Source organism: Myxococcus sp. AB056, from assembly GCF_006547365.1.
Classification (GTDB): Bacteria; Myxococcota; Myxococcia; order Myxococcales; family Myxococcaceae; genus Myxococcus; species Myxococcus virescens.
Window position 1 is genome coordinate 55,722 of the sequence record NZ_VHLB01000017.1, and the last position, 57,671, is coordinate 113,392.

At 69.6% G+C, this 57,671-nt stretch carries 38 protein-coding genes (2 of these 38 cut by a window edge); 16 read left to right on the plus strand and 22 right to left on the minus strand.

Translation table 11 applies throughout. From position 1 onward, the window contains the following. Positions 1-174: the 5' portion of a response regulator transcription factor gene (locus FMP39_RS10600; protein ID WP_141589797.1), read on the minus strand. It extends 543 nt beyond the left edge of the window; 174 of the gene's 717 nt are visible here — the first part of the coding sequence; the start codon lies at positions 172-174; its stop codon lies off the left edge, out of view. Then, positions 171-2,000, minus strand: a complete 1,830-nt coding sequence (locus FMP39_RS10605) for a HAMP domain-containing sensor histidine kinase (protein WP_141589798.1) — start codon at positions 1,998-2,000, stop codon at positions 171-173. The genes FMP39_RS10600 and FMP39_RS10605 overlap by 4 nt, the downstream gene beginning before the upstream one ends. A 186-nt stretch (positions 2,001-2,186) precedes the next feature. On the opposite strand from FMP39_RS10605, the gene FMP39_RS10610 reads away from it, so the two are divergent. Next, the gene (locus FMP39_RS10610; RefSeq protein WP_228557856.1) at positions 2,187-2,933 is read left to right on the plus strand and encodes a pyridoxal-phosphate dependent enzyme; all 747 of its coding nucleotides are present in this window, start codon (positions 2,187-2,189) and stop codon (positions 2,931-2,933) included. Positions 2,934-2,955: 22 nt separating this feature from the next. Here the strand turns inward: FMP39_RS10610 and FMP39_RS10615 are convergent, their stop codons facing one another. From FMP39_RS10615 to FMP39_RS10630, 4 genes are all read right to left on the minus strand, one after another. After that, positions 2,956-3,726 (minus strand): hypothetical protein, encoded by a 771-nt coding sequence (locus tag FMP39_RS10615; protein ID WP_141589800.1) that lies wholly within the window; start codon positions 3,724-3,726, stop codon positions 2,956-2,958. A gap of 189 nt (positions 3,727-3,915) precedes the next feature. Continuing rightward, positions 3,916-6,318 carry an ABC transporter permease gene (locus FMP39_RS10620; RefSeq protein WP_228557857.1) on the minus strand — a complete coding sequence of 801 codons (2,403 nt, stop codon included), beginning with the start codon at positions 6,316-6,318 and terminating at the stop codon, positions 3,916-3,918. Positions 6,319-6,480: 162 nt separating this feature from the next. Then, positions 6,481-7,161 (minus strand): hypothetical protein, encoded by a 681-nt coding sequence (locus FMP39_RS10625; protein WP_011552851.1) that lies wholly within the window; start codon positions 7,159-7,161, stop codon positions 6,481-6,483. A gap of 120 nt (positions 7,162-7,281) precedes the next feature. Continuing rightward, positions 7,282-10,176 carry an ATP-binding protein gene (locus FMP39_RS10630; protein ID WP_305036066.1) on the minus strand — a complete coding sequence of 965 codons (2,895 nt, stop codon included), beginning with the start codon at positions 10,174-10,176 and terminating at the stop codon, positions 7,282-7,284. A 509-nt stretch (positions 10,177-10,685) separates the two neighbouring features. Between FMP39_RS10630 and hppD the strand changes: the two genes are divergently transcribed. From hppD to FMP39_RS10645, 3 genes are read left to right on the plus strand one after another with little or no spacing between them, the layout of a single operon-like run. Next, on the plus strand, positions 10,686-11,750 hold the full coding sequence (hppD, locus tag FMP39_RS10635; RefSeq protein ID WP_141589803.1) for a 4-hydroxyphenylpyruvate dioxygenase: 1,065 nt from the start codon (positions 10,686-10,688) through the stop codon (positions 11,748-11,750). Positions 11,751-11,780: 30 nt separating this feature from the next. Next, positions 11,781-13,118, plus strand: a complete 1,338-nt coding sequence (hmgA, locus tag FMP39_RS10640; RefSeq protein WP_141589804.1) for a homogentisate 1,2-dioxygenase — start codon at positions 11,781-11,783, stop codon at positions 13,116-13,118. 7 nt (positions 13,119-13,125) lie between these two features. After that, on the plus strand, positions 13,126-13,506 hold the full coding sequence (locus tag FMP39_RS10645) for a Rieske (2Fe-2S) protein (RefSeq protein WP_011552855.1): 381 nt from the start codon (positions 13,126-13,128) through the stop codon (positions 13,504-13,506). 9 nt (positions 13,507-13,515) lie between these two features. On the opposite strand, the gene FMP39_RS10650 is transcribed toward FMP39_RS10645, so the two are convergent. The 3 genes from FMP39_RS10650 to prtB all read right to left on the minus strand — a co-directional run bounded on the left by FMP39_RS10650 (position 13,516) and on the right by prtB (position 16,980). Then, positions 13,516-14,928 (minus strand): MATE family efflux transporter, encoded by a 1,413-nt coding sequence (locus FMP39_RS10650; RefSeq protein WP_141589805.1) that lies wholly within the window; start codon positions 14,926-14,928, stop codon positions 13,516-13,518. Between the two features lie 423 nt (positions 14,929-15,351). After that, entirely contained in the window at positions 15,352-16,179 is an 828-nt protein-coding gene (locus tag FMP39_RS10655; RefSeq protein ID WP_141589806.1) for a serine protease, read from the minus strand. A gap of 3 nt (positions 16,180-16,182) precedes the next feature. Beyond that, positions 16,183-16,980, minus strand: a complete 798-nt coding sequence (prtB, locus tag FMP39_RS10660; protein WP_090488859.1) for a M57 family metalloprotease PrtB — start codon at positions 16,978-16,980, stop codon at positions 16,183-16,185. 433 nt (positions 16,981-17,413) lie between these two features. Here prtB and FMP39_RS10665 point away from each other — a divergent pair, with 433 nt between their 5' ends. Then, a complete protein-coding gene (locus FMP39_RS10665; protein ID WP_228557858.1) occupies positions 17,414-18,586 on the plus strand; it encodes a DUF6068 family protein in 1,173 nt (390 codons plus the stop codon). A 79-nt stretch (positions 18,587-18,665) separates the two neighbouring features. Continuing rightward, on the plus strand, positions 18,666-19,787 hold the full coding sequence (locus FMP39_RS10670) for a hypothetical protein (RefSeq protein ID WP_194858345.1): 1,122 nt from the start codon (positions 18,666-18,668) through the stop codon (positions 19,785-19,787). 30 nt (positions 19,788-19,817) lie between these two features. On the opposite strand, the gene FMP39_RS10675 is transcribed toward FMP39_RS10670, so the two are convergent. Further along, entirely contained in the window at positions 19,818-20,597 is a 780-nt protein-coding gene (locus FMP39_RS10675; protein ID WP_141589809.1) for a TetR/AcrR family transcriptional regulator, read from the minus strand. 166 nt (positions 20,598-20,763) lie between these two features. Between FMP39_RS10675 and FMP39_RS10680 the strand changes: the two genes are divergently transcribed. Beyond that, positions 20,764-23,013, plus strand: coding sequence for an excinuclease ABC subunit UvrA (locus FMP39_RS10680; RefSeq protein ID WP_141589810.1), 2,250 nt, complete (start codon positions 20,764-20,766; stop codon positions 23,011-23,013). A gap of 59 nt (positions 23,014-23,072) precedes the next feature. On the opposite strand, the gene FMP39_RS10685 is transcribed toward FMP39_RS10680, so the two are convergent. The 5 genes from FMP39_RS10685 to FMP39_RS10705 all read right to left on the minus strand — a co-directional run bounded on the left by FMP39_RS10685 (position 23,073) and on the right by FMP39_RS10705 (position 38,459). Next, positions 23,073-24,548: an MAC/perforin domain-containing protein gene (locus tag FMP39_RS10685; RefSeq protein ID WP_228557859.1), complete on the minus strand. Its 1,476-nt coding sequence runs from the start codon at positions 24,546-24,548 to the stop codon at positions 23,073-23,075. A gap of 479 nt (positions 24,549-25,027) precedes the next feature. Further along, complete coding sequence (locus FMP39_RS10690) at positions 25,028-29,695, minus strand: MupA/Atu3671 family FMN-dependent luciferase-like monooxygenase (protein ID WP_141589811.1); 4,668 nt, start codon at positions 29,693-29,695, stop codon at positions 25,028-25,030. Positions 29,696-29,735: 40 nt separating this feature from the next. After that, positions 29,736-30,557 carry a S9 family peptidase gene (locus FMP39_RS10695; protein WP_228557860.1) on the minus strand — a complete coding sequence of 274 codons (822 nt, stop codon included), beginning with the start codon at positions 30,555-30,557 and terminating at the stop codon, positions 29,736-29,738. 17 nt (positions 30,558-30,574) lie between these two features. Further along, a complete protein-coding gene (locus FMP39_RS10700; protein WP_141589813.1) occupies positions 30,575-36,838 on the minus strand; it encodes a type I polyketide synthase in 6,264 nt (2,087 codons plus the stop codon). 127 nt (positions 36,839-36,965) lie between these two features. After that, on the minus strand, positions 36,966-38,459 hold the full coding sequence (locus FMP39_RS10705; RefSeq protein ID WP_228557861.1) for a mechanosensitive ion channel family protein: 1,494 nt from the start codon (positions 38,457-38,459) through the stop codon (positions 36,966-36,968). Positions 38,460-38,542: 83 nt separating this feature from the next. Between FMP39_RS10705 and holB the strand changes: the two genes are divergently transcribed. Genes holB through FMP39_RS10720 form a run of 3 tightly spaced genes read left to right on the plus strand, consistent with a single transcriptional unit; the run spans position 38,543 to position 41,378 of the window. Next, positions 38,543-39,577 (plus strand): DNA polymerase III subunit delta', encoded by a 1,035-nt coding sequence (holB, locus tag FMP39_RS10710; protein ID WP_141589814.1) that lies wholly within the window; start codon positions 38,543-38,545, stop codon positions 39,575-39,577. After that, entirely contained in the window at positions 39,574-40,908 is a 1,335-nt protein-coding gene (gene holA / locus FMP39_RS10715) for a DNA polymerase III subunit delta (protein ID WP_141589815.1), read from the plus strand. The genes holB and holA overlap by 4 nt, the downstream gene beginning before the upstream one ends. Before the next feature lie 11 nt (positions 40,909-40,919). Beyond that, the gene (locus tag FMP39_RS10720) at positions 40,920-41,378 is read left to right on the plus strand and encodes a hypothetical protein (protein WP_140854096.1); all 459 of its coding nucleotides are present in this window, start codon (positions 40,920-40,922) and stop codon (positions 41,376-41,378) included. 24 nt (positions 41,379-41,402) lie between these two features. Here the strand turns inward: FMP39_RS10720 and FMP39_RS10725 are convergent, their stop codons facing one another. Next, positions 41,403-42,203, minus strand: a complete 801-nt coding sequence (locus tag FMP39_RS10725) for an NRDE family protein (RefSeq protein WP_141589835.1) — start codon at positions 42,201-42,203, stop codon at positions 41,403-41,405. Between the two features lie 115 nt (positions 42,204-42,318). Between FMP39_RS10725 and metG the strand changes: the two genes are divergently transcribed. From metG to FMP39_RS10740, 3 genes are read left to right on the plus strand one after another with little or no spacing between them, the layout of a single operon-like run. Then, positions 42,319-44,430: a methionine--tRNA ligase gene (gene metG, locus FMP39_RS10730; RefSeq protein WP_141589816.1), complete on the plus strand. Its 2,112-nt coding sequence runs from the start codon at positions 42,319-42,321 to the stop codon at positions 44,428-44,430. A gap of 1 nt (position 44,431) precedes the next feature. Beyond that, positions 44,432-45,409, plus strand: coding sequence for a HEAT repeat domain-containing protein (locus FMP39_RS10735; protein WP_141589817.1), 978 nt, complete (start codon positions 44,432-44,434; stop codon positions 45,407-45,409). Beyond that, on the plus strand, positions 45,406-46,182 hold the full coding sequence (locus FMP39_RS10740; protein ID WP_141589818.1) for a TatD family hydrolase: 777 nt from the start codon (positions 45,406-45,408) through the stop codon (positions 46,180-46,182). The genes FMP39_RS10735 and FMP39_RS10740 overlap by 4 nt, the downstream gene beginning before the upstream one ends. Here the strand turns inward: FMP39_RS10740 and FMP39_RS10745 are convergent. The 5 genes from FMP39_RS10745 to FMP39_RS10765 all read right to left on the minus strand — a co-directional run bounded on the left by FMP39_RS10745 (position 46,169) and on the right by FMP39_RS10765 (position 52,955). Next, positions 46,169-48,151 (minus strand): HD domain-containing phosphohydrolase, encoded by a 1,983-nt coding sequence (locus FMP39_RS10745; RefSeq protein WP_141589819.1) that lies wholly within the window; start codon positions 48,149-48,151, stop codon positions 46,169-46,171. The genes FMP39_RS10740 and FMP39_RS10745 overlap by 14 nt on opposite strands. A gap of 8 nt (positions 48,152-48,159) precedes the next feature. Beyond that, the gene (locus FMP39_RS10750) at positions 48,160-49,623 is read right to left on the minus strand and encodes an OB-fold nucleic acid binding domain-containing protein (RefSeq protein WP_141589836.1); all 1,464 of its coding nucleotides are present in this window, start codon (positions 49,621-49,623) and stop codon (positions 48,160-48,162) included. Positions 49,624-49,670: 47 nt separating this feature from the next. After that, complete coding sequence (locus FMP39_RS10755) at positions 49,671-50,810, minus strand: class I SAM-dependent rRNA methyltransferase (protein ID WP_141589820.1); 1,140 nt, start codon at positions 50,808-50,810, stop codon at positions 49,671-49,673. Between the two features lie 158 nt (positions 50,811-50,968). After that, positions 50,969-51,337, minus strand: a complete 369-nt coding sequence (locus tag FMP39_RS10760) for a hypothetical protein (protein ID WP_090488824.1) — start codon at positions 51,335-51,337, stop codon at positions 50,969-50,971. A 22-nt stretch (positions 51,338-51,359) separates the two neighbouring features. Continuing rightward, the gene (locus tag FMP39_RS10765; protein WP_141589821.1) at positions 51,360-52,955 is read right to left on the minus strand and encodes an NAD(P)/FAD-dependent oxidoreductase; all 1,596 of its coding nucleotides are present in this window, start codon (positions 52,953-52,955) and stop codon (positions 51,360-51,362) included. A gap of 302 nt (positions 52,956-53,257) precedes the next feature. Between FMP39_RS10765 and FMP39_RS10770 the strand changes: the two genes are divergently transcribed. Continuing rightward, entirely contained in the window at positions 53,258-53,461 is a 204-nt protein-coding gene (locus tag FMP39_RS10770) for a hypothetical protein (protein WP_228557862.1), read from the plus strand. Between the two features lie 133 nt (positions 53,462-53,594). Here FMP39_RS10770 and mprA read toward each other — a convergent pair whose 3' ends face one another. Next, entirely contained in the window at positions 53,595-54,248 is a 654-nt protein-coding gene (mprA, locus tag FMP39_RS10775; protein WP_141589823.1) for an MprA protease, GlyGly-CTERM protein-sorting domain-containing form, read from the minus strand. Positions 54,249-54,488: 240 nt separating this feature from the next. Here mprA and FMP39_RS10780 point away from each other — a divergent pair, with 240 nt between their 5' ends. Both FMP39_RS10780 and gap read left to right on the plus strand, forming a co-directional pair. Beyond that, positions 54,489-57,194 (plus strand): N-acetylmuramoyl-L-alanine amidase, encoded by a 2,706-nt coding sequence (locus FMP39_RS10780; RefSeq protein ID WP_228557863.1) that lies wholly within the window; start codon positions 54,489-54,491, stop codon positions 57,192-57,194. A gap of 94 nt (positions 57,195-57,288) precedes the next feature. Further along, positions 57,289-57,671, plus strand: partial view of a type I glyceraldehyde-3-phosphate dehydrogenase gene (gene gap / locus FMP39_RS10785; RefSeq protein ID WP_141589825.1) — the start only. It continues 628 nt past the right edge of the window; 383 of the gene's 1,011 nt are visible here — the first part of the coding sequence; it begins with the start codon at positions 57,289-57,291; its stop codon lies beyond the right edge, outside the window.

Sequence of the window (57,671 nt, forward strand, 5' to 3'; positions counted from 1 at the left end):
CAGGTCGAACGCACGCTCTTGCAGCAGCCGCTCCGCGTCGCGGGTGCTGGGGGCCTCGGCGACGAGGTATCCCTCGTCCAGCAGGTTGTCCCGGAGGCCGACGCGCAGGTGGGCGTCGTCCTCGATGATGAGGATGGCGGGACGGAGGGGCGGGGTGGATGTAGCGGTGTTCATCGAGCCGGCTCGTTGAATATCAGCGCGAAGGTGGTGCCGTCGGGCCCCGAGGAGGCCACCTGGATGTCGCCCCGGTGCAGCTTCATGATTTTGCGGCACAGGGCAAGGCCCAGCCCGCTGCCATGGACCTCCGTCCCGGGCACCGTCAGCCGGTAGAAGTCCAGGAAGGCGTTCTCCCATTCGGACTCGGGGATGCCGATGCCGTTGTCCTGGAAGAGCACCGTGCAGCCGTAGCCGGGAATCATCTGCGCGCGGATGGAGATTTCGACGGGGCTTCTCCGGTTGTAGGCGCACGCGTTGCGGCCCAGGTTGGAGAACACCATCCGCAGCAGGCCCGGGTCCGCTTCCAGCTCCACGCCTTCCAGCTCCGTGGTGATGTGGACGGGGACGTTGGTCGCGATGGCCAGGTCGTCGCGCAACGAGGGGATGAGCTCCTCCAACCGCACGCGCGAGGTCCGCAGCGTCCAGCGGCCCTTGTCGATGCGGTTGAACGACAGGATGTTCTCCACCAGGAAGTGCAGCCCGTCCGCGGCCTGGACGATGCGCGCCGGGTAGTCACGCACCTCCGGTGCCTGCGCCAGCTTCCGCTCCAGCGTCTCACCCAGCAGGCGGATGGAGGCCAGGGGCGTGCGCAGTTCATGGGAGACGGTGGCCACGAAGTCGCTCTTGAGCTCCAGGAAGTGGTACTTGCGCTGCTGGGCCACCACCGCGAGCGCGACGATGGCAACCGCGAGCCCTCCGCACACGGCCACCAGCAGCGTCTTCAGCCCGTAGCGCGCGTCGATGTCCGCCTCCTGGCGCGCCCACTGAGGCATGTCCACCGCCAGCTTCAGCGTGCTCAGGGGAAGGACGGCGCCGCCCGCGCGCAGCCGCAGGCGTCCCGTCGCGTCGAAGAGGCCGCGCGCCTGCATGTCCTGGGTGATGGGCTGGAGCATCGCCTCCAGGTCCACCGCGATGCCGTACACCGCCTCGCCGCGCAACGCCACGTACCAGGACTCGCCCAGGAGGGTGGGCTCGTAGAGCTCCTCGGGAATCACCAGCATGCCCGCGCCCGCTTCGCCCGCTCGGGCGAGGAAGTCGCCCGTGGGCTCGCCCAGCGCGGCGCTCACCCGGACGATGCGCGCATGGAGGAAGTCGAAGTCCGCCCGCGTGAAGCGTGAGCGCTCGCGCAGCACGTCCCGCTGCAGCCCCGACGCCCGGGCGAAGCCGCCCAGGTCCTCTGGAAGGCCCTCGCGCAGCAGGGCCCGCACCAGCGGCGTGGTGGCAGGGCCGCGCTGGAGCCGCTCCACCACCAGCAGCAGGAAGGGCAGCTCCTGCTCCGGTGGCAGCCGGTTCGCCGCGTGGTAGCGCAGCAGCGCCTCCACGCGGGTGGCCGCGCCTCGCGCGTCCCGGGCCGCCAGCGCCGCCTCTACCGCGCGCAGCCGCATGAGGCGGGGCTCCCATTCCCCCGCGGGGGCGCCGTCCTTCATCCTCGCGCCCAGCAGGGCATGCACGTCCCGCGCGGGCGTCCCGGTGCCCGGCATGGGGATGGTGAGGCGCGGCAGGAACTGGTAGCCGCGGAAGTTGATGTAGTAGCCCTCGCCGGGCTCGAGCGGGTCGCCCACGGCGGCATGGAGGGGGCGGATGCTCTCATCGAGCTTCTTCGCCAGGTTCTGCCGCAGGGCCTCTTCGGCCGCGTGGGCCAGCGCGTCCCGGCGCGAGCGCAACTGCGCGTGGGCGTCATCACGCTCCTGGCTGAAGATGCGCTGGAGGCTGACCAGCCCCCAGCCAAGGGCCAGGAGGCCACAACCCAGGGCGACGAGCGTAGGAAGGAGCCGGCGCAGCATGTGGAGCCGCCGCTGACTATTGCACAGCCGCCTTCCCCCAGAGGCTTTTCACTTCAGCCTCCTGGCCGGGGCGAGTGTCCTGGGCCGGTGAGCGGGCGGACTTCGGGTCCACGTCCGGACAGCCCCCGGGCCGCGCGGCTGGCGTGGGACGTCCCCACCGGGGAGGTTGGGGATGGAGGTTCACGCATGCGCGTCGTGTTTCCCTTGTCACGGCCCTGGCCGGGGGGGCCGGTGGTGCTCTGGGGTGGAGCGCTTCCGGCGGGCAGTCTGAAGTACCTGACGTTCTCCCATCACCTCCAGTCCGCGCCCGCGGAGACGAAGGGCCTGGTGGAGCTGTCCGGTGCGTCGTCGGCGCTGGCGCTGGATGCGCTGGGCCGCGAGCGCGGGCTGCCGGTGGTGGCCCTCACGGACACGACGGGCACCGCGTACCTGCGCGCCAACGGCTTCGGTGGGGAGGTGCGCACCGTGCACGGCTTCACGCAGGCCTGGGAGCTGGCGCTGGACTACGAGCGCCAGGGCTGGTTCTGGCCCCGGCAGCTCGCCAACGGCGCGCTGGTGGAGAGCGTGGAGTCATGGACCACGCGGCTGCTCGACATCGTCCAGGACGTGTATCCCGCCGTGCGCTGCGTGGTGTGTGGCTTCGGCACGGGCGCCACCGTCGCGGGGCTGTACCGGCCCTTCTCCGCCGCGGGCTATGAGGTGGTAGGCTTGCAACCCGCGTCCGGCAGGACGATGCCCGGCTGGCGGCGCTGGGCGGAGCAGAGCCTGGGCTCCAAGGACCTCTTCTATCCGTACCGCGAGGATGTGCCCCTGGAGACGGCGGATGCGAAGGCGGTGGACGCGCTCGCCGCGCTGCTGGCCTGGGCGCGCTCGGAGCGGCGGCCAGAGGAGGTGCTCGTCATCTCCCACAACGCGAGGCCCCCATTCGAATGACGGGGGCCTTCGTCACGGCGCTTCAGCGTCCGCGGCCCTGCCCACCGCGCTGACCGCCCGGGGGGCCACCCACGCTCCGGTCCTCGCGGCGCAGCGACTGGTACTGGGAGCGCTGGGCCTCGTCGAGGATGGCGTTCATCTCCTGGTCGGTCTGCTGGCTCTCCGTGCGCAGCGCCTGGCGCATGTCCCGCATGGTCTTCGTTCCGGCGCGGACCTCTTCCATGAGCGCCTGGCGCTTGGTGGACTCCGCCTCCAGCCGGCGCGTCAGCGTCTGCTCCTGGGTGTAGTTCAGCCGAGCGTCGGTGATGAACTTGCGCACGCGCTCCTGCTGCTGCGCCTGCTGCTGGACCTGCGCCTGCTGCCACTGCTGCTGCCGCTCGGCGCGCTGCTCATTGCGCATCTCGTTCTGGACGTTGCGCACCGCGTCCTTGAGGTAGTCGCGGCCGCCCTCGGAGTTCAGCGCTTCGCCGGCGACCATGCCGCGCACCTCGGCGCGCAGTTGCTCCACCTCCGCCGCGAGCGCCGCGGGCGGCGGCGAGGCCACCACCTTCCCATCCGCCGTCAACGTGGGGCGCCGCTCCACCTCCATCAGCCGCCGGGACAGGCTGATGGACGTGTCCTCCAGGGCCTTGATCCGGCGCTCCAGGTTGATGACGTCCGCGGCGACGCTCGTGGGCTGCTCGGGCGGAGTGGACGGGGGCGGAGCCTGCACCGTCTCACGGGGACTCCAGAGGGCCACCACGAGCGCCGTGGCGGCAAGGAAGAGGGCGGCGATGCTGGCGAGCTTGTTCACGTCTACTCCGACGGAAGCTGGAACGACTTATTCCATATCAGGTGTGTCCAGCCCCGTCCGCCGGCCAACAGGGGCGGAAAGTGGCTCCCCGGCGGGCCCGTTCTGGCCGCCCGGATGCTCGGTTGCCCCCCCCCGCAGAAGGGGCCTTCCCAGGACAAGTCGTCCCCTCGAATGACGCAGGCGTGAGCCCTAGTCCGCGCGCAGGGACTCCGACGGGGAGACGCGGCTGGCGCGAAGCGCGGGCAGCAGGCACGCCAGCAGGGAGAGGGCCGCCAGCGCCACGGCCACGCCCAGGAAGATGTCCGGGGCGAAGGGCTCCACGCCATAGAGCGTCGCCGCCATGAACCGGGTGGCGCCATACGCGGCGATGAGCCCCACGCCCACGCCCAGGGCCGTCAACCGCAGCCCCTGGCTCAGCACCAGCCGCAGCACCTGGAGGGGATGGGCCCCCAGCGCCATCCGGATGCCCAACTCTCGCGTCCGCTGGCCCACCGAATACGCCAGCACGCCATAGACACCGACGCCGGCCAGGATGACGGCGAGCCCGGCGAAGGCCGCCAGCAGCCGCGTCGTGGCCCTGGGCCGCAGCAGGAGCTTCTCCACCCGGTCCGTGAAGGGCAGCAAGTCGTAGACGGGCTGCTGGGCGTCCACCGCCTTCACCTCTTCGCGCAGCGCGGCCAGCGCCGAGGCGGGCGGCCCCTGGGTGCGCACCAGCATCGTCATGGCTCGCAGGGGAAACTGCGCATAGGGCAGATAGCTTTCGGGCGTGGCGGGCTGGGTGAGCGACTCGTGACGGACGTCCTCCACCACGCCGATGATTTCCCGGAACGGCTGCAGGTCATCCCAGGTCAGCCGCACCCGCCGGCCCAGGGCATCCCCGCCACCGAGGTACCTCTGGACGAAGGCCTCGTTGACGATGATGACGGGGGCGCTCTTCTCCGTGTCCTCGGGCCCGAAGTCGCGGCCCTGCCGCACGCCAATGCGCAACGCGGAGAAGTAGCCGGGCGAGGCCACCCGGTAGGCCGTGATGTGGCGGTCACCGGGCGAGGCCGACATCCCTTCCAGGATGAAGTCACCATTCGAGCTCGAGCCTCCCAGCGGGGCATCGTTGACGAAGCCCACCGCTTCCATGCCGGGCCGCGCCATCAGCCGCTCCGCGACGCCTTCGAAGAAGGCCCGCTTGCGCGCGTCCTCCTGGTACGCGTCAGGGGCGAGCGTCAATTGCGCGCCGACGACCCCCTCCGCGTCGAAGCCCGGGTCCACCGCCTGGATGTTCTGCAGCGAGCGCACGATGAGGCCCGTGCCCACCATCAGCACCAGCGCGAGCGCGAGCTGCACCATGACGAGCGCGCTGCGCAGCGGATGCCCGGAGCGCGCGCCCACGGCGCTGCCGGATTGCCGCAGCAGGGGCAGCACGTTCATCCCCGACGCATGCATCGCGGGCGCCAGGCCGAAGAGCAGGCCGGTGCCCACCGACAGCAGCACGCTGAAGCCCAGGACGGTGCCGTTGAGCTCCAGCGGCGCCACGCGCAGCATGCTGGCGGGCAGCAGGGTGCGCACCAGCTCCATGCCCCACAGCATCAGCAAGAGCCCCAGCACGCCGCCGAAGAGGGACAGCAGCACGCTCTCCACCAGGGACTGCTGGAGCCGCCGTCCCTGGCTGGCGCCCAGCGCCGCCCGGATGGCGCCATCCCGCTGCCGGGACAACGTGCGCACCAGCATGAGGTTGGCCACGTTGGCGCACGCGATGAGCAGCACGAAGCCCACCGCCACCCACAGCATCCACAGCACATCTCGCGTGTTCGTCGTGAGGTGGTCCTGCCAGCCCGTCACCCGCACGGTGTGGCGCTTCTGCCCTGGCTCGGGGTGGCCAATGCCCTGTGCCGCGCGCTCCAGGTCCGCTCTGGCCGCCTCCAGTGAGACGCCCGGTGCCAGCCGCCCCAGCACCGACTGGTAGTGGTTGCCATGCCGCTGCGGGTCCTGCCACTCGGGGACCCACACATCCGTGTCCTCGGCGAACTCGGGGAATGAGAAGTCCTCCGGCAGCACGCCCACCACCGCGTGGCTCCGGCCGTTGAGCACCAGCGTCTGGCCCACCACGTCCGGGACGCCGCCGAGCGCCCGCTGCCAGTAGCCATGGCTCACCAACACCACGGAGGTGTCACCCCCGGGCGGCGCGTCCTCTTCACGCAGGTCGCGTCCCTGCGCGGGTTGCACCCCCAGCACGGAGAAGAAGTTGGGGGTGATGCGCGCTGCCCGCACCCGCTCGGGCTCGTCCGTTCCCGTCCGGTTGAGGCTGGTGCGTCCGAAGCCCGCGAGCTGGCTGAAGCCCTTCGAATGCTCCCGCCAGCCGAGCAGCTCCGGTGCCGCCACCGAGGCGTGGCTCACCGACTCCTGCACGCACCAGATACGGACCAGGGATTCGGGGAGGGGAAAGGGCAGGGGCCGCAGCAGCATCGCGTGGATGGCGCTGAACAGGACGGCGTTCGCCCCAATGACGAGCGCCAGCGTGAGGCCCGCGGCCAGCGTGAAGCCGGGGGTTCGTGTCAGCGTGCGTATCGCGTAGCGGAGGTCCTGGAGGAGCGAATCCATGGCTGCGGCCATGAGCGAAGGACATGCCAACCGCCTCGCGGGCGCAACCGCCGGACATCCGGAGGGTGTCCTTCCCTGAGCGAGCCAGGCGAGTGCGCGGATGCGGGAAGGCCCGTCCCGGAAGCGGACAGGCCCGGGGCGGGACGCCCGCTCACCGGCGCGTCAGTGGACGTCCCACCGGGCGGCGATTTCCTCGCACGCCAGCCGGACGTCGTTCATCCGGCGCTGCTGGGCCTTGGGCGCCTGGAAGAGTCGGCCCGCGAAGACGTCGAACACGCCCACCAGCCGCGGGTCCACCGGGCCGCGCTGCTCCAGCCGCTCCTCGGCGTAACGCTGGAGCACCGTGGCGATGTATTGCCCGGAGCGCTCGTCCAGCGGCGTGTGCTTGGAGAAGTAGAGCTTCAGAAGCCCGGAGCGCATCAGCCCCTGGGCATCCACGCTGCGCAGCAGCACGTCCGGGCGCACGCTGATGTCCACGCCCGCCAGCGCCAGCGGCGGCAGGTCCGCGTCCACGGGGCTGGCAATCGCGCGGGTGGCCAGGTCCCCCGCGGACACCAGGCAACGCTGGAGCGCCTCCGCGCACAGGGCCAGCCGGTGCGCGTCGTAGTCGGATTCCGGCTGGGCGTTGAGGAGCCGCCGCTGGTGGTAGCGGAGGATGACCTCATCCCGGCCTTCGCACAGGAACTCGATGATGGCCTGGGCGGCGGCGGGGTAGCGCAGGTACTGCGGGTCCACCGGGTGCTTCTGGCCCTGGATGATGCGCTTTCGCAGTGACGGCGTCGCGGTGAGGTACTGGCCCAGCTTGTTGACGGAAACGCGCGGACTCTCACGGGTGACGGTCATGGTTCGGCCTTCCTTTCCGGCTTCGGGAATGAAGGCAGACTACCGGAAGGGTCTGACATTCCCGGGGCGGCCAGACGGGCCGGCTGCCCCATGGAAATCACACCCGTGGGGTAGGCCGTGTCAGGCCCGTCGTAGTGGGCCCCGGTTGGACATGGAGGCGATGACGGCCATCAGCTCCACCGGTTCGATGGGTTTGGGCACGTGGGTGGTGAAGCCCGCGAGCAGCGCGCGCGTCCGGTCCTCCATGCGGGTGTAGGCCGTGAGGGCCACCGCGGGGATGCCGCCACCCTGTTCCTCGGGCAGGGCCCGGACGCGGGCGATGAAGCGGTACCCGTCCTCTTCGGGCATGCCGACGTCGGAGACGAGCACATCGAACGATGCCTCGCGGAGCTCGGCCAGCGCGTCCTCCGAAGAACCGGCCGTGGTGACGATGCCGCCACACGTCTCGATGATGCTGCGAAGCAGCTCGCGCGTGTCCTCCTCGTCGTCCACCACGAGCACCCGCAGGCTCGCGAGCTGGGGCGGGCAGGGGAGGTCCCGCTCCTGCAACGGGCCGCGGAGGGTGGGGGGCACCAGCACCTCCCGCCTCAGCGCCACGGCCTGCGGCAGGCTGACGATGAAGGTGGCTCCCCGGCCCTCGCCCTCGCTGGTGGCCATCACGGTGCCGCCGTGCAGCTCCACCAGGTGCCGGACGATGGCCAGTCCCAGCCCGAGCCCCCCGGCCTTGCGCGTGGTGCTGCCGTCGGCCTGTCGGAAGCGCTCGAACACGTGGGGCAGGAACTGCGGGGAGATGCCCTGGCCCGTGTCGGCCACCGTGATTTCCACCGAGGAGTTCCGCCGCTCCACCAGCACCTGGACGCGGCCTCCCTTGGGGGTGAATTTCACGGCGTTGGACAGCAGGTTCCACACCACCTGCTGCAGGCGGCTCATGTCGCCCATGATGGTGCCGCCCGAGTCGAGCGCGGCCTGGATGCGGATGCCCTTCGCCTCGGCGGCGGGCCGCAGTGATTCGAGCACGGCCTCCACGACCTGGCTCACGTCGACGGACGACACGTCCAGCTTCAGCTTGCCCGTCATGATGCGGCTCACGTCGAGCAGGTCCTCGACGAGCTGCCCCTGGGCGCGGGCATTGCGCTCCACGGTGGCCAGCGCCCGCTCCCGCTTCTCTGGCGGCAGCGTGCCGGTCCGCAGCATCTGCACCCAGCCGAGCACCGCCGTGAGCGGCGTGCGCAGCTCGTGGGAGACGGTGGCGAGGAACTCGTCCTTGAGCCGGTTGGCCTCCTCCGCCTCCTCGCGCGCCACGCGCTCCCGGGCGAGCAACCGCTCCCGCTCCGCCTCCAGTCGCTTCTGTGCGCGGATGTCACGGCCGACGGTGGCGATGCCCATCTGCCGCTGGGTGTCGTGCTCCACCAGGGGGAAGGTGTGGTACTGCGCCGCGATGGGCTCGCCCGTCGGGAAGTGCCGGAAGCGGAACGCTCCCTCCCGCCGGCCGCCCTGGAGGATGGCGGCCGCGATGTGTTCGTCGACGTAGGTCTGGTCTTCGGCCAGGAAGAAGTCCCGCAGGTGGTACCGGGTGATGTCTTCATCGCGTCCCAGGCCCAGCAGGCGCCGCCCCGCATCGTTCACCCACACCGCCCGGCCGGATGGGTCTCCCACGCCGATGAAGTCGGGGGATTGCTCGACGATGGTGGCCAGCCGCTCGCGTTCCTGTTCAGCGCTCCGCTGCTCCGTCACGTCCTGCAGGGCGCCGACGACGCGGTCAGGTCTTCCTTGGTCGTCGAAGTGCGTCTTCACCATGGCCAGCAGGGAGCGCTGCACGCCATCCCAGCCCTGCACGCGGCACTCCAGGCGAATCGCCTCCGCGCCCGGACGCAGCGCCTGTTCGATGGTGCGCCGTGCGCGGTTCACGTCGTCGGGATGAATGCGGGCCGCGGCTTCCTTCAGCGTCGGAGACTTGCCGGGGGGAAGGCCCAGGTGCTGCAAGGCCCGCTCGTCCCACGACAGCACGCCGCGCTCATACTGCAATTCCACGACGCCCAGCTGACCGGCGGCCAGGGCCATGCGCAGGCGTTCCTCGCTGGCCCGGAGCGCGGCCTCCGCCTGGGCCCGCCGGGCCACCTCCGCTTCGGCCTGGGCCCGGGCTTGCTTGGCGCGTGTGTAAGCCTCGCGCTCGGCGCGCTTCTCCTGCTCCACGGCCAGGTGGGTGGCCAGCTCGCGCGCCAGGTCCTCGAAGAACTGGCGATAGGTGTCGTCGAAGCGCAGCCGGGGGCTGATGCCCAGGACGACCACGCCCCGGAGGCTGTCCGTGCTGGTGCGCCGCAGGGGCAGCACCAGCGCCTTCTCCGTGGGCTCGGGCCAGGGGCCGAACTGGCGGGCTCCCAGGAGGGATGGCACCGACTCCAGGAGGACGGGGACGTTCGCCGCCACGGCCTGCTTCGTGGCCTCCGTGATTCGTCCCAGGTCCAGCACGGCGTGCTGCGCCAGCGCGTCGAGCCCCGTGGACTCCGTCAGCTCCAGCCGCTGTTCGCCCTCGTCCCAGTTGTAGATGAGGGCGAAGGGGATGTCCTTGGGGTTGTCCGCCAGGGCTCGGATGGCATCCGTGGTGGCGCTCTCGGAAGGCCCGTTCCCTCGGGGCGCCAGCGCGCGAATCGTGGCCAGCCGGCGTTCGCTGAGGACGACGTCGGTGACCTCGAAGACGACCTGGAGGATGCCCGCGATGGTGCCCGCGTCGTCCCGCAGGGGACTGAAGTCGAAGGTGAAATAGGCCTCTTCATTGAACCCGTAACGGGTGAGCATGAAGTAGGTCTTCGCCACCTGCGTCACTTCGCCCGTCGCCAGGAGCTTGCGCATCCAGGGCGAGATGACGGGATAGGTGTCGGGCCAGCACTCGCGGTAGGTGGCGCCCAGGTAACGGGGATGGCGCGGGCCCATGATGACCGCGTAGCCGTCGTTGTAGACCTGGATGAGCTCGTGTCCCCAGAAGATGATGGCCGGGGCCGGCATCTCCAGAATCATGGCGACGAAGGACTTCAGCGGGCGGGGCCACGATTCGTAGGGGCCAAGTGGGGTACGGCTCCAGTCGTGCGAGCGCAGCAGTCCGCCCAGTTCGCCACCAGGGACAGGGGGTTCAGTCTGGGAAGTGAGTTGTTTCACGCGGTCGGTGGGGTGCAGGGCGGGGTGCGTAATCCTGCGTAATCTAGCGATGCAGCCTGCCGCGTCCTGGCTGGATGCGTCCGGCCGAATCGCGGTGAAGCGGGGAGGCAAGCGCTCGAGTCGCGCCCAGCGTCGTGCCGTGAACAGCCCTCCGCCGCCCGGGCGCCACCCGTCGCCAGGGAAAGTTGATGACGGATTCATGGCGCGGCGCGCTGTTCAATTCCCTGACAGTCTCTGGCTGGACTTTGTACTTTTTATGCAGGGGCGCCATCCCTACGTTCGCCAGAGGAGGCGCTCCCGAGCACGGGGCGCTTCGGCGACTCGCGCGGGCCGTGAAGGCCCGCGCCCCAGCAACGCACGGAGGCGGCGTCATGGCGGATACGGCAGAGAATCCTCTTGGGCTGAATGGTTTCGAGTTCGTGGAGTTCACGAGCCCCCAGCCCGAGGTGATGGAGCGCCTCTTCGAGCGGCTGGGGTTCACCGCGTACTCCAAGCACCCGTCCAAGGACCTGGTCCGCTACAAGCAGGGCGGCATCAACCTGCTCATCAACCGCGAGGCCTCCGGGCAGGCCGCTGAGTTCCGCGCGGAGCACGGCCCGTCCGCCAGCGGCATGGCCTTCCGCGTGGCGAACGCGCGCACCGCCTACGAGATGGCCCTGGAGCGCGGCGCCAAGGCGGCGGACCCGGAGCGGGGCTCGCTGGGCGAGGGCTCCTATGTCGTGGAGGGCATCGGTGGCAGCCTGCTGTATCTGGTGGACCGCCACGGGGAGAAGGGGACGCTCTATGACTCCTGGCAGGAGATTCCTGGCGCCGAGGAGGCCGAGGCGAAGAACAGCGTGGGCCTGGAGACGCTGGACCACCTGACCCACAACGTGCGCCGCGGGCAGATGCGCACCTGGTCGTCCTTCTACAACCGCATCTTCGGCTTCACCGAGCAGAAGTACTTCGACATCAAGGGCCAGGCCACGGGCCTGTTCAGCCAGGCGATGATCGCTCCGGACAAGGCCATCCGGATTCCGCTCAACGAGAGCCAGGACGACAAGTCGCAGATTGAAGAGTTCATCCGCCAGTACAAGGGCGAGGGCATCCAGCACCTGGCGCTCACCACGCCGGACATCTACGACACCGTGGAGCGGCTGCGCGCGCGCGGCGTGGCGCTGCAGGACACGCTGGAAACCTATTACGACCTGGTCGACAAGCGCGTCCCCAACCACGGCGAGGACCTGGCGCGGATGCGCAAGAACCGCATCCTCATCGACGGCAGCGAGGAAGAGGGCCTGCTGCTCCAGATCTTCACCGAGAATCTCTTCGGGCCCATCTTCTTCGAAATCATCCAGCGCAAGGGCAACGAGGGTTTCGGGAACGGCAACTTCCAGGCGCTCTTCGAGTCCATTGAACTGGACCAGATTCGCCGCGGCGTCATCAAGGTCGACTAGTCCGCGCGCCGCGCTTGCGAGGAGAATCCGGTGACCACCCAGTCTTCCTCCGAGGTGTCGCCGGGGAGCGTCCTCAAGACGGCTCCCGGCGCCTATCTGTCTGGCTTTGGCAACGAGTTCGCCACCGAGGCGGTGCCCGGCGCACTGCCCCAGGGACAGAACTCACCCCAGCGGGCGCCGTTCGGCCTCTATGCCGAGCAGTTGTCGGGCTCGGCCTTCACGGCCCCGCGCCGGGAGAACCGGCGCAGCTGGCTGTACCGCCTGCGGCCCAGCGCCAACCACCCTGCGTTCCAGCCGCTGGCGCAGGGGCTCTTGCGCAGCGGGCCCTTCGACGAGGTGCCCGCCTCGCCCAACCGGCTGCGGTGGAGTCCCCAGCCCCCGCCAGTCCAGCCCACTGATTTCGTGGACGGGCTCGTCACCTACGCGGGCAACGGGGACGCGGCGTCGGGCGCGGGCATCAGCATCCACCTGTACGCGGCCAACCGCTCCATGGTGGACCGGGTGTTCTTCGACGCGGACGGTGAGCTGCTCATCGTCCCGCAGGCGGGGCGGCTGCGGCTGGTGACGGAGCTGGGCGTGCTGGACGTGGCGCCGGGCGAAATCGCGGTGGTGCCGCGCGGGGTTCGCTTCCGCGCGGAGCTGCCGGAGGGCCCGGCCGCCGGTTACGTCTGTGAGAACCACGGTGCGTTCTTCCGGCTGCCGGACCTGGGGCCCATTGGGGCCAATGGACTGGCCAACCCGCGCGACTTCCTGACGCCGGTGGCGGCCTTCGAGGACGTGGACCGGCCCACGGAGGTGGTGCAGAAGTTCCAGGGGCGGCTGTGGTCGGCGCGGTATTCGTACTCACCGCTGGACGTGGTGGCGTGGCACGGGAACCTGGCGCCGTACAAGTACGACCTGGCCCGCTTCAACACCATCAACACGGTGAGCTTCGACCATCCGGACCCGTCCATCTTCACGGTCCTCACGTCGCCCAGCGAGGTGCCGGGCACGGCCAACTGTGACTTCGTTATCTTCCCGCCGCGCTGGATGGTGGCCGAGCACACCTTCCGGCCGCCCTGGTTCCACCGCAACGTGATGAGCGAGTTCATGGGGCTGGTGCACGGCGTCTACGACGCGAAGGCGGGTGGCTTCGCCCCGGGCGGCGGCTCGCTGCACAACTGCATGAGCGGCCATGGCCCGGACCGGACCAGCTACGAACAGGCCGTCCAGGCGGACCTGAAGCCTCATAAAATCAAGGACACGCTGGCCTTCATGTTCGAGTCGCGCTGGGTCATCCGTCCCACGCGCTTCGCCATGGAGACGCCCGCGCTCCAGCAGGACTACGACGCGTGCTGGGCGGGCTTCCAGAAGGCGACGTTGCCTTGAGGGCCCCGTGAGCACGGGCGGGGAGACGGCGGGGCGCAAGCGCGTCTGGTCGACGCCGGCCAACGTGAAGCTGCTCCCGGTGAGCGCCCTGGAGGACCCCGGGGCGCGCAACCTCGTCCTCCAGATTGGGGACGCCTTCTTCCACGGCTTCCTGGTGCGCAAGGGTGACGCGGTCCACGGCTACGTGGACCGGTGTCCCCACGCGGGCCTGCCGCTCGCGCGCGAGCTGGACCGCTACCTGACGCCGGACAAGGGGCTCATCGTCTGTGCCTGGCACGGGGCCCTGTTCCAGGTGGAGGACGGGCTGTGCGTGGGCGGGCCGTGTTCGGGCGGGCGGCTCACGCCGTGGCCGGTGACGGTGCGTGACGGCATCGTCGTCACCGGCTGAGCACGCGGCTCAGGCGGGCGTTGCGACGGGCGCGGCCTCCGCCTCCGTCTCCGCGTCGAGGGAGACCAGGACCTGCTTCTCCCAGGCGCGGCTCTTCCAGCGCAGCCACATGGTGATGCCGCGCACCCATTCATCCGCGGCCACCGCCACCCACACACCGGCCAGTCCCAGGCCCATGTGGAAGACGAGGTAGTAGCCCAGCGGCAGGCTCATGCAGACCATGGACGCGATGCCCATGTAGACGGTGAACGTCGCGTCACCCGCGGCGCGCAGGGCGTTGATGAGCACCAGGTTGAAGCAGCGCCCCGTCTCCAGCGCGAGCCCGATGACGATGACCTGCGCTGTCAGCCGGACGATGTCGGCGTTCTCGGTGAAGAGCGAGACGATGGGGACGCGGAGGAGGACGACGGCCACGTCCACGACCAGGGTGATGGCCAGGCCCCACTTCAGGCTGCGCAGGGCCTGCTGGTACGCGTCGTCGGCGCGGTTGGCGCCCACCAGCCTGCCCACGATGATGGACGTCCCCATGCCAATGGCCAGGCTGCACAGGAAGACATACTGGGAGATGGCGTGTGCGTACTGCCGGGACGCCAGCGCCACCGCGCCCAGGAACGTCACGTAGTACAGGAACACCGTCTGGCAGCCCTGGTACGTGGCCTGCTCGAAGGCGGAGGGCAGGCCGACCTTGAGAATCTTGCGGACGTAGTCCTTGGAGAACGTCACGTAGTCGCGCGGCGCCATCTTCACCGGCATCACCCGGTACAGCACGTAGACGAAGACGCCCAGCGCGATGGCTCGGCTCACGACGGTGGAGATGGCGGCGCCCGCCACGCCCATCGCGGGGAAGCCGAAGTGGCCGGCGATGAGCACGTAGTTGCCACCCACGTGCAGCACGTTCATTCCCAGCGAGACGAACATGGACGCGCGCGTGAAGCCGTAGGTGCGCAGCAGCCCGGCGAAGACGTTGATGAGGGCCTGGAGGAACAGGAAGCCGCCGACGATGTGCAGGTACGTCTTGGCGTACGCCAGCATGTGGCCCTGAAGGTTCATCCCGCCCAGGATGGCATCCCCGCTGAGCAGCAGCCCCGCGCTGACGGTGATGCCGAGCGCGAGGTTCAGGGTGACGGCGATGGCGGAGATGCGCGCGGCCTCTGTCTGCCTGCGCGCGCCCAGGTACTGGGCCACGACGATGGCCGCGCCGTGACCCACGACCTCCATGATGAGGATGCAGATGAAGACGTACTGATTGACGACGCCCACCGAGGCGACGGCGTCATCCGACACGCCGCTGAGCATCAGCGTGTCCGCCGTGCCCATCATCATGAAGAGCAGCAGCTCCAGGAAGATGGGCCACGTGAGCCGGAACAGCCCCAGCGACGGTGCGCCGTGTGGATCGGCATTCGGGGATGCTGCGACTTCCATGGTGCGTCGACTCCGAGAGCCGGGCGCGGCATTGCCTCGGCTCGCGCCAGCGTCTCGCATGTCGCGCAGAGCGCGTCGAGTGACATCGAGGTGTGGGCGCCGCTGCTTGATTTGTGTTCAAACAGCAGAAGCCTTTTGCTCGTCTGCCCGACGGCCAATGGCGCGGTGAGGCGTGCGGATGATGGCCACGGCTTACCGTGACAACGCGGGCTCAGCTTGGGCGCCTGGCGCCTTGAGCCAGCGCCTGGCCGCTCGTTCGCCTCAAGGAGTCCGTATCGTGTGTGGGGTGACCCAAGATGGTCGACCGCGGCCCCGACGACATTGGCGCTCCCAGGGGCTCCAATGCCTGCCTCGGACCGGTGACAACTCGCACCGTTCGGTGAAGGTGACCCTCACCCATCCGGCGCAGCCGCGGCGCGGCGCTCAGGGCGCGAGCCGCGCGGATGGGGCGTCCGCCCCCTTCGTGCGCGTCGCCGTAGACGGCTCGGTGATGTCTTCGATTTGCAGATACTCGGAGGCTTCGACGATGACTTCCGCGGGCGCGCCCCGGTTGGAGCCCCGGCCGTTGACCTCACAGTCTCCGTCGGTGTGGACGCCCAGCAGGTGCCCTTGCCGGTTGAGTACGCCCGCGCCGGAGCTGCCGACCAGCGTGTCCAGGTTCCCGTAGAAGATGAGGTTGTTGCACGCGTCCAGATACCGGCCCTCGGCAACGACCTTGGGGCGTCCGCGAGGGTGCTGGATGATGGCCAGTTGTTCGGTGGCCTGGGCCGTCAGCGGGATGGGCGTGACATCCGGGAGGACGTCGAGCTGGATGAGCGCGTAGTCCGGCTCCATCGACTGCTCGATGACGGTGCCCTCCGTAATCAAGGGGTCGCCGTCCGCGTCGTCCTCGAAGTTGAAGACGATCAGCGGGATGTCCCCGAGGTTGACACAGTGGCCCGCGGTGAGCACCACGGGGCCCGCGCTTGCTTGAATCAGCGTTCCGGTGCAGCGCCCGTCAATGAGCACGACGGCGTCTTCCCGGTCCTGGATGACGTCCGAGAACTCGCCGACGTAGCTGTTGATGGGAGTGAAGTCGAGCGTCGGACCGCACTGCGCGAAAGCACGAACCTCCGGACTGGCGGGTGGCTCACAGACCGCAGGCTCGGTCGGCTCGGACCGTCCTCCGCAGGCGGTGAGGCCCAGGAAGACGGTCCCAGCGAGGAGCGAACCCCACAGCGTCATGAGGAAGTCTGTGGGGTGTCGCGCCATGACTCAGTACAGGTACTGGAGCGCCGTGACGTCGGAGCTCTTGAAGTTACCCGTCTCGGACGAGCCGAAGCAGGAGTTCATGAGCGAACCGCCGCGGGTGGCCGTGGTCGGCGTGCCCGGGATGTGGATGGCGCCAACGCCCGCGCTGCCCTCGTTGGTGGCCGCGCCACCGCAGCTGATGCTGCGGTTGTAGTAGTCAGAGTGACGCAGGCCCACGGCGTGGCCCAGCTCGTGGGTCACGACGTGCTCGACCACGGCCACGCCGTAGGTGGCGGTGCCGGTGCCGATGTTGATGATGCCGTAGGGACGGCCGCCGGAGGGGAAGCCCGCCGAGCCGCCAGCGCCGGACATGGTGCGCGCGGAGATGGTCGCGCTGCAGCCGGAGCCGCCGCGCTGCATGGTGAACGACAGGCCCAGCGCGTTGTAGTTGGCGATCGCCCGGTCAAGGGCGGACATCAGCGTGGAGTTGGCGGCGTACGCGGAGTTCGGGACGATGCAGATGCGGGTGATGGAGGAGGAGACGAGGTTCGTCGTGCGGTACTGCTCCTGCGTCTTCAGGTCCGTCTGGAGCATCTCGCGGGACGCCTCGAGCGTCACGTGCGAGTCGCGACCCACGTACACCTGGCCGTCGGAGACCAGGATGTCGTCCGCCGGGAAGCCGGCCTCGACCAGGTTGGAGATGATCTCTTCATGCTCGTGCTGCGAATCGGCCTGCACGTCAGTGCCGCAGCCCGTCAGCATCATGCTACCGGTCACCGCGAGGACTGCAGCTCCCTTGAACATCTTCTGGAACATGGGCATCGGAGATTCCTCGTCCGTTTTGACTGCGGGGGGACGCGCCGGCCGCCTGGTATCCACCAGCCGCGGCGAGGCGCGTCCCGGCCCATGAGCAAATGGTAGGCCAATGAGTCCCGTAGAGCGAGAAACCAGAAATAGTTGACTAGCGTGGAGTGTCTGCGCTCCAGGCCCGTGTCACGGGCGCGTAAATAGAGTTGACGCCAGTCGCCACAAGCCCGCGTGATTGCTTCAGATTCCCTGGAGACAGCAGGGCGTTTCGAAACCACACAGTGATGTCTGCTTATCGGTCACTTGCCCCATGGGGCAAAGACACCCCAGGCATCATCTGGCGCAAGTGAAAACAAACTACGCCCCTGTAATGGGGTGAGAAAGGACACTCCCCTCTGACGACAGGTGCATGTGAATACACTGTCGGTGTATTCAGTCGCATATGCAAATGCGCCACGTCACTTGTCCTGTCGCCGCGCTGCTGGGCGCGGCCCTGTCGTTCCTTCCTGGCTGTGGGAGCACGATGTCGAGCAATCCCTCGCCCATCGAGGCTCAGAGCCAGACCTCCACTTCTCAGCAGGCCGCGGAGGCCTGGAAGCGTGCCCGCGTGGGCGACCGCGTCACCTATGCCTTCTCCGCGACCCAGGGCCCCACCCTCGGTGCGGCTGACGCCGCGCGCACGCTCGACGGCCAGTTGACGCTGGAGGTCGTGTCCGTTCAGCAGCCCTGGGTCTATGTGCGGGTGGCCTTCACGGACGCGGCGGGCCATCCGTTGTCGCAGACGCGGCTGGCGCAGGACCTGGTGGTTCCCGTGCGCTCGGACATGACGCGCTCGCTGGACGTGCCGCGTCCAGGGCAGGTGACGGCGGAGCGTCCTTCCTTCTCCGGGCGCGACTGGGAGGCCACTCGCTATGTCAGCGATCAACGGCCCGTGGATGGTCCGCTGCGCACGCGCGTGTATGCCAATGATTCGGCATTGCTCTACCTGACGCGCGGCCTGCTGGAGGCCAGCACGGAGTCCGCCGGGTTCCGGACGCCGGGCGGCATCCGGCTGTCGCTGCGTGAGTTCCAGGAGGGCTCCACCGAGGCCAGCGCCCCCGCGCCCGCGCTGGAGCGGCCCCTGGGGCCCGGCGCGTACTACGACAGGAAGGTGGACATGGCGCCCACGCACGAGGTGCTGCGCGTGTGTTTCACCGCGGAGCGCGGCTACATCCTGCGCGCGGAGGGCCCCTTGGGCACTGGGAGCGAGCCGTGCGCCGACTTCTCCAAGGCGGAGCCTGAGTCCCTGGAGGAGGTGGTGATGGGCCTTCCTTGGGAGGCGCTGGTTTCGGGCGAGTGGCCTCCCTCCAAGGACGGCGCCCGTGGCACCTTCACCGTGGGAGACCGGAACGTGCCCTCCATCACGGACCAACGCACGGAGGACGTGGAGGGCACGCAGCACGTCTTCATGGACACCTACGCGGCGGAGCCCTGGGCGCCGGGGCTCGCGGGCCTGCCGTATGAAGCGCGCTTCCAGTCGCTCTCCAGCGGCTCCGAGCGCGTGGGCCCCGGAGGGCAGCGTGAGTCCGCGGGCGGCAGTCGGATCGTCCAGTGGGGCCCGTGGCTCGGCGGGCAGCCGTGACGGTTCGGTAGCCTCCAGAAAGAGGCCCGAGGGGCCCTTGCGCAGAGCGGAGCTACACTGGGTGCGGACTGGAGGCTTCATGCACCTTGAGAGATTTCGTCGGCTGCCCGCGCTCGTGCTTCTCGGACTTTCCTTCGCCGGTGGGATGGGGTGCTCGGAGGACGACGGGGGCGTGAACACGCCCAACCCCCTGACGAATCCCAAGGATGGGCCTCCCGCCGGGAATCAGAACCCGGAGGCCACGTGCGCCATCCCGGCCGAGGCTGGCCTCGCGGATGTCTCCCGGCCCACCACGGTCGTCGGCACGGGCAGTCCGGAGAGCTGTACCAGTGACGCGTTCATCCAGGCCGTGGCGCTGGGCGGGGTCATCACCTTCGACTGCGGTCCCGAGCCCGTCACCATCACCCTGGAGCGGACGGCGAAGATCTTCAACGACACGGGGCCGGAGATCGTCATCGACGGCAAGGGACTGGTGACGCTGAGCGGGGCGGGGCGGCATCGCATCCTGTACATGAACACCTGCGACCGGGAGCAGGTGTGGACGACGGCGCACTGCCAGGACCAGGACCACCCTCGGCTGACGCTGCAGAACCTGACGTTCGTGGATGCCAGCTCCAAGACGGAGACCGAGTTCGACGGCGGCGGCGCGGTCTGGGTGCGCGGCGGGCGCTTGAAGGTCATCAACTCCCGGTTCTTCAACAACGCCTGCGCGGATGTGGGGCCGGACGTGGGAGGCGCCGCGCTCCGTGCGTTCAGCCAGCACCGGAACCAGCCCGTGTACGTGGTGAACACGACCTTCGGGGGCAAGGCCGGTTATGGCGGTGCCTGCTCCAACGGCGGTGGCATCAGCAGCATCGGCGTGTCGTGGACCATCATCAACAGCCTGTTCTCCCACAACCGGGCTGTCGGCAACGGCGCCAATCCCGCGCGGCCGGGGACTCCCGGTGGGGGAAGTGGCGGGGCCATCTACAACGATGGGAACACGATGACGCTGTCACTTTGTGGCACCCGGATTGAGCACAACGAGGTCAATGCTCACGGCAGCGCCATCTTCTTCGTGAGCAATGACCACTCGGGAGATATCCGCATCGACCGCTCCGTGATTCGGAACAATACAGGCGGCTCGTGGTACCCGACGCATCCACAGATTTCGAATCACGATGACACGCCCATCGTCGTGACGAGCTCCACGATTGAGTGACGAATCGCTCGTCTGCCTCACCCTGGGGGCTCAGCGCCGCTTCTTTCCCGGTGCCTTTCCGTCGATGAATACCGCCAGTCCATCGAGCACTCGTTCGAGACCGAAGGCAAACGCCCCCTTGGGGTCGTGTGCCCCGTAGGTCTCTCCCGCGGTCTGCCCGACGCGGGACAGGACGGGGTAGGGCGTGAAGTCGACGGTTTCGAGGAAGGGGGCGACGCGGTACCACCACTCCTCGTCCGTCATGCCGGTCAGGTCCTTGACCATCTTCTCCCGGGCCGCGTTGCGGACCGCGCCGTGGACGTAGTCGAGGACCAGGGTGATGATCCGGTCCATCTCGAGGTCCGTGAGCCCCAGGCCTTCAATGGCACTCAACGCGATGTCGGCGGAACGGAAGGTGTTCGGGCCCAGCACGGTGCGGTGGGTCGCGAGTGGAATCACCCACGGGTGGGCCAGGTAGAAGTCGCGATAGTCCGTCGCCACCCGCGTCAGGTTGGCGCGCCAGTCGGCGGGCTTGAAGACGGGCCGGTCCTTCAGGATTTCGCCGGACACGACATCCATCATCAAGTCCAACAGCTCGGCCTTGCCGGGGATGTGCGTGTAGAACGACATGGGGGAGATGCCCACCGCCTCCGCGACGCGGCGCGTGCTGACCGCTGCGAGCCCTTCGGCATCCGCGATGGTGACGGCGGCTGACACCAGCTCCGCGACGCTGGCCTTCGCCTTCGGGCCGCGCTTCGGTGCCTCGGTCCGTCCCCATAGCAACTGCAGTGATTTCAACGGGTCGCCCCGGCCGGAAATCTCGTCGCTCATCCGTACCTCAGGATAACTATTTACAGCGTACGGGGTTGTTGTGCTAAACCTCGTGCGCCGTACGAAGTTACGGCGTAGCTGAAAAGATGTCGAGCGATTTGCGGGAAGCCTGTGTGTGGACGTGCCGCGTCCGCGGGCAGGGCGTCACTCTAAGGAGAAGCCAATCATGTACGGCTCCATCAAGATTCGCGGGGCACGCGAGAACAACCTGAAGAATGTCTCGCTCGACATCCCCAAGCGGAAGATCACGGTCTTCACGGGCGTCTCGGGTTCGGGCAAGTCGTCCCTGGTTTTCGGCACCATCGCGGCGGAGAGCCAGCGGCTCATCAACGAGACCTATCCGGCCTTCGTGCAGCAGTTCATGCCGCACTATGGCCAGCCGGACGCGGAGAGCCTGGAGAACATCTCCGCCGCCATCATCGTGGACCAGCAGCGGCTGGGCGGGAACTCACGCTCCACGGTCGCCACCGTCACCGACGCCGCGCAGATGCTCCGCGTGGTGTTCTCACGCCTCGCCGAGCCGCACCTGGGCAGCCCAGGCTTCTATTCCTACAACGACCCCCGGGGGCTTTGTTCGGAGTGCGAGGGAATCGGTCAGGTCGCGTCCATGGACATGGACGCCGTCATCGACAAGTCCAAGTCCCTCAATGAGGGCGCCATCCTGCCCAAGGACTATGCGGTCGACAGTTGGTACTGGGCCATCTACGCACGCTCGGGCTTCTTCGACGTCGACAAGAAGCTGTCCAAGTACACGAAGGAGGAGATGGAGAAGCTCCTCCACCTGGACGACGGCCGGAAGATCAAGCTCGACAAGATGAACCTCACCTACGAGGGCCTTGTCCCCAAGCTGCGCCGGACGCTGGGTTCCAAGGACCCTGAGACGGTCCAGCCGCACGTCCGCGCCGAATACGAGCGCATCTTCACCCGAGCCATCTGCCCTTCCTGCAAGGGTGGGCGCCTCAACCAGGCCGCGCTCGGCAGCCACATCCTGGGCAAGAACATCGCGGAGTGCTCCGCGATGCAGGTGTCGGACCTCGCCGCGTTCGTCCGGAAGATTGCCGCTCCGTCCGTGGGGCCCATGCTGGAGGCCCTGGCCCACCGGCTCGACAACCTGGTGACCATTGGCCTGGGGTACCTCAGCCTCGACCGCGAGAGTTCGACGCTGTCGGGTGGAGAGAGCCAGCGGGTGAAGATGGTGCGGCACCTGGGCTCCAGCCTCACCGATGTGACGTACATCTTCGATGAGCCCAGCGTGGGGCTCCACCCGCACGACGTAGGTCGGCTCGCGGGCCTGATGCAGCAGTTGCGCGACAAGGGCAACACCGTGCTCATCGTGGAGCACAAGCCGGACATGATTGCCATTGCGGACCATGTGGTCGACATGGGGCCCAAGGCCGGCAACAAGGGTGGACAGGTTGTCTTCGAGGGCACCTACGAGGGGCTGCTGACCTCGGGCACTCTCACGGGCAACCACATGAAGAAGCACCAGCCGCTGAAGACCACGCCTCGAAAGCCCACGGGGCAGCTTCAAATCAAGGGCGCCCGGCTCAACAACCTCCAGGACCTGTCTGTTTCGATTCCGCGGGGTGTGCTCACGGTGGTGACGGGGGTGGCGGGCTCAGGGAAGTCGTCGCTGATTCAGGGCTGCCTGCCCAAGGCGTACCCGGAGACCATCATCATCGACCAGAACCTGGCTCGGGGCTCGCGCCGCTCCAACACCGCCACGTACACCGGCATCCTCGACAACGTCCGCAAGGCCTTCGCCAAGGCGAACAAGGTGGATGCCGCGCTGTTCTCCGCCAACTCGAAGGGGGCCTGCCCGGACTGCAGTGGCCTGGGCGTCATCTACACGGACCTGGCGCACCTGGACCCGATGGTGACCGTCTGTGAGACGTGCGAGGGCAAGCGGTTCACCGAGGAGGTGCTGGCGCACCGGTTGCGCGGCAAGTCCATCAGCGAGGTCTACGAGATGGCCATCAGTGACGCGGTGGCCTTCTTCACCGAGCCGGCGATTGCCAAAATCCTCCAGGGGCTGGATGACGTCGGGCTCGGCTACCTCACGCTGGGGCAGCCGCTGTCAACGCTGTCGGGCGGTGAGCGCCAGCGGTTGAAGCTTGCCGCCGAGCTGGGCCGTTCTGGGAACATCTACGTGCTTGATGAGCCCACCACGGGCCTGCACATGAACGACGTGGACACGTTGATTGGCCTGTTCGACCGGCTGGTGGATGCCGGGTCGACGGTCATCGTCATCGAGCACAACCTCGACGTGGTGTCCCGCGCGGACTGGGTCATCGACCTGGGACCCGGCGCCGGGCATGAGGGCGGACAGGTCGTCTTCGAAGGCCTTCCGGCTCAGCTCGCGACGCACCCGCGCTCGCTGACCGGGCAGCACATGGCCCGCCGAGGCAAGGCGTAACGGCGGGCCCGGCGGAGCGGTGAGAGACACCTCGCACCGCTCCGGCCTATGCGTGCAGCTCAGGACTTCGCGGGCTCCAGCTTCCACGGGACGAGGTTGTAATAGTCGTCCTTGGGATAGAGCTTGCCGCTGTCTCCTTCGAACGAGAGCGTCTTGTCCGCGCGATCGTCGCCCTTCTCGGCCCGCCAGCGGTTGCGGATGTAGAACTCATCCGTCTTGCCCGGCACGGGGATGAACTTCCAGGGGACGAGGTCCGCCACGTTGTCCCGGTGGAAGAGCTTGAGCGTGTTGCCATCGAAGGACAGGTGGTAGTCCAGCCGCTTGTCGCCCAGGTCCGCGCGCCAGCGGCTGCGGATGTAGTACTCGTCCGACTTGCCGGGCACGGGAATCAACTTCCAGGGGACCAGGTCGTTCGTGTTGTCATCGGCGTAGAGCTGCACGTTCTCCCCAGAGAAGCTCAAGTGCTTGTTGACGCGCTTCTCGCCGGGGTCGGCCCGCCAGCGGCTTCGGAAGTAGAACTCCTTGTTCGCCATCGAGGAGACATCGGGGCGGGTGAAGCCCTCGGTCCGGATGTGCGTGTCGACGGCTTGCATCATCCAGGTCTTCTTCTTCTGGATGTCCGAGTCCTGGGGGAAGTATTCGGCCGTGAAGAGCTCGTACAGCGGCTTCAAATCGAGCTGGAGCGGCTTGGGGTCCTGCCGGATGCTCTTCACCCACTCGTTGAAGTCCGTGCTGGGCGTGCCGCCCACCCACTGGATGCTGTCGATGGTCAGCCCGCTGGACTGCTTGAACGCGGAGCTGGAGGACGTGGAGGTGCTCGTTCCCGTATTGGCGGTGGCGCCCTGGTAGGTGGCCGACGCGGACGAGGAGATGTCGACGCCCCGCTCCACGAATCTGGAGTACTCCTTGGAGGAGATGTGGACGCGTTGGTACATCCGTCCACCGAACGTGACCTCCCGGGCGTAGTGCGTGCCGAAGGTCTTGATGAACGCGGCGCAGGCGCTCTCCGACGTGAGCTTCGCCACCTCGCTGGTGAACCGGCTGCTCAGCGGCAGCTTCTTGATGAAGTCGTGGTTGAGCTCAATCGAGCAGTCCTCGAAGAAGCTCTGGACGAACGTCTCAATGGTTTCATTCGAGCTGCTGGTCTTCTCGAGCTGCCGATACGTGAGGCTGGCGCTGAACGACACCAGTCCCGGAATGTCCAGCCCCGCGCTGACAGTGTGCTCGAAGCTGTGCGAGAAGTCGAAGGAGGAGAACCACGTCTGCGTGCGAGAGGTGCGCTCGCCCCGGGATTCAGAGAGGTAGCGCGTCCCTTCGGGGATGTAGAGGCTCTTGTCCGGCGTGAGCTGCGTGCAGGACTCCGGGGTAATCTGGACGATGCTCTCGGTCGTGGCGCCTCCGCCGTCCCGGATGCGCTGGCTCAGGTCCAGCGGGTTGATTCGGATGACGTCGTAGCACCTGCCAAGAAAATCGATGTTCTTGTATGGGACCGTTCCCTCGAACTTGTTGAAGTCGATCTGCATTGGCTCGGCCATGTTCGGAACTCCCTGGGTGGGGTGGGGGTGGGCATTCCAGGAGGTTGTGCCGGGCGCGACGGAAACACGGGCTTTCTGGCCGTTGGAACCGGGGCTGCCCCGTGGGCCGAGGTGAAAGTCGGGACGAATGTCTGGAAGCCCGCGCTGTTGAGCGGGGCCTGTCCTGGAGCGGAATGTGCCCTCGCCTCAAAGGGCGGTGCCGTCTCGTCGGTGCGCGCCGGGTTTGACGTCGATGGCGGTCGCTGCCCCGGTGTCGGGCCCGAAAGTCTGGTTCGGCTCGGCGTTGAGCCGCTTCACCCGTGCGCTCCCCGACGTCGTCGTCAACCAGACCTGGGCGGACTCATGGGCGGCCAGGGCAGGGAGAACAGAGCGCGGTACGCCGCAAGCGTGAAACGCATGAGGCACTCCAGGAATCGTGGAAACGGCCTGACTTTGGTTTCAGGCCATCCCTGGAGTGCCAGTCGTGCGGCAACGAACGTCTACCGGCGGCGGCGCTGCTGCATCGCCCGGCGAGCCGCGGCCCGGGCCTCACCGCGCGCCGCGACTTCCTTGAGCGCTTCTTCCTCGCCGCTGTCTCCCGACAGGAACCCGGAGAGGGTGCGGATGGTGGGGTAGCGGAAGAGGTCCACCAGCGTGAGGGGCTTCTCCACCTGGGCCTTGAGCTTCTCCAGCACCTGCACCATCAGCAGCGAGTGGCCGCCCAGGTCGACGAACTTGTCCTCCACGCCGACCTTGTCGAGCTTGAGCACGTCCTGCCAGATGCTGGCAATCAGCGCCTCCGTCTCGCCTTCCGGCCGGATCAGCTCCCCGCGCGCCTGCGCCTGCTCCGGGGGTGGCAGGGCCTTGCGGTCCACCTTCTTGTTCGGCGTCTGGGGGAAGGTGCTCAGCGTCACGAAGGCCTGCGGCACCATGTACTCGGGCAGCCTCGTGCGCAGGAACTCGCGCAGCGCGTCCGCCGCGGGCGGCTCGCCCGGCTTCGCGATGAGGTAGGCCACCAGCCGCTTGTCGCCCGGAATGTCCTCGCGGACGATGACGACCGTCTCCCGCACCGCGGGGTGTTCGCCCAGCCGGGATTCGATTTCGCCCAGCTCGATGCGGAAGCCGCGCACCTTCACCTGGTGGTCCAGCCGGCCGATGAACTCCACCAGGCCGTCCTGCCTCCACCGCGCGGCATCGCCGGTGCGGTACATCCGCGCGCCCGGCTGGGAGGAGAACGGGTCCGGCACGAAGCGCTCGCGGTCCATCTCCGGACGGTGGTGGTAGCCCCGCACCACGCCCTCGCCGCCGATGTACAGCTCACCCGCCGCGCCAATGGGCAGCGGACGCTGCTGCGCATCCAGGATGTAGAGCTGCGTGTTCGCGATGGGCGTACCGATGGGCACGCCTTCGCCCACGTTCTTCACCGGCTGGGTGGAGGACCAGATGGTCGTCTCGGTGGGGCCGTACATGTTGATGACGTCGCCGGACACCGTCTCGGAGAGCTGACGCGCCAGCGGGACGGGGAAGGCCTCGCCGCCCACCATCATCTTCTTCAGCCGCTTGAGGCCCTCGCGCGAGCGCTCCTCGGCCAGCAGCATGCTTGCCTGGGACGGCGTGCACTGGAGGTGCGTCACCGCGTGACGCTCCAGCAGCGCGGGGATGGAGCCGTCCAGTTCGGGCTCGGCGCCCGGCTGGCCCACGCCCGAGTTGGCCCGCTGGCGCACCTCGGCCAGCAGCGGCAGGTGCTTCATCACCAGCTCCGTGGGCACACCGAAGTCCACGAGGCAGGCAATCTCGTCCACGTCCAGGCCCTTGAGCCGGTCCACGAGCGCGACGCACGCATCGACGCTGCCGAACAGGCCGGAGGACTGGAAGTAGCGCTCGAAGGAGAAGTCGAGCAGCGCGTCCATCTCCTCGGCGGACAGGTGGTCGGTGCCGAAGTTGCCGTTGGCCAGCGTCGTCTGTGCTTTGAAGGCCGGGAAGCTCCAGGCCGCCTCCTTGATGAGGCCCACCGACGACCTGAGGTACGACTTCATCGGCTCGCGGACGACCTCCTTCACGGACGCCTCGGAGTCACCGACGAAGGTGTGCAGCATCAGCGACACGGTGCCCTTGCCGGGGTGGCCGGCCTTGGCCCACGTTTCCCGGTAGAGGGCAATCTTCTGCGCCACCTCTTCCACTGATTGGCCCAGCAGGTGGGTGAGGACGTGGCAGCCCGCGCGCGCGGCTTCCTCGAACGTCTCGGGGTTGCCCGCGGTGGTGACCCAGATGGGCAGCTCTTTCTGCACCGGGCGGGGCAGGGTGCGCAGCTTCACGGTGTGGCCCGTGCCGCTCTTCGTCTCCAGCGCCTCGCCGCGCCACAGCCGGCGCACGTCTTCAATCTGCTGGAACATGATGCGCTTGCGGTCCGGGAAGGACTCCGGACGCAGCGCGAAGTCGTTGGGCTGCCAGCCCGCGGCGAACGAAATGCCCACGCGGCCGTGGGAGATGTTGTCCACCACGGACCAGTCCTCGGCGATGCGCAGCGTGGGGTGCAGCGGCGACACGAGGCTGCCGGCGCGAAGCTGCACGTTGCGCGTCACCGCCGCCAGCGCGGCCGACGTCACCGCCGGGTTGGGGAAGAGTCCGCCGAACGCGTGGAAGTGCCGCTCCGGCGTCCAGACGGCGCAGAAGCCGTTCGTGTCCGCGAAGCGCGCGCTCTCCATGAGCAGGTCATAGCGGCCCTCGGGACGCTCGCCTTCATCACTGGAGAAGTAGAAGAGGCTGAACTCCATGGCGCGCGAGGCGTGCTTGCCGGCCTGCGCCGCGTCGTGCCGCTCCGCGTGCAGCACCACCGTGAAGCCGCGCGTGAGCGTCCAGAGCAGCTCCAGCACGGAGATGTCGAAGTTGAGGCTCGTCACCGCCAGCCAGGTGCCGCGCTCCGTGCCCAGGCGCTCGTCCATGCCGACGCCGAAGTTCACGACGTTGCGGTGTTCAATCATCACCCCCTTGGGCTTGCCCGTGCTGCCCGAGGTGTAGATGACGTAGGCCAGGCTGTCCGGCGTGGCCGGCGGCGTCTGGGCCTCCGGCGCGGCGGCGATGCGCTCCCACTGCTGGTCCACCGCGAGCACGGCCTTCGCCGCGGACGGAACGCGGGACAGCAGCCGTTCCTGAGTGAGCACCAGGTGGCAGCCCGCGTCCTCCTCCATGAACGCGATGCGCTCGGCGGGATAGGCCGGGTCCAACGGCACGTAGCAGCCACCCGCCTTGTGCGTGGCCAGCACGCCCACCATCATCTCCAGCGAGCGCTCCATGAAGATGCCCACGCGCACGTCGCGGCCCACGCCCGCGCCGCGCAGGTGCCGTGCGAGCACCTCGGCGCGCGCGTCCAGCTCGCGGTAGGTCAGCGAGGTGCCCCGGCAGATGAGCGCGGTGTCGTCCGGTGTGCGCCGCGCCTGGGCCTGGAAGAGCGAGGCCAGGGTGGCGTCGCGGGGGAAGTCCCGCCGCGTGTCGTTCCACCGGGTCAGCAGCTGGCGCTCCTCCGCGCCCAGCAGGTCATGCTCGCCCACCGCCTTGCCCGGCGCGTCCCGGAGCGATGCGAGGAACGCGTTGAGCTGCCGCGCCACGTCGTCCACGCGGGCCTTGTCCACGCGCGTGGCATCGAAGTGCAGGTGGGTGTGTCGGCCCTGCGCATCCACGTCAATGACGAGCGCCGCGCCACCCACGGCGGGGTTCGTCGCTCCGATGCGCAGCGCGACGGGATACGCCACTTCGCCGCCGTGGCGCTGGAGGTTGGAGAGCTGGGCGGAGCGACCCAGGACGTCGCGCGCGAGCACGCCCTTGTCGCGCAGTTGCGTCAGCTCCTTGCGGAAGGCACCCGCGGCCTGCTCCGGCGCATCCTTCATCGGCAGCTCGATGCGCAGCGGGAGCTGCGAGGCGAAGAAGCCTTCCACGCCTTCGATGCGGGCGCGCGTGGACGCATCCGCGTAGCCGACGTCGAAGCGGGGCTCGGGGGACAGGCGCGCCAGGAACGCGATGGCGGTGAAGAGCAGCCGCTCCTCGGGAGGCAGGTCCGTGACCCAGCCTGGGGCAAGGTCGCTGGCCTCGAACTTCAGCGTGTGCGTCCCCACGTCCTTGGAGCTGCCGCCCAGGAAGGGCAGGTCCGGTGGCGCGAGCGTCTCCAGGCGACGGAGGAAGAACGACTCCGCCTTGCCCGCCTGCGTGCCCACCTCGGTCAGCCGGGCGCGCAGCTCCGGAGCGGCGGCGGGCAGGAGGTCACCCCGGGCAAGCATTCGAGCGCCGAGCACGTCGGCCCACGACAGCGGCGCGCCGCACAGCCCCTTGGGGCCCTTCAGCGTGAGGTCGCCGCCCTGGAGCGCCACCGTCAGCGCGTCACCTTCGATGTCGAGCACGGTGCCCGGGGCGGACTCGGATGCCGGCTCGGAGCGGCGGGCCTCGGAGATGGCGATGGGCGCGTTGCCCAGCCACACCTTCGCGAAGGACAGTGGGTTGGGGTAGCCGCCGTAGTCGAGCGCCGACACCAGCGCGTGCGCCACGTCCACGTCTCCGTGGAGGTCGAGGACGCCCGCGGCCTCCGGACGCTGCGCGAGGCCGAAGTAGCTGCGCTGCGCGAAGTCCTGTTCCTTCGCCTCGGACGTGCCCGCGACCAGCTCTTCCGCGAGCTCCGCGAAGGTCTCCATGCCCAGCGTGTAGCAGCGGGCGTTGAGGCTGAAGGCCGTCTCACCGGGGGCGATGTCGAAGAGGCGCTGCTTGAGGATGCGGCCCTCGTCCGCGCCCTTCGTCATCTCGTGCCACGTGACGCCGTGCTGAGGCTCCCGGTTCAGCAGCGCCCACGACGTGACATTGAGTCCGGCGTAGCGGGGCAGCGGGCCGTCATGGAAGTTGATGGCCATGCGCCGGGGCAGGCGCAGGACTTCGTCCTTCACCATGCTCAGGTTGACGATGCTGAAGAGCCAGTCGAAGGGCGCCTGGGACAGGAAGGGCAGCACCTGCTCGCCGGGCGGCACGTGCGGCACGCCCTGCTCCTCCGCCCACTTCTGGAGCGCGGGCTCGCGCGTGACGAGCCCGAGAATCCGGACGCCCCGCTCGGTGAGGGCTTGTGCACAGGGAACGACGAGGGTGCCCTCGCCAATGATGAAACAGCTGGGCGACTCCGGAGCCGCGCTCATTCAGTGCCTCCTGCGTTGCTGCGATTCGGGTGTTCCCCGCTCACAAGCCCAGGCCCTGCCGGGCGTCGGCGAGCGCGGGGGGATGCTTCAGAAGCTCGGCGTGACCGATGCCGGGGTACGTCTTGAGGGGGACGCGAAGCCCACGGCTGACGCGCTCGCCCTGGACGGGGGGCAGCGCGCTGTCAGCGCCTCCATGCAGCACGAGCGCGGGCGGGAGTCGCTTGGGTTGCAGCAGCGGCTGGTTGTCGTACCGGTGCCGCCCGACGAGGCTGCCGATGAGCCCCGTGCGCCCTACCTTCATCGCCTGGAACGGCGCGAACAGCACCAGTCTCCGAGCGGGCGTCTCCTGCGCCCGAAGCGCGTGGGCCGCCGCGAGCGCCGACATGGTTCCCATGGAGAAGCCCACGAGGTGGATGTCCTGCGCCGCGGCAGGATGCGTCTCCGTCAGCCAGCGCATGGCGCTCGCGGCGCTGTCTCGGAGTGCTTCGGGGGAGGGCTTGCCCGGCGAGCCGTCGAAGCCGGGCGGCGCGATGGCGGCCAGCCCGAGTCCGCGGCCTTCGTCCAGCGAGAGCAGGACGGACTTCGCCTCCGCGAGGTACCCCGGGGTGTTGCCGCCGAAGTACACCAGCCAGCGCGTCTCACCCGCGGAGGGCGGCCGCGTCAGGGCGACGAGCCTGGGCGGCGCGTCGGGGCCCGTCACCGTCCATCCATCCGAGGCCAGGCTCGCCCGTTCCTCCGCCGATAGGGGCGCGCCGGTGTAGGGGAACGGGCCCGGGAGATCCGCGTCGTCTCGAGTCAAGCCCACCATGAGTATCCCCACCGCCAGCACGGCGGCTGTGACCAGCGGGAAGCGCTGGTTCACCCTGAAGCGCGCCCCTCTCACTGAGTGCCCACCCGGCGCGCTTCGTCACGCGTGCCGCGCTGGGCCTCGTCCAGGGCCTCCCGGAGCAGCCGCCCCAGGACGTGGACGTTGGGCTCGCGGACCAGGCTGTCGTGGTCACCCGGCACCTCGCGGATGTTCAGCGCTGGCACCAGCGGCTCCCAGCCCAGGCTGGTGCCCATGTGCGCGTAGATGGCGTGAATCTCCTGCGCGCGGAACAGCGTCACGGGACCGGCGTAGGGGCTCGGGACGTAGCGGCTGGCCAGGGCCTGGAAGCGCTCGGTGAGCTGGAGGTTGCGCAGCTCGATGGGCAGCGCTTCCCCCCGCTGCTCGTACCAGCGCAGCTTGAGCTGGCTCAACAGCCGGGTGCCGTCGCGCTCCACCTTGGTGCGCAGCTTCCGGCTGACATAGCTGGCCGCGCCCTCCCGGCGCAGCTCCCGCAGGCGCTCAGGGAGGGACTGGCGCCGCTCCTGGGTGGACGGGTGGAAGGTGTCCAGGAACGCGACCAGCGCCACCGGCTCACCCAGCGCGTGCAGCCGCTGCGCTATTTCGTAGGCGACCACGCCGCCGCCAGAGTAGCCGCCGAGCAGGTAGGGCCCGTGGGGCTGCACCTGGCGGATGCTCTCCAGGTAGATGGACGCCATCTCCTCGATGCTGTCGGCCGGAGGCAGCTTGCCGTCCACGCCACGCGCCTGGAGCCCGTAGAAGGGCTGCTCCTTGCCGAGCGTCTGCGCCAGTTCGCGGAAGTTGAGGACGTTGCCGCCCGCGCCGTGCACGCAGAAGAAGGGGAGGGCATTGCCGCCCTTCTGGATGGTGACCAGCGGAGACCAGCTCTTCGGCACCGCCTTGACGCCCGGGACCTGCGCGGCCGGCGCCGTGTCACCCGGACCCGCGTCCGGCGTGAAGGGAATCCCGGCGGCCTCACGCACCAGCGCGGCGCACTGCTCCAGCGTGGGGGCCTCGAACAGCGTGGCCAGCGTCAGGTCCGCGCCCAGCGTCTTCTTGATGCGCGCGAACAGGCGCACGGCGATGAGCGAGTGTCCGCCCAGCTCGAAGAAGTTGTCCTTGAGCCCTACCTTCGGCGCACCGAGCAGTTGCTGCCACAGCTCCGCCAGCTTGCGCTCCACGTCGTCGCGCGGTGCGTCCGCGGCCGCCACACCGGACGGCGCGCCTGCCTGGGCCGTGGCCGTCGCCGCCGCGGGCTTCGCCTCCTGCTTCGGGCGCATGCGGGCCGCGAGGGTGTGCAGGTCCATGGAGCTGACAAAGAGCGCGGGCGTGTCCTTGAGGGCCAGCGCGCGCAGGAAGGCGTCCTGACCTTCCGCCGGCTTGATTCCCAAAGGCAGCCAGCTCTCCAGCAGTGAGCCCTTCTTCTGCGGCGAGCGGCCGAAACGCCGCGCCTCGACGGACGCGACGAGGTAGCCCTCGATGGCGCAGAATACATTCCCGTCCGTGTCGGTGAGCGTGACGTCGAGCAGCGCGCCGCGGCCTTCCTCCTGGCGCACGCGGACGAGGCTCAGCGCCACCTGCGGCCAGGGGCCCCAGACCTGAAGCTGCCGGTAGGAGACGGGCACGTGCAGCTTCCCCGGCTGTCCTGCGTCGGGGAGCAGGGAGAAGGCAAAGCCGGAGGCGATGTCCAGCAGCCCGGGCGGAATCCCGTACGTCGACAGGTCCTCGCGGTAGGCGGCGGGCAACTCCAGGCGGCCCAGGGCCTCGGACGTGCCGAAGCCCGCGTCGCGCAGCACCTTCCAGCGTGGACCGAACGCGATGAGCGCGTCCTGCGGAAGGGACTGCTCGCCCTCGCCGAAGGTCAGCGGCCGCTCACCGCAGCGAACCTTCGCCGCGGACACGTTCAGCGCCGCGGGGCGCTGGCCCGTGGCTCGGTGGAGCCGCGCCGTGGCGTGCTCCGTCCATGCGTTTCCGGCCGCGCGGCTGCGCACGCGGAAGGTGAAGCCGTCGCCCTCCGGCGCCAGCCCGATCTCCACCTCCCGTACCTCGCCGTCCGGGACGTCCAGCGGTGACACCAGCGAGAGCTGCGACAACTCCAGCGGCTCGCCAGGACGCGCCAGCGCCCAGGCGGCGCGGGCCAGCTCGACATAGGCCGTGCCGGGGAGGACGGGGCCTCCGCCGCGCATCCGGTGCTCATCCAGCACCCAGTGGGCCTTCGCGTCGTAGATGGCGCGGAAGATGTGGTGCCCTTCGGGGGCCTCCACGCGCCGCTGAAGCAGCGGGTGGCTGACGGACTCACCGGGCGGCAACTGCGGCGCGAGCTGCGCCGCGGCCATGCCGACCTCCTGCCAGACGCCCCAGCCCAGCGCGAGTGCGCGCTTCGCGACGCCCGTGGCCTCCAGCCGTGTCGCCTGCGCCAGCAGGTACGCGTTGGCGGCGACGTAGTCCACCTGCCCCGGGGGGCCGAGCCACGCGCTCGTCGATGCGAAGCTGACGAAGAAGTCCAGTGCCGCGCCTTGCAGCGCTTCTTCCAGCGCGAGCGCCCCCATCGCCTTGGGCGCGAGCACCCGCAGGGCAGAGTCGCGTGTCTTCGCCTCCAGCGGCCCGTCCTCGAGCGTTCCCGCCGCGTGCACCACGCCATGCAAGGTGCCGAAGCGCTCCCGCACCTGGGCGATGGCCGCGCGCAGTTGACCGGCGTCAGTGGTGTCCGCCTTGAGCAGCAGCACCTGCGCGCCCAGGCCTTCCAACGTGCGCTGAAGCTCCGCGTGCGACGCACTGGCCGCCGACCGCGACACCAGCGCGAGCCGGGCCTTCACCTTGCGAGCGAAGAGCTCGGCGAGCGTGCGGCCGATGCCGCCCAGGCCGCCCGTGATGAGGTAGACGCCCTGCTCACGCAGCGGCGTCGGGCCCTCGTCCAGCGCCGTCCGCTCCACCACCTGCACCAGCCTGCGTCCACCGCGCAGCGCCACCGGCGCCTCGACGTCCGAGCGCAGCAGCTCGTCCGCGAGCTCCCGCGCCTGACCCATCACGTTGGCCACCAGTTGCAGGTCCACCACGCGGGCCTTGAGCTCGGGAAGCTCCTTGGGTCCCACGAGCAGTGGACCGAAGCTGAGCGCCTGCTCGGGGCTCGTGGCGTGTCCTTCGGCGGGCAGGGCCTCCTGGGTCACCCGCATGTAGCGCAGGCCCGGAGGCAGCGACTCGGAGGTCAGGGACTGCATCAGCGCCAGCGGCGTGAGGAAGTACCGCGACACCGCGCGTTCCCAACCCAGCGGGGTCATGTCCCGGCCGGTGATGTCCACGATGCGAGGTGGCACGCGCCCCTCGGTGCCCAGCGCATCCCAGAGCGCTTCCCAGTCCTCGCGCGCGTCGAACCGCAGGGTGAAGTGCCCCGCGTCCGCGCGGCCAAAGGCATCACCCGGCAGTACGCGCATCACCTGGGCGCCGCGAGCCGACAGCTCGCGAGCCAGCTCGCTGATCAGCAGGTGCTGCTCGCCCACGAGGAGCCAGCGCTCGTTCTCCGTTGGGGCCTCCGGCGCCACGCCGGCCTGCTCACGGAAGCGCGGCACATAGCCCCAGCGCGACACGTTCTCTTCACGCACCAGCGGGCGCTCACCCTCGCGCCGCGCCATGAAGGTGCCGCTTCCCGGCTCCACCCAGTGGCGCTCGCGCTCGAAGGCATACGTGGGCAGCGCCACGCGGCGCCGCTTCTGGCCATCGAAGAGCGCGGCGGCGTCCAGGTCCACGCCCGCGGCCCAGAGGCGGCCGAGCGCGAGCTGGAAGAACGCCAGGTCCGCCACGGTGTCGTTGGGGTGCCGCAGTGACGGCACCAGTTGCTCGGCCTGCGGCTTCTCCACCTGGGCGCGCAGCAGCTGCGTCAGCGTCTGGCCGGGGCCGACCTCCAGGTAGACGCGCGCCTTGTCCGCCAGGAGCACGCCCGCGCCCTCGGCGAAGCGCACCGGCTGGCGCAGGTGCCGCACCCAGTAGTCGGGCGACGTGGCCTCCTCCGGCGTCACCCAGGTCCCGGTGACGTTGGAGATCCACGGGCCGGTGGGCTTGGAGAAGCGCACCGTGCCCAGGAACTCACGGAAGGGCGCGAGGATGGGCTCCAGCATGCGCGAGTGCGCGGCCACGCGGATGTGCAGCCGCCGCGCCTCCACCTCGCGAGCCTTGAGCTGGGCCTCCAGCGCCTCGATGGCGGCCACTTCACCGGAGACGAGGCACAGCCCCGGCGCGTTGTGCGCGCCCAGGTCCAGGCCCTCGCCCAGCAGTGGCTTCAGCTCCGCCTCGGGCATCTCCACGCTGAGCATCGCGCCGGCGGGGAGCTGGTCGAAGAGGCGGCCACGGCAGGCGACGATGCCCAGCGCGTCCTTCACGGAGAACACGCCGTTGAGCTGCGCGCAGGCGTACTCGCCCATGCTGTGGCCCATGCAGGACTGCGGCGTCAGGCCACGCGCCTTCCACAGCGCGGCGAGCGACAGCTCCACGGACAGCAGCGCCGGCAGCGCGTACGTGGCCTGCTCCAACTGGGCGCGGGCTTCCTTCTCGGCGCCGGCCTCCGGGAAGAGCAGAGGCCGCAGCTTCAACGACTGGTGCTGTTCGAGCAGCGACAGGCACTCATCCAGCGCGCGGCGGAACACGGGCTCCTGCTCGTAGAGACCCTTCGCCATGCCCGGGTACTGCGCGCCGCCGCCCGGGAAGAGGAAGACGACGGAGCGGCCCTCCGCCTCCGTCTGTGCCTGGGCCGTCCGTGCGGCCTCTGGCTGCGACAGCAGGCGCACGGCGTCCTCGCGGGACGAGGCCACCACGGCGCGGCGATGCGCGAAGCGGCGGCGGCCCTCGAGCAGGGTGTACGAGGTGTCACCCAGGTTCGGCGCGTCGGCTTCACCCAGCCGCGTGGCCAGCCGCTGGGCGGCGCGCTCCAGGGCGGCGGGGGTGCGCGCGGACAGCCACAGCGTCTCGAAGGGACGCGCGGCGGACGTCTGCGGCTGCGCGGGCGCCTCCTCCAGGATGACGTGCGCGTTGGTGCCACCCACGCCCAGCGAGTTCACCGACGCCCGGCGCGGCCGGCCCTTGGCGGCAGGCCAGTCGCGCAGCGCGGCGTTCACGCTGAAGGGCGAGCGCGCGAAGTCGATCTGTGGGTTGGGCTTCTCGAAGTGCAGCGTGGGCGCCATCTGCTTGTGGCGCAGCATCTGGACGACCTTGACGAAGCTCGCCACGCCCGCGGCCGTGTCCAGGTGGCCGATGTTCGTCTTCACCGAGCCGATGCGGCAGAACCCGCTCTTCTGCGTCTGCGTGCGGAAGGCCTGGGTGAGGGCGGTGATTTCAATCGGGTCGCCCACCGGCGTGCCGGTTCCGTGGCACTCGATGTAGTCGATGGAGTCGGCGCTGATGCCGGAGACGTTGAGCGCCTCCACGACGGCATCCGCCTGCCCGTCCACGGACGGCGCCAGGTAGCCCACCTTGCGCGCGCCGTCGTTGTTCACCGCGCTGCCCTTCACCACCGCGTAGATGGTGTCGCCATCCGCCAGCGCGTCCTCCAGGCGGCGCAGCACGATGACGCCCGCGCCGCTGCCGAAGAGCGTGCCCTGGGAGCGGTGGTCGAACGCGCGGCAGTGCCCGTCCGGTGAGAGGATTTCTCCCTCCTGGTACAGGTAGCCGCGGTAGTGCGGCAGCTCCAGCGTGACGCCGCCCGCCAGCGCCAGGTCGCACTCGCGCGCCAGCAAGCTCTGGCAGGCGGAGTGGATGGCGACGAGCGACGTGGAGCACGCCGTCTGCACGTTGAGGCTGGGCCCGCGCAGGTCCAGGAAATACGAGACACGGGTGGTGAGGAAGTCCTTGTCGTTGCCCGTGTGCCGCACGAGGAACAGTCCCACCTGTTCCATCAGCTGCGGGTTGGTGAAGAGGTTGTAGGGCATGTACGCGTTCATGCCCGAGCCGCCGAACACGCCGACGGGCCCCTTGAACCGCTCCGGCGGATGACCGCTGTGCTCCAGCGCTTCCCAGCACACTTCCAGGAAGTGGCGGTGCTGCGGGTCCATGAGGGACGCCTCGCGCGCGCTGAAGCCGAAGAAGCCCGCGTCGAAGTCCTCCAGGCCCTCGTACACCATGCCCGACTTCACATAGTTCGGGTCCTGGAGCAGCGCCGGGTCCACGCCCGCGCTCAAGAGCTGCGCGTCACTGAAGTGCGTGACGGACTCGACGCCGTCGCGCACGCGGCGCCAGAACGTGTCCACATCGCGCGCACCAGGCAGTCGCGCGGCCATCCCGACCACCGCGATGTCTGGTGAATCCGCAAGCCCTTCAACGTCTTCCGTCATGACAGTAGTCCTGGAAAGTACCGCTTCCAGCAGTTCAAATCAGCACAGTTTGAGGAGGGTCGAACCCGCCCCAGCTTTGGAACCGGTGTACCAAGGTCTGTCACGACATCCCCCCGCTGCGCTCAGCCTACTCGTGTGTGGCATTGAGCCCGAATATCTGGCGCAGCCGTCCGAGTATACGGCCGACCTCGGCGGGAATGGCGTCGTTGCTCGTTCCGCTCGCTTCGGCCACCGCGCGCAGCTGGGTCCGCCGTTGGGCAAGCATGGAGGAGAGCTGCCGGGCCAGGCCGGGATACTCCGTGAAGAGGCGGGCGAAGGTGGGGCGGTCTACTTCGAGGAGCAAGGAGTCCTCCACCGCCACCACCGTGGCCGAACGGCGCTCTCCCGTCAGTAGGCACATCTCTCCGAAGTAGCTGCCCCGACCCAGGCGGGTGACTTCCGACTGCGACTTCCCCGTGCGCACGCTCACCTCTCCGGAGGCGAGCACGTAGAAGGTCCGGCCCTCGTCGCCCTCCTGGATGATGCGCTCGCCGGCGCCGAAGCGGCGCACCAGCGACTCCTGGCGCAGCCGGTCCAGCTCCTCCGTGTCCAGGGACTGGAAGAGGTCCACGGCGCCCAGGAGGCTGCGGATGGTGTCCTCCGACAGCTCCGTGCGCGCCATCTCCTGCCGCACGTGCACCGTGCGCTGGGCGTAGGGAATCTCGATGTTCGCCCGGCGCAGCCGGTACCACAGGCGGGTGTGGAGGTCCTCCTTCACCGCGTCGGCCAGGCCGTAATCGCCGATGAAGAACCGCACCATGTAGCGGATGGCGGAATCCTCGTAGCTCAGCGTGCGCGCGATGGGCGACGGCTCCGGGAGGATGAGGGGGGTCTCCCGCATCGTCTCCAGCAGCGCGTGCTTGACCTGGTTGGGCGCGGCGTCCCGTGACAGGCGGAACTCCACGTCGATGCCGACGGGGTTGGGGTCCTGGGTGAAGTTGAGGACCAGCTCCTTGGCCACCATGCTGTTGGGCAGCGTGATGACCTCGCGGCGGAAGTTGGCCAGCCGGATGGAGCGCCAGCCAATGAAGACCACGCGTCCGGTGTGTGTGCCGATGCGGATGAAGTGGCCGACCTCGAATGGGCGGTCCAGTTGGAGGGACAGGCCCGCGAAGAGGTTGCCCAGCGTCTCCTGGAGCGCCAGACCGATGACCACCGACAGCACCGCGGACGTGGCCACAAGGCCCGCCAGGTCCACGTTGAACTGGGTGCGCAGGAGCGGCAGGACCGCCAGTGGGTACAGCGTGAAGTCGATGACGTTGCGCAGGATTTTCGGTGTGCCCACCGCCGGCGCGCGCAGCCGGATCACCTTCAACGCCAGGGCCACGCTGGCGCGGATGCCACCGAAGGTGAACATCAGCATCCAGCTGATCTGGAGCGCCTTCTGCATGCCCTCTGGCGCCGTCGCGGGCAGGGCCCATGTGGCCAGCCGGAGGACGATGAACGCGATGAGGAGCCGGATGGCGCTCTTCAAATCCTGTCGCAGGTCGCCGTCATGGGAGGCGGCGCGCACCCCCATCAGCACGACGATGAGCAGCGCACCCACGGCCAGGGACAGGTTGCTCTGAAGGAAGGGCAGCAAGGCGAGGGGGAATGTCTCCCGCCATCTCCATGGGGGTCAAGGCGGCCGTTGACGCGTGCCGCGTGAGCGGGGATACACGCGCCATGACGCTCGCAACGGTACTGGGACAGCCTCGCGCGGTGGACGCCCTCCAGGCGGCCCTGCGCAGCGGCGCGGTCCACCACGCGTACCTCTTCGCCGGGCCGGAAGGGGTGGGCAAGGAGCTGGCGGCCGTCGGGCTGGCCCAGGCCCTCACGTGTCCCGAGCAGCCAGACGTGGGCTGCGGCGCCTGCGCGAGCTGCCAGCGGGTGGAAAGGGGCCTCCACCCGGACGTCACCTGGGTGATGCCTGACGATGAACGGGTATCCCGGGGGCTGGCGGGCCGGTCCGACTTCACCGGGACGCCTAGTCGGGAGCTGCGCGTGGAGCAGGTGCGCCAGCTCCAGGAGCGCATCGCCCTTCGCGGTCTGGAGTCGCGCCGCAAGGTGGCGCTCATCGTCTCCGCCCAGACCATGAACGTGCAGGCGCAGAACGCGTTCCTCAAGACGCTGGAGGAGCCGCCTTCGGACACCACGATCATCCTGGTGGCCAGCGCGATTGACCGCCTGCTGCCCACCATTCGCAGCCGGTGCGGAAAGGTACACTTCGGCCCACTGCCAGTGGACCTGGTGGCCCGGCGCGTGGCGGAGGCGCGCAAGCTGGACGCGGAGACGGCCATGCTCGCGGCCGTCATGGCGGGCGGCAGCCTGGGCCGGGCCATGGCGCTGGACGTGGACGCGCTGTCGCGGCGCAAGGACACCATCACCGCCTTCGAGGCCCTGCGCGGCGAGGACGCCGTCGGCCTGCTGCGCTTCGCGGAGGCCCATGGCGGCTCGCGCGAAGAGGCGGAGAGCACCCTGGAGCTGCTGGCGCTGTGGACGCGCGACGTGGCGCTGGTGAAGTCAGGCCTGGAGTCGGGGCTGGCCAACCGCGACATGGTGGAGCTGGCCCGGCAGGTGGCGGCCCGCACGTCCGACATCCTCCTGCACCGCCGGCATTCGCTGCTGGAGGCGGCGCGGGCGGCCATTGCCCGGAACGGTGCGCCCCGGCTCCAACTGGAGCGGATGCTCATCGACCTGTTCACGGAGGCATCGCGATGAGCGCCAGTGACATGGATGACGTGCTGGCCAGCGTGAAGGGGGGCAAGGTCGCCCCGGTGTACCTCTTGGTGGGCGAGGAGTTCCTGGTCCGCAAGGGCGCTGACGAGCTGGTGAAGCTGCTCGTCCCCGATGCGGCCATGGGCCTCAACCTGGCCGTGTTGGACGCGGGCAGCCCGCGCGAGGTGGCGCAGGAGCTGGCCACGCTGCCGCTGTTCCCCGGCCGCAAGGTGGTGCTGGTCCGCGACCCGGAGTTCCTGGCGCCCAAGAAGGGGCGAGGGGACGCGCTGGGCAAGGCGCGCGAGGCGTGGAAGGCGGGCAAGCGGAAGGAAGGCGCGCGGCGACTGTTGGCGCTGGCGGCCCGCGCGGGCTGGGGCGTGGAGCAGTTGGACCCGAGCACTCCCGGCGCGCCGTCGGTGGAGAAGTGGAAGGACGAGCTCAACGTCGAGCTGGCCGACGTGGACATGGCCTTCCTCAAGGAGGCAGCCGCCTTCTGCCGCGAGGAGCGCATCTCCGCGCCGGAGGGGGATGCCTCCGCGTTGCTGGACCTCATCCAGAAGGGCGTGCCGGCGGGCCATGCGCTGGTGCTGGCCGCGTCCGACATGGACGCGAAGAATCCGCTGGTGAAGCTGGCCCACGACAAGGGCTATGTCGTCGAGCGGAAGGTGGCGGCGCGTCACAAAGACCTGGACCTGACCGACATCGCGAAGGAGTTCCTGGCGCCCTTCAAGAAGAAGCTGGGGCCTGGCGCGCTGGACGAACTCAAGGAGCGCATCGGCGGGAACATCCGCCTGCTTCAGTCGGAGCTGGAGAAGCTGGCCACGTATTCGGAAGGGCCCGCCATTGAGCGGGCGGACGTGGCCGCGCTGGTCCACCACGCGCGCGAGGAGGAGTTCTTCGAGCTGTCCGAGGCGCTCCAGAAGCGCGACTTCGGCGGAGCGCTGTCCTACGCGGATGACGCCATGGGGCAGGGGACCCACGCGTTGCAGTTGCTGGGCGCGGTGGCCTCCATCGTCCGGAGCCTGCTGGAGAGCCATGAGTGGCTGTGGCGCTACGCGGGTGGCAATCCGCCTCGCACCGCGAAGGACGTGGAGGCGCGCGTCTTCCCCCGGCTGGAAGCGGAGCTGAAGGGCAGCAAGCGGAAGATGCCCAACGCGTGGGCGCTCACGTTCAGCATGAAGGCCGCGGCGGGCTATGAGCGGCGGGAGCTGCTGGGCGCGCTGGTGGCCTGCGCCGAGGCGGACCTGGCGCTGAAGTCGTCAGCGAACGGCCGGCTGGTCATCGAGCGGCTGCTGGCCACGGTGTGTGTGCGCCAGCACGGCGCGGGTTATTAGAGGAGGCTCATATGGCGGACAAGCGTCGTTTCGACCTCTTCGCGGACTTCCTGGTGGAGCGCTTCAACGCGCCGCGCGTCTTCGACGTGGCGGGCGGGCAGGGAAAGCTCAACGAGGCGCTGACGAAGCGGGGCCGTGCCGTCACCACCTTCGACCTGCGGCACAAGCACCTGCCCGTCACCTACGCCCAGCGCATCTTCACGCTGGAGGAGCCGTGCGAGGCGGAGCTGGTGGTGGGCATGCACCCGGATGGCGCCACCCGCATCATCATCCAGTACGCGGCGGCGCACCGGCTGCCCTTCGCCGTGGTGCCGTGCTGCTCGGACAACGGCATGCCCTACAACCCGTGGATGCGGCACCTGGCCGAGCTGGCTCGCGAGTCGGGCTTCACCACCGTGGAGGAGGTGAAGCTCTCCATGGACGGGAGGGCCCGGGTCATCGTGGGGGAGCATGGCGCCGCCGCGTCTTGACGGCGTCGGAGTCCCCGCCGCCTGTCACTCGGTGGGCCCGGTCAGCAGGCCCGTGACGTCCTTCCATGGCCCCTGGCAGGGTGGCGTGTCCGAGGCGAGGTAGTGCCCGACGCGCCCCGGCGCCAGCGCCACCACGGCGGATGAGCGCGTGCCGTAGAGCGGCGTGTGGATGCAGAGCGCCTGGAGCCGTTGCAGGAAGTCGCGGGGCAGGTCTTCGCCCGCGCCAGGGGGCGGAATCAGCTCCTCGGCGGGGAGGGTCGGGTCCGCCAGCACCGCCTTCAAGCCCGCCTCCAGCTCCGGCCAGGGCTTCTTCGCCACCTCCGTGGTCAGCAGCCGGGCCCGCTCCACCTTGGGCAACTCCGGGGCGTTCAGGACGTCATTGGGCAGGACATGCACCCCCGGGGGGACATCCTCCCGCCGCAGCTGCCGGTCCGTCCTCCGGGCGTAGGCCACGCGCAGCCGCTGGGCGTCCCCATAGAGGAGGTTGAAGGGCATGAACTCATCCCCTGGCAGGGTATCCAGGTACTGGTCCACAGCCTCCACGCTGCCGGCCTGGAGGGCCTTGAGCACCACCTCGCCCCGCGAGCGGGCGGCCGGGCCCTGGCCTCGCTCGCCCCGCTGGTTCGTCAGGCCGACGAACAAACCGCCGTGGGTTACACCCATCCACGTCCCACCGCGCTCCTCATCCCGGCCGCCCACGGCGAGCGGGGACTCCAGAAGCACTTGGGGGCCCGTCGCAGGGCGGGCGTAGAACTCGTCCCGGTTGGCCGCGAGCACCAGCGGCCATTCGGGGTGGACGTGGCGCAGGATGATGATGGTGCACATGCGTATCCGGTCGATAACATCTCCGGCTCCGCGGCGCATTCGTGCCCGCGGTCCTCACGCCGTCGATGACCTCGGCCATCCGAGCGGCTAAGGTCCGCCGCCCTCAGGAGAATCCATGGCTGAGAGAATTCTCGTCACCAGCGCGCTGCCCTACGCGAACGGCCCGGTCCACATTGGCCACGCCGTCGAGTACGTGCAGACCGACATCTACGTTCGTTTCCTCCGCTCGTGTGGCAGGGACGTCGTCTACTTCTGTGCCGATGACACCCACGGCACGCCCATCGAGCTGAACGCGGCGAAGCAGGGCCTCAAGCCCGAGGAGTTCATCGCCCGCTTCCACGAGGAGCACCAGCGGGACTTCCGCGACCTCGATGTCCGCTTCGACTACTTCCACTCCACCAACTCGCCGGAGAATCGCCAGTACGCGGAGCTCATCTACGGGCGGCTGAAGGAGAAGGGCGACATCGAGCGCCGGAACATCGAGCAGACCTACTGCGAGAACGACCGCCGCTTCCTGCCGGACCGCTTCATCAAGGGGACCTGCCCCAACTGCAAGGCGGCCGACCAGTACGGCGACGCCTGCGAGAAGTGCGGCAAGGCCTACGACCCCACGGACCTCATCGACGCGCGCTGTGCCCTGTGTGGCACGCCCCCGGTCCGCAAGCACTCCGAACACCTGTTCTTCAAGCTGTCGCGGCACGCGGACTTCCTCCAGGACGTGCTGCGCAAGCCGGGCTTCCTCCACCCGGGCCTGGCGACCCAGCTCCAGGGCTTCTTCGAGAAGGGCCTGGCGGACTGGGACATCAGCCGTGACGGGCCGTACTTCGGCTTCGCCATTCCGGGTGAGACGGACAAGTTCTTCTACGTCTGGCTGGATGCGCCCATCGGGTACATCGCCACCACGGAGAAGTGGGCGAAGGAGACGGGCAAGGCGAAGAGCGCGCTGGACTACTGGAGCGCGGACGCCGACACCCGCATCATCCACTTCATCGGCAAGGACATCGTCTACTTCCACGCGCTGTTCTGGCCGGCTGTGCTCAACGTCGCGGGCTTCCACATCCCCAGCGAAATCAAGGTCCACGGCCACCTCACGGTGAACGGCGAGAAGATGTCGAAGAGCCGCGGCACCATGGTTCCGGTGCGCGACTACCTGGACCAGTTGGACCCCAGCTACTTGCGCTACTTCTATGCGGCCAACCTGGGCCCGGGGGTGGAGGACCTGGACCTCAACCTCAAGGACTTCCGCCAGCGCGTGAATGGCGAGCTGGTCAACAACGTGGGCAATCTGGCCAACCGCGCCCTGTCGCTGCTGGCCGGTCCGCTGGAGAAGCGTCTCGCGCCCGGCCGTGCCGAGGGCCCGGGCCGCGAGTTGGTGGAGGCCGCGCTCGCCCGCGTGCCCGAGGTTCGCGACGCGTTCGACAAGCTGGAGTACCGGTCCGCCATCCGCGTCATCACCGAGATTGCCTCGGCCGCCAACGGCTTCCTCCAGACGGCCGCGCCGTGGGCCCAGGTGAAGAAGGACGCGGAGGTCGCTCGCGCGGACCTGTCCGACGCCGCGGACGTGGCCTACCTCCTGGGCGCGCTGCTCGCCCCGGTGACGCCGCGCCTGTCGGAGAAGCTCTTCGCCCAGCTCGGCGCCGAGCCGCTGACGTTCCAGGCCCTGGAGGGCGCGAAGTACCCGCTGTTGGATCGCAGCCGCCCCATTGGCACGCCCGAGCCGCTGCTGCCGCGGCTGGAGGAGGAGCGCGTCAACGCCATCATCAAGCTGCCGGAAGGCGCCGCTGCGCCGCAGGCCGCGGAGGCCAGGCCGGCCAAGGGCGCCAAGGCGGAGAAGAAGCCCGCCGAGGCTCCCGCCGCGACGCAGGCGGCGGCTCCGGGCGCTGGCGCGGCCGAGCCGTCGGGTGAAATCGAGTACGACGACTTCGCCAAGGTGGTGCTGAAGGCCGGCAAGGTGCTGGCCGCGGAGAAGGTCCAGAAGGCGGACAAGCTGCTCAAGCTCACGGTGGACGTGGGCGAGGGGAGCCCGCGCACCATCGTCTCCGGCATCGCCGAGGCCTTCGCTCCCGAGGCGCTCACCGGGCGCAACGTGGTGGTGGTGGCCAACCTCAAGCCGCGCAAGCTCAAGGGCATCGAGTCGCGCGGAATGCTCCTGACGGCGGGGCCGGGCGGCAAGGAGCTGTCGCTGCTCGACCCGGGCGATGTGGCCCCTGGCAGCGAGGTGAAGTGAGGTGACGGACTGGCGTGCCGACCGGGACCGGGCCCTCCTGACGCTGGAGCGCGAGAAGCGCCCGGCGTTCAGGACGGAAGCCGCGCTCCAGCTCTATCACCTCGCGTCGGAGGTCCCCGAGCACGCCGCCGAGTTCCTCGAGGCGCTCCCCCGGCTGCTGGCGGACAAGCAGGTGGAGGTGCGCCGCGCGGGGGTGAGCCTGGCTTCCGTGGTGGTGCCTCCGGCGGAGCTGCCGGACCTGCTCATCGCCCGGCTTCGGGACGAGGAGTGGCAGATTCGCCTGGAGGCCACCGGCCGGTTGGCGGACCTGGCCCGGCCGGAGCTGCGCGGGGCGCTGGCCTCCATGCTGGAGGACGGCACCTTCGAGGTCCGCTTCGAGGCGGCACGCGGTATCGCCAGCCTCCATCATGCCGCGGGGCTGGAGGTGTTGCTGGAGGCGCTGGACGCGGACCTGCTGCGCTTCCGGGCCCTGGGAGCGCTGGCGGAGCTGGGGGACGCGCGCGCGCTGCCCCAGGTGAAGAAGCTGTTCGGCCGGTGGCTCCTGCCCGCCTTCGACAAGACGCAGGCCGCCGGGGTGCTGGCGAAGCTGGGCGATTCAGACGGCTCGACGTACCTCATCCAGCGGACGACGAAGAAGCGGTGGAGTCCGGACCGGGCCCTGGCCGTGGAGCTCTGCGGCGAGGTGAAGGTGCCCGGCGCGCTGGAGCGGTTGAAGGAAGTCATGGACGACGTGAAGGACCCCTGCCGGGGCGCGGCCGCGAGAGGCCTGGGCCGGCTGGGCGATGCGCGGGCGCTGCCCTGGCTGGTCGGGCTGCTCCAGGACGCGCAGGCCTCCGAGGACAGCCGATTGGACGCCGCTGACGGGCTGTGGCGCCTGGGCGGGGCGGAGGCGCGTGAGGCCGTTCGCAACGCGGTGAGTACCTTTCCCTCACCCGAGGCCCGCGCCGAACTGGAAGAGCTGTTGCAGGAGGAGCCATGAAATTCGTCGACGCCCACTGTCACCTCGAGGTGAAGGACTACCCGGACGTCGTGGCCGTGCTCGACGCGGCTCGCGAGGCGGGGCTGGTCCATGCCGTCGTGGTGGGGCAGTTCCACGGTCCGGGTAACTGGGGCAACGCGCTGGAGCTGGCGGCGGCGCACCCGGAGTTCCTGTCGCCCACGTTGGGCATCCATCCGCACGAGGCCGCTCGGGCCACCGAGGAGGACCTGGCCATGCTGGAGCGCACCTGCGCGCGTCCCGAGGTCCGGGCGGTGGGGGAGGCGGGGCTGGACTACTACTACGACCACTCACCGCGAGAGGCGCAGGCGGAGGTCTTCCGCCGGCAGTGCGCGTTGGCGCTCCGGCTGGGCAAGCCGCTGGTGGTGCACGTGCGCGACGCGCATGACGACTGTGACGCCATTCTCGGCGAAACGGGCGTGGCGAAGGGCGTCATCCACTGCTTCACCGGCGACACGGACGCGGCGCGGCGCTACCTGGACCGGGGCTTCCTGCTGTCGCTGTCGGGCGTCATCACCTACAAGAAGACGGAGGCGCTCCAGGATGCGGTGCGCTTCGCGCCGTTGGACAGGCTGATGGTGGAGACGGACAGCCCGTACCTGGCGCCGGTGCCGCACCGGGGGCGGAAGAACCAGCCATCGCACGTGGTGGAGACGGCGAAGAAGGTCGCCGAGCTCAAGGGCGTGACGCTGGAGGAGGTGGCCGCGGTCACCACCGCCAACGCCGCCGCCCTCTTCAACCTCAACCTGCGTTGAGGCCGCCGGCCAGGGTCGCGAGGTCCTGGTCCATCTGCGGCACGTCCAGCAGCAACGCGTCCGGGTCGTACTGGAAGTCCGCCTGCTTCAGCTTCAGCAGCGCCTGGAGCGCGGGCTCGCCTGAGTGACCACCGAAGGACGCGAAGACGACGCGGCCCCGCTCCAGGTGCAGGTAGCCCTCCAGCGTGTGCTGGCGCAGGTTGAGCCGGCCGCTCTTGTGGCCACCGCCCAGCGTGCGCAGCAGCTCGCGCGGGGGGAGCTCGTCGAAGCTGCCGCGCACCACGCGCCCCGGGCCGTTGTGCTGGACCCGGTCGTCGTAGAGGGCCTGCACCGTCTTCGCGATGGCGGGCTTGTCCGCGGGCGACAGCACGTCCGTGGCGCCCGCCATGAGCAGGCGCTCCCGCGTGGCATTGTCGGGCTCGCCCACCACCGCGATGGGCAGACCCGCCGTCTCCGGCGCCGAGCGGGCCTGTGCCAGCAGGTCCGTCACGTCCTGCAGCCCCAGCCGCAGGCTCACCACCAGCACGTCGCAGTCCTGCCGCGCCAGTCCGTCCTGCGCGCCCTCGACGGTGGACAGCGCGTGCGCCACCAGGCCCTGCTTCAGCACCGCCTCCAGCAACTCGCCGCGCGCCGTCTCGTCCGGCTCCACCACGAGCACCTGGCGGCCTTCGCTCTCCAGTCGGTGGCGCAGCAGCTCACCACTCTGGAGCTGGATGACGATGTCCGCCACCACCGGGTCATAGAGCACGCCCGCGTACTTGCGCAGGTGCTCCAGGGCCTGCTCCTTGGGCAGCACGCGGCCCAGGGCATTGCCCGGGTTCTTCGTCAGCTCCAGGAAGCTGTCCACCGCGGCGAGGATGCGCGCGCCCAGGGTGATGTCCTCGCCCTTGGCGCCCTGGGGCGTGCCGGAGCCGTCCCAGGCTTCGTACATCTGCGCGAGGATGGTGTTCGTCTGCGCGGGCAGGTGCACCGTCTCGAACATGCGGGTGGGGATGCGGCAGGCCAGCTTCGCCTGCGCCTTCCACTCCGGGTTGACGGCGTTGCTCGCCAGCGAGAAGTGCCGCTCCGCCGGCTTGCCCAGGTCGTGCAGGTAGGCGGCGATGGTCAGCGCGGCCAGCTCCTTGTGTGGCATGCCCATGCGCTGGCCCACGATGCCGGCCTGGCGCGCCAGCTGCGCGGAGTGCCCGCGGTGGCGCTGCCGGTCCTGCTCCAGCAGGCCGACCATGATGCCCAGCGTCTCCACGTAGTCGCTGTCGCTCACCAGCCCGCGCGGCCCGCCGGGTTCGCGCCGCTGGGTGGACGGGCGGACCGCGGGGGTGCCGGTGCTGCTGCCGCGTTGCAGCCGCATCCGCGCGTCTGTCTCCACGCGGAAGTTGAGGCTGAGTCCGCCACGGTTGCCCGCGCCCGTCCCGGCGGCGCTGCCCGCGTAGGTGCGTCCGTGCTCCGGGGCGCCCGGGCGGGACGGTGCGGCCGGGGCCTGGCTCTGGGCGTTGGCGCCTTCCAGCAGCGCGGCGAAGGCGGTGGGATCGCCGTAGTAGTGCTTGCGGATGGCGGCGGAGATGGCGCTGCGCAGGCCCACGTACGCGTAGACCTCCGACATGCCCGTGACGAGGGCAATCTCGTCCATCAGCGACTTGTTCTGCGGCTCGGCGGCGACCACGGAGAGCAGCTTGCGCTCCGGGTCCACCGCCAGCGGCAGCACGTTCTGCGCCTCGGCCAGGCGCACCGGAAGCCGGTCCAGCACCTCGGTGGCGATGCGCGCCTTCGCCAGCTTGTCCGCGCTGACGAAGCGCGTCTGGAACTCCGCCGCCAGGAAGCGCAGCAGCGCCGCTTCCTGGAGCAGTCCCAGCTCCACCAGACAATCACCGACCTTGTGGCCGGTGATTTTCTGGTGCTCCAGGGCCTGTTCCACGGCCCCGGCGTTGACGAGTCCCGCCTCGATGAGGCGCTCTCCCAACCTCTTCGCCATGTGCTGCCTCAGCTCTCCGAGGAACCCTCACCGCCCTTGTTGCCGGAATCGGACGGTAACGACGTCAGCGCGCTGAACGGCTTGAAGGTCAGCTCCTTGGGCAGCGAGCTCACGTCACGCTGCGGACGCTCCTCGCGGGGCGGACGGGGCGGGCGCTCCTCACGAGGACGCTCCTCACGGGGACGCTCCTCACGCGCGCGCTCCTCGCGGGGCGGACGCTCCTTGCGGGGCGGGCGCTGGGCCTGCTCCTGCTGCGGGGCGCCCTCGGCCGGGGTGCCCGGCTGCTGCTGCTTCTCCGCCCGGGCCTTGCGCTTCTCCTCGCGGCCCTTGCGGCGGCCACCGCCCTCCACCGGGGCGCGGCCCCGCGAGGTGGGCGAGGGGCCCTTCCAGAGCTGGCGCTCGTAGGGGCGCACCACATCCGTCCACTTGTCGTGCGAGTCGCGCTGCATGGCCTCCAGCCACGAGGCGATGCGCGCGTCCAGCGACTCCAGCGAGTGGATGATCTGCGCTTCCAGCGTCACCGGCGACTTCGGGCTGCCGTGCTGCGCGTCGCCGTGCTGGGAGATGACCAGGTGCGTGAGGTGCTGCTCCAGGAGCGGCGGGAAGCCGGGGATGGCCAGCGCCTTCTCGCGCAGCTTCTGCGCCGTCAGGACGAGGTTGCCCACCAGCCGGCCCTCGTCGGAGGACTCGGAGGCGTCCGCTGCCTTCAGCACCTGCTGCAACAGCGCGCCGGCCAGCAGCAGGTCGCGGTCCGCCATGGGGTACTGGTCCGCCACGCGGAGCGTCAGCCGCATCACCGACAGGATGTGCTCCGCCAGTCCGCCACGCCACGCGTGGTGCGTGCCCCGGACGCCCTGGGCCACCGGCAGGCCGGCCGCAACCTTCGGGTCGTCCAGGAAGGCCAGCAGCAGCTGCTTCACGAAGGTGTCGCCGATGCGCTCGGTGACCATCTCCCGGATGAGGCCGGCGGCGCGCGCGCCACCCGGGCCCTCGTTGCCGCGGGCCTCGCCCTTGTCGGCCTTCTCGGGCTTCTCAGCCTTGGCTTCCGGGGCGGCCTTGGCTTCCGGCGCGGGCTTGGCCTCGGCGGCGGGCGGGGCCGGGGGCGGCTCGAACTCCTTGGGGTCCAGGGGCTCGGGGTCCAGGCGCTCCAGCGCCTCGACGACGACCTGGGTGCGGCCGTGGAACTGGATGACGTTGCCCTGGACGAGCACGAAGTCGCCCGGCTGGAAGACGGGCTCAAGCGCGTCGACCTGGTCGAAGATGCGCGCGTCCACCTCGCCACTCTTGTCGACGAGCGTGGCGGCGACGAACACCTTGCCACTGCGGGCGGTCACCTTCTCCTTCTTGGTGACACGGAAGACGGTATGGACGCGGTCCTTCTCCCGCAGGTCGGCCGCATACACCTTGCGGACGGTCTCCACGGAACCTTCCTGGGCGGGGGGCGCGGACTCGGGCACGTTTTCGTTGGTCATTGCGGCGGCGGACACTAGCACTCCATCGGCCGCGCGGGTGGACCGCTTCAGCTGACTTCCAACGCCATCGCGTGGAGGTGCTCGGCCCCGTGGGAGCCAGCCAGGGTCGGGTGGTCCGGCGGCAGGCCCGGGCGGGCCAGCCGGGTGGCGATCCGGGCCTCGCCCTCGCAGGCGGTGGCCACCAGGTCGTCAAAGCCGTCCTGGGGGAGGGGTGGATGGTACCCGGTGACCATCAACCAGCCACCGTGGCGCGTCCTGCGAAGCGCGTGACGCAGCAACTCCACGAATTCCTCGTCGGTCGCCACGGCCGGTGTGTCCAGCAGGACCAGGTCGAAGGTGTCTCGAACCGCACGGAGGGCCTGCAGGGGCTTGCCCGTCTCCACCATCACCCGGCCCAGCAGGCCGTTGGCCTCCGCGTTTTCACGCGCCAGGTCCGCTGCGTCCGCGTCGGCGTCGAAGGCGAGGATGTGCCGGGCCCCGTGCACCCCCGCGTGGACGAAGAGCCCTCCCACGTTGCAGCTGGCGTCCAGCACGCGCGAGCCCTGGGCCATGCGGGCCACGAAGCGGCGGACCTCGCGCTGGTCATACGCGTAGCCCGTGCCCTGGCCGTACGTGAGGTCCACGGTGAAGCGGGCTCCCATCTCCAGCAGCCGGCACCAGCGGGGTGGGGTGCCGTACAGGACATGGGGGCGCTGCGTGGGCAGGCCCAGCGCTTTGCGGCGAGGGGTGTCGTTGCGCAGCAGCACCGCGCCCGCGCCCGCCACCTCCACCAGCGCGCGCGTCAGCTCCTCGAGGCGCGCGTCCATGGCACGGGTGAGCGTCTGCACCACGAAGTGCGTGTCGTAGCGGTCCACGATGAGGCCGGGCAGGCCGTCCCCGTCATCGTTGACGACGCGGCAGAAGCGCGGGTCGTCCACCAGCCGTGCCCGCCGCTCGAATGCGCGGCGGAGATGGCGCGGGATGAGTCCCTCCACCACCTCGTCTGGTTGGCCGAGCCGCCGCACCGCATAGGACGCCTCTAAATCCACGTCACCCAGGCCCAGCACCGAGCCGTCCTCGTCCCGAAGCTGTACGGGCTCTCCGGGCTGCGGCGTGCCTTCCATGGAGATGATGTCTTCCCGGCGCACCCATGGCGCGCCATGGCGCAGTCGGCGGGCGGCGTCGCGGGACAGATAGGTGCTGAGCACGATGGGTTCTCCTCTCGCGGCGACCCGAGGGCACCGGCGCCCGGGGCGTGCTGCCAGGGAAGAACATGGGGTGCTGGCCTGCGGATGGCTGCCCGTCCCAGAGCGCCACGTCGGGGGGCAGCCGGGCGGACGGGCCCGTGCGCCGTCGCCCCGTTGCTTCAGCCCCCGCTGGGCGGGCGCTTGAAGGCCTTGGTGGTGACCTGGAAGAGCAGGGTGCTGGCCGCCAACGCCAGGACGATGCCGATGCCGCGCAGCCGCAATTCGTCGCGGAACACCAGGGACAGGGCCAGCGCGCTCAACAGCACCACGGCCGCCACGCGAAGCACCTGTCCCCGCTGCAATGCCCCTGAGCGCGCGGGTTTCGCCTGGGCAAGAACGGGGATGCTCGCCGCTTTGCGCCAGGTGGTGGCGGTCTCTTCCCGGACTTCGTCCTCCGCGTCCACCAGCCCCTGGACGTAGGCCCGCTCCACATCCAGCAGGCTGGGGTAGACCAGCTCGCCCTCTGGCGTCCGCACGACGTATCCCATGAGCCCTCCTCCCGGCCGTCCGTCAGGACAGTTCGGTGGCAATCTGCTCAGCGACGCGCAATCCATCAACGGCGGACGATACGATGCCGCCCGCGTAGCCGCAGCCCTCGCCCGCCGGGTAGAGGCCCTTCATGGACACCGACTGCAGGTCCTCGCCGCGGGTGATGCGCACCGGTGAGGACGTGCGGCTCTCGATGCCGATGAGCTTGCCCTCCTCGCTGATGAAGCCGCGCATCTTCCGCTCGAAGGTGCGCAGGGCCTGCTTCAGCGACTCGGTGAGCCGCTTCGGGAAGAGTTGGTTGAGGTCCGTGTGCGCCAGGCCGGGACGGTAGCTGGTGCCGCCCGGGTCCTTCTTCACGCGCCCGGCCAGGTAGTCCGGAATCGTCTGGGCCGGCGCGTAGAAGCGGCCTCCGCCCAGCTCATACGCCTTGCTCTCCCAGTGGCGCTGGAACTCCAGGCCCGCCAGCGGCCCGCGGAAGCCCTCGCGCTCGAAGTCCGCCACGGACACGGACACGACGATGCCCGAGTTGGCGTAGCGCGCGTTGCGCCGCGAGTTGCTCATGCCGTTGGTGCACTGGAGCCCGTCCTGCGTGGGCGTGGGCACCACGATGCCGCCGGGGCACATGCAGAACGAGAAGACGCCGCGCACCTCGCCGTCCACCTCCAGGTTCTCCGCCAGCTTGTAGTCCGCCGGGGGCAGGCGCGGATTTTTGGCCGCGTTGCCGTACTGGATGCTGTTGATGAGCGCCTGCGGGTGCTCGGCGCGGAAGCCCAGGGCGAAGGGCTTGGCCTCCACAATCACCCGGCCGTCGGCGGCGAAGCGCTCGTAGAGCTCGCGCGCGGAGTTGCCGGGGGCCAGGATGACGCGGTTGCTCTCCAGCGTGCGTCCGTCGGACAGCTTCACGCCCGCGATGTGGCCGTCCTTGTAGAGCAGGTCGTCCACGCGCGTGCTGAAGTGGACCTCGCAGCCGCCGGCGATGAGCTCCTCGCGCAGCTTCGCCACCGCGCCGGGCAGCAGGTCCGAGCCGATGTGCGGCTTGCCCTCGACGAGGATGTGGTCCGGCGCGCCGTAGCGGGCGAAGGCCTCGATGACCTTGCGCACCATGGGGTGGTTGATGCGCGTGGACAGCTTGCCGTCCGTGTACGCGCCCGCGCCGCCCTCGCCGAAGTTCATGTTGCTTTCGGGGTCCAGCGTCCCGTCGCGCATGAGCTTCGCCACGTCCTTGCGGCGCGACACGACCTCGCGGCCTCGCTCCAGCAGGATGCTGCGAACACCGCGCTCCAGCAGGCCCAGCGCGGCGAAGAGCCCCGCGGGGCCCGTGCCGATGATGATGGGCCACTGCTCCGGCGCCTTCACCGGGCCCAGCACTTCGGGAGGAGGGGGCGTCTCCCCCACGTCCGGTGGCAGCTTCGCCGGCTTCTTGCCCTGGGCCAGCTCCACCTCCAGCGTGTAGATGTAGCGCGGGCTGCCCTTCTTCCGCGCGTCCAGCACGGAGCGCACCACCCGCACGGACGAGAGGTCGGAGCGGGTGACGCCCAACTTCTCCGCTGCGCGCTGACCGAGCAGCTCCTCTGGCTCGTCCAGCCACAGCCCGATGTTGTTCACCCGATACGCCATCGCATCCGCTCCTGGTGGGGCGCGTATCTCGCCGCCCTGTTGAAAGATTGCAAGCCCTTGAAATTCGGGTGCGAACCCGCTGATGCACCCCCTCACGCCAATCCCCCGTACCGCCGAGGACTGCGCAAGCGCGTTCGCACTGCCCTCCAGGGCCGTTCGGGGCCCTGGTCTACTTCAACCCTTGGGAAATGTTGAGGAATCCGTGAGGAAGAGAATGGCTGGCACGAGGGTTGAAACAGGGCTGTCTCGTGATTAGGCGGCGTCGCTCCTTCCCGGCCGCGTTCTTTATGGAGGCACTGACCTTGAGCACCGATCAAAAGGGCACCCGGATCCTGGCGCGCACGTTCTTCAACCAGCTGCGCGCGAGCGGCTACACCCCGCACCAGGTGATTGGCATCGCCACGGAGCTGCTCGAGCTGGTGACGGCGGACATCAAGGAAGGCGAGAAGGCGACAGCCGTCCAGGCGGCGCAGGAGCAGGCCCCGGAGCGTCGCCCGCACGCCTGAGGTCCTCAGCGGGTTCTCCCCGCGGGCGCGTGGGCTCCGGACCGGTTTCCGGGGCGCCCGCCCGCGTGTGGAGGCAGCGAGGTGGTGAACGGACCGGCCCTGGCCGGTCTTTTCGTTTCGACTGATTGATGAGTCAGGCGCGGGGCGCCCGTTGCTCCCGCCTCCGCTGGTACGCAGCCGCTCCGGCGACAAAGAGCAGACCCGCGGTGAGGGCGCTGAAGACGCTACTGGCCGTCTGCGTGGCCTGGAGCGCCATCAGCACGCCGCCCGCGGTGAAGGCGGCCACATCCACCCATGCGGGACGGCGCTGCGGCAGCACCAGCACCAGGATGCAGGCCGTCAGCGGCAGGCCCAGCGCCACCTGGCGGATGATGGCGTCGGTGCTCGTGCGCACCGTGTCCCAGTTGTGCACCAGGATGGCGGCGAAGATGACCACCGTGCCCAGCGCGAGCACCAGCACGCCCGCGGCGGCCGCGTCCTTGGCCAGCCGGGCCTTCTCGTCGAACTGCTGGACGGCCAGGTCCACCAGGTGCTCCAGCGCGCTGTTGAGGATTTCGGCGAAGAAGATGAGCAGGACGCAGAAGATGAGCGTCACCTTCTCCGCGAGCCCCAGCGCGATGCCGCTGCCCACCAGCCCCACCAGCACGGCGGCGATGAGGTGGATGCGCATGTTGCGCTGGTAGATGACGGTGTGGATGAGCCCCGCCCACGCGTGACCGAAGGAGGCGAGCAGCCCCGAACCGTGACGGGGGGGGAAGGACGTGGGTGGCCGGGGAGGTGCGTTCATCGATGGCGAAAGCGCGGAGGAGGCTAACACCCGCGGGACGGATTGCCCCTTCGTCGTGAAGGGGTATGGTCCGACCCTGTGAATGCCCCTTCCTACCCTCTTCGTGTCCGTCTGGGTGGCGCACTTCTCGCGCTGTTGTTGACTTCCCCCCTGGCCCGCGCCGAGTCCCACGCCGCGCACGACCCTGCACTGGATGAAGGGGCGTGTGGCCTGGAGCCGCCGGGCGTGGAGTACGTGCCGATGCCCGGGCCCCGTCCGCATGAGACGCGCCGCCTGTCCGCCGCGGAGCCGCCGGTCGTCCGGCGCGAGCTCCGGACGGGGGCTTCCGGGACGAAGTCGGGCGTGCCGCAGACGCGGCAGCGCACGGGCGCGCTCTCCGGCAAGGTGGTGTACCTGAGCCCGGGCCACGGTTTCACGCGCAGCGCGCCGCTGAACCGCTGGGCCACGCAGCGGCCGAACACCTGGGCCGTGGTGGAGGACCTTATCTCCGCCGAGGTCCTCAACCAGTACCTGCTGCCCATGCTGACGGGCGCCGGTGCCACCGTGGTGCCCCTGCGGGAGCCGGACCTCAACGGGCACATGGCCATCGTCGACGACGGGCAGGCCGGCTATTCGGAGGACGGCGACGTCTTCGAGTCCTCCGCTCAACCCGGCTGGGGCACGCCGCCGACGCCCATGGGCAACGCGGTGGAGCCCTTCTCGCTGGGCACGACGCGGGTGATGGCCTCCGCGCGCAGCGCCACCGCGAGCGCGACGTGGACGCCGGAGATTCCCGCGGAGGGCAGCTACCACGTCTACGTCTCCTACGCGGCCGACCCCACGCGCGCGCCGGACGCGCACTATGTGGTGAAGCACGCGGGCGGTGAGAGCCACTTCCGCGTCAACCAGCGCCGTCACGGCGGGACGTGGGTGCTGCTGGGGCGCTTCTATTTCAAGGCGGGGCAGCACCCGGATTCCGGCGCGGTGGTGGCGCTGAACGACACCGCGGAGGGCGGCACGCTGTCGCTGGACGCGGTGCGCTTCGGCGGTGGCAGCGGCGTCATCGGTGACGCGGCGATGGCGCCCCTGGCGCGGCCCCGCTACGAGGAGTCCGCGCGCTACCACGTGCAGTTCAGCGGCGCGCCCTTCACGGTGTACGCACCCACGGGGGCCAACGCGCTGACGAACGAGCGCAACGCGGACGTCACCGCCCGTCCTCGCTTCGCCGCGTGGCTGCACGAGGAGGGCGAGGACGCGGTGTACGTGGCGTGGCACACCAACGCGTCCACCACGGGCAACGTGTCGGGGACGGAGGCCTACGTGTACGGGCCTAACCCGGTGGACGGCACGCTCAACTTCACCGGCTTCCCGGGCAGTGACGTGCTGGCGCGGGCGCTGCTGGACGAACTGGCGCAGGACATGCGCCGCGAGGTGGACCCGAGCTGGCGGGTGCGCAACCTGCGCTCGGCGAACCTGGGCGAGGTGAACCCCACGCACAACAACGAGATGCCGTCCGTGCTGCTGGAGGTCGCCTACCACGACAACGTGACGGATTCGAATCGGCTGAAGGAGCCCGTGTTCCGCCGGGTGGCCGCGCGCGCCATCCTTCAGGGACTCATCAAATACTACGCGGCCCGGGACAGCGTGCCTGTCGTCCTGCCACCCGAGGCGCCCGAGGCGGTGGCCGCGCTCAACGGCAGCGGCGGCACGGTGGAGTTCCGCTGGGCGGCGCCGCCGGCCAATCCGGACGAGGAGGGCCGCGACGCGCCCACGGGTTACCGCGTCTACCAGAGCGCGGACGGGCTGGGCTGGGACGACGGCACGGATGAAGCGGGCACGTCCTTCCGCACCACGCTGGCGCCGGGCACCGTGCGCTACTTCCGCGTGGCCGCGCACAACGCGGGCGGAGAGGGCTTCCCGTCCGTCACCGTGGGCGTTCGGACGCCAGGCGGCGCGGAGTCCCCGGTGCTGGTGGTCAACGGCTTCGAGCGGCTGGATGCATCCCAGGCGTGCGCCGAGCCGCTGGATGCCTATGACCTCCAGGCGCCTGTCCGCCTGCTGGTGGAGACGATGAACGACGGCACCTACGTGCGCCGCCACGGCGCCGCGCTGGCGCACGCGGGCACCGCCTTCGACAGTGCGACGCGCGCGGCGGTGGCGGCGAACCTGGTGACGGTGGGTGCGCCGTACCGGCTGGTGGACTGGTTCACCGGCCGGGGTGGGGCGGGAGGGGCCCGTCCTACCCGTGAGGAGCAGGACGCCCTGCGCGGGTTCGTGATGCAGGGGGGCCACCTCCTCCTGTCGGGCAGCCACGTGACGTCGGCGCTGGCCGTGGGCTCGGCGGAGGACCAGGCCTTCCTGGCGGACATTCTTCGCGCGGCGCCGGGCAGCGGGACGCCCCCGTTCTCCGTGGAGGGCATGCCGGGCGGCTGGCTGGCCCAGCTCACCGGAGTGGCGCTGGATGACGGCACGCGGGGCGGCTACGCGGTGGGCGTGACGGACGTGCTGACGCCCGCGTCGGGTGGCACGTCCGTGCTTCGCTATCTGGGAACTGACCTGGCGGCGGGCGTGATGTCGGCGCCCAACGGGCGGGTGCTGCTGCTGGGCGTGCCTTTCGAGGGCATCGTCAGTCCGGTGCAGCGCGCCGGGCTCATGTCCTCGTTCCTGGTGCAGGCAGGCCTGCTCACGGAGCTGCCCCCGCCGCCGGCCGAGGAATCCGGAGCCGCGAGCCTGCTCACCGCCTGTGTGGCGGCGCGGGGCGTGGATCCGCACCCGCCTCCGGAGCCCGAGCCGGAACCCGAGCCGGAGCCCCATGTGGTGCGGGTGCTGCCGCAGTTCTATCCGCTGGGAGATTCCGGCTGTGGCTGTGGGGCGGGTGGGGGAACGGGCACCGCCGTCTGGCTGTTGCTCGGGGTGATTGTTCAGCTTCGGCGTGCGCGTCGTCGCGGGGATGTCGCCGGGCGTTGACTCGGCCGGTCGCGATGCCTACGGTCGGCCGCCCTCGATTTTGACGTGACGACCCGTGGGTGCCTGGCACCCACTGCTCAAGGAGACGACGAATATGGCTACCCGGATTGCCATCAATGGTTTCGGCCGCATCGGTCGCTGCATCCTCCGCGCGGTGCTCAGCCGCAAGGAAGACCTCGAGATTGTCGCCATCAACGACCTCGACAAGCCCGCGGCGCTGGCGCACCTGTTCAAGTACGACTCCGTGCACCGCACCTGGCCGGGTGAGGTGAAGGCGACGGAGAAGGGCATCGTGGTGGACGGCAAGGAGATCACTGTCACCGCGGAGAAGGACCCGACGGCGCTGCCCTGGAAGAACCTGAACGTGGACGTGGTGCTGGAGTGCACCGGCCGCTTCACCGCGCGCGACGCGGCGGAGAAGCACCTGAAGGCGGGCGCGAAGAAGGTCATCATCTCCGCCCCGGCCAAGGGCCCGGA

Excerpts from the sequence above, each read along its gene's own strand:
- FMP39_RS10725 (WP_141589835.1), bottom strand. The coding sequence starts at position 42,203 with ATGTGCACCATCATCATCCTGCGCCACGTCCACCCCGAATGGCCGCTG.
- FMP39_RS10700 (WP_141589813.1), bottom strand. The coding sequence starts at position 36,838 with ATGACGGAAGACGTTGAAGGGCTTGCGGATTCACCAGACATCGCGGTG.
- FMP39_RS10620 (WP_228557857.1), bottom strand. The coding sequence starts at position 6,318 with ATGGATTCGCTCCTCCAGGACCTCCGCTACGCGATACGCACGCTGACA.
- FMP39_RS10665 (WP_228557858.1), top strand. The coding sequence starts at position 17,414 with ATGCGCCACGTCACTTGTCCTGTCGCCGCGCTGCTGGGCGCGGCCCTG.
- FMP39_RS10745 (WP_141589819.1), bottom strand. The coding sequence starts at position 48,151 with ATGGCGAAGAGGTTGGGAGAGCGCCTCATCGAGGCGGGACTCGTCAAC.
- mprA (WP_141589823.1), bottom strand. The coding sequence starts at position 54,248 with ATGAACGCACCTCCCCGGCCACCCACGTCCTTCCCCCCCCGTCACGGT.
- FMP39_RS10780 (WP_228557863.1), top strand. The coding sequence starts at position 54,489 with ATGCCCGGGCCCCGTCCGCATGAGACGCGCCGCCTGTCCGCCGCGGAG.
- FMP39_RS10760 (WP_090488824.1), bottom strand. The coding sequence starts at position 51,337 with ATGGGATACGTCGTGCGGACGCCAGAGGGCGAGCTGGTCTACCCCAGC.
- metG (WP_141589816.1), top strand. The coding sequence starts at position 42,319 with ATGGCTGAGAGAATTCTCGTCACCAGCGCGCTGCCCTACGCGAACGGC.
- holB (WP_141589814.1), top strand. The coding sequence starts at position 38,543 with ATGACGCTCGCAACGGTACTGGGACAGCCTCGCGCGGTGGACGCCCTC.
- FMP39_RS10690 (WP_141589811.1), bottom strand. The coding sequence starts at position 29,695 with ATGAGCGCGGCTCCGGAGTCGCCCAGCTGTTTCATCATTGGCGAGGGC.
- FMP39_RS10750 (WP_141589836.1), bottom strand. The coding sequence starts at position 49,623 with ATGACCAACGAAAACGTGCCCGAGTCCGCGCCCCCCGCCCAGGAAGGT.
- hppD (WP_141589803.1), top strand. The coding sequence starts at position 10,686 with ATGGCGGATACGGCAGAGAATCCTCTTGGGCTGAATGGTTTCGAGTTC.
- FMP39_RS10625 (WP_011552851.1), bottom strand. The coding sequence starts at position 7,161 with ATGACCGTCACCCGTGAGAGTCCGCGCGTTTCCGTCAACAAGCTGGGC.
- FMP39_RS10765 (WP_141589821.1), bottom strand. The coding sequence starts at position 52,955 with ATGGCGTATCGGGTGAACAACATCGGGCTGTGGCTGGACGAGCCAGAG.
- holA (WP_141589815.1), top strand. The coding sequence starts at position 39,574 with ATGAGCGCCAGTGACATGGATGACGTGCTGGCCAGCGTGAAGGGGGGC.
- FMP39_RS10675 (WP_141589809.1), bottom strand. The coding sequence starts at position 20,597 with ATGAGCGACGAGATTTCCGGCCGGGGCGACCCGTTGAAATCACTGCAG.
- FMP39_RS10720 (WP_140854096.1), top strand. The coding sequence starts at position 40,920 with ATGGCGGACAAGCGTCGTTTCGACCTCTTCGCGGACTTCCTGGTGGAG.
- prtB (WP_090488859.1), bottom strand. The coding sequence starts at position 16,980 with ATGCCCATGTTCCAGAAGATGTTCAAGGGAGCTGCAGTCCTCGCGGTG.
- FMP39_RS10610 (WP_228557856.1), top strand. The coding sequence starts at position 2,187 with ATGCGCGTCGTGTTTCCCTTGTCACGGCCCTGGCCGGGGGGGCCGGTG.
- FMP39_RS10605 (WP_141589798.1), bottom strand. The coding sequence starts at position 2,000 with ATGCTGCGCCGGCTCCTTCCTACGCTCGTCGCCCTGGGTTGTGGCCTC.
- FMP39_RS10655 (WP_141589806.1), bottom strand. The coding sequence starts at position 16,179 with ATGGCGCGACACCCCACAGACTTCCTCATGACGCTGTGGGGTTCGCTC.
- FMP39_RS10740 (WP_141589818.1), top strand. The coding sequence starts at position 45,406 with ATGAAATTCGTCGACGCCCACTGTCACCTCGAGGTGAAGGACTACCCG.
- FMP39_RS10680 (WP_141589810.1), top strand. The coding sequence starts at position 20,764 with ATGTACGGCTCCATCAAGATTCGCGGGGCACGCGAGAACAACCTGAAG.
- FMP39_RS10650 (WP_141589805.1), bottom strand. The coding sequence starts at position 14,928 with ATGGAAGTCGCAGCATCCCCGAATGCCGATCCACACGGCGCACCGTCG.
- FMP39_RS10670 (WP_194858345.1), top strand. The coding sequence starts at position 18,666 with ATGCACCTTGAGAGATTTCGTCGGCTGCCCGCGCTCGTGCTTCTCGGA.
- FMP39_RS10630 (WP_305036066.1), bottom strand. The coding sequence starts at position 10,176 with ATGATTCTGGAGATGCCGGCCCCGGCCATCATCTTCTGGGGACACGAG.
- FMP39_RS10685 (WP_228557859.1), bottom strand. The coding sequence starts at position 24,548 with ATGGCCGAGCCAATGCAGATCGACTTCAACAAGTTCGAGGGAACGGTC.